At 61.5% G+C, this 56,430-nt stretch carries 51 protein-coding genes (1 of these 51 cut by a window edge); 31 read left to right on the top strand and 20 right to left on the bottom strand.

Features of this window, described 5'->3' with window-relative positions; genetic code table 11:
* Window positions 1–170 precede the first annotated feature (170 nt).
* Window positions 171–650 (bottom strand): Lrp/AsnC family transcriptional regulator, encoded by a 480-nt coding sequence (locus AC193Q_RS16470; protein ID WP_007909658.1) that lies wholly within the window; start codon window positions 648–650, stop codon window positions 171–173.
* A gap of 454 nt (window positions 651–1,104) precedes the next feature.
* On the opposite strand from AC193Q_RS16470, the gene AC193Q_RS16465 reads away from it, so the two are divergent.
* Window positions 1,105–2,145 carry a DUF6515 family protein gene (locus AC193Q_RS16465; protein WP_121187367.1) on the top strand — a complete coding sequence of 347 codons (1,041 nt, stop codon included), beginning with the start codon at window positions 1,105–1,107 and terminating at the stop codon, window positions 2,143–2,145.
* On the opposite strand, the gene AC193Q_RS16460 is transcribed toward AC193Q_RS16465, so the two are convergent.
* Both AC193Q_RS16460 and AC193Q_RS16455 read right to left on the bottom strand, forming a co-directional pair.
* A complete protein-coding gene (locus tag AC193Q_RS16460) occupies window positions 2,139–3,047 on the bottom strand; it encodes a cation diffusion facilitator family transporter (RefSeq protein ID WP_047296776.1) in 909 nt (302 codons plus the stop codon). The genes AC193Q_RS16465 and AC193Q_RS16460 overlap by 7 nt on opposite strands.
* Window positions 3,048–3,069: 22 nt before the next feature.
* Window positions 3,070–3,489 carry a hypothetical protein gene (locus AC193Q_RS16455; RefSeq protein ID WP_025108718.1) on the bottom strand — a complete coding sequence of 140 codons (420 nt, stop codon included), beginning with the start codon at window positions 3,487–3,489 and terminating at the stop codon, window positions 3,070–3,072.
* 109 nt (window positions 3,490–3,598) lie between these two features.
* On the opposite strand from AC193Q_RS16455, the gene hrpB reads away from it, so the two are divergent.
* Entirely contained in the window at window positions 3,599–6,115 is a 2,517-nt protein-coding gene (gene hrpB / locus AC193Q_RS16450; RefSeq protein ID WP_483878622.1) for an ATP-dependent helicase HrpB, read from the top strand.
* An 18-nt stretch (window positions 6,116–6,133) separates the two neighbouring features.
* Here hrpB and AC193Q_RS16445 read toward each other — a convergent pair whose 3' ends face one another.
* Window positions 6,134–7,543 (bottom strand): amino acid permease, encoded by a 1,410-nt coding sequence (locus AC193Q_RS16445; protein ID WP_131671557.1) that lies wholly within the window; start codon window positions 7,541–7,543, stop codon window positions 6,134–6,136.
* A 327-nt stretch (window positions 7,544–7,870) separates the two neighbouring features.
* On the opposite strand from AC193Q_RS16445, the gene AC193Q_RS16440 reads away from it, so the two are divergent.
* The 8 genes from AC193Q_RS16440 to AC193Q_RS16405 all read left to right on the top strand — a co-directional run bounded on the left by AC193Q_RS16440 (window position 7,871) and on the right by AC193Q_RS16405 (window position 17,251).
* Window positions 7,871–8,884 (top strand): TauD/TfdA family dioxygenase, encoded by a 1,014-nt coding sequence (locus AC193Q_RS16440; RefSeq protein ID WP_483878621.1) that lies wholly within the window; start codon window positions 7,871–7,873, stop codon window positions 8,882–8,884.
* Window positions 8,885–8,888: 4 nt separating this feature from the next.
* Entirely contained in the window at window positions 8,889–10,472 is a 1,584-nt protein-coding gene (locus tag AC193Q_RS16435; RefSeq protein WP_483878620.1) for a phenylalanine aminomutase (D-beta-phenylalanine forming), read from the top strand.
* On the top strand, window positions 10,469–11,530 hold the full coding sequence (locus tag AC193Q_RS16430) for an aminotransferase class I/II-fold pyridoxal phosphate-dependent enzyme (RefSeq protein WP_121187355.1): 1,062 nt from the start codon (window positions 10,469–10,471) through the stop codon (window positions 11,528–11,530). Before AC193Q_RS16435 ends, AC193Q_RS16430 begins: the two co-directional genes overlap by 4 nt.
* 78 nt (window positions 11,531–11,608) lie before the next feature.
* Window positions 11,609–12,349 carry an alanyl-tRNA editing protein gene (locus AC193Q_RS16425; RefSeq protein ID WP_483878619.1) on the top strand — a complete coding sequence of 247 codons (741 nt, stop codon included), beginning with the start codon at window positions 11,609–11,611 and terminating at the stop codon, window positions 12,347–12,349.
* Between the two features lie 25 nt (window positions 12,350–12,374).
* Window positions 12,375–13,274, top strand: a complete 900-nt coding sequence (locus AC193Q_RS16420) for a hypothetical protein (RefSeq protein ID WP_483878618.1) — start codon at window positions 12,375–12,377, stop codon at window positions 13,272–13,274.
* 139 nt (window positions 13,275–13,413) lie between these two features.
* Window positions 13,414–14,796: an FAD-binding oxidoreductase gene (locus tag AC193Q_RS16415; protein ID WP_047296761.1), complete on the top strand. Its 1,383-nt coding sequence runs from the start codon at window positions 13,414–13,416 to the stop codon at window positions 14,794–14,796.
* 38 nt (window positions 14,797–14,834) lie between these two features.
* Window positions 14,835–16,070: an ATP-grasp domain-containing protein gene (locus AC193Q_RS16410; protein ID WP_483878617.1), complete on the top strand. Its 1,236-nt coding sequence runs from the start codon at window positions 14,835–14,837 to the stop codon at window positions 16,068–16,070.
* On the top strand, window positions 16,067–17,251 hold the full coding sequence (locus AC193Q_RS16405) for an MFS transporter (RefSeq protein ID WP_047296756.1): 1,185 nt from the start codon (window positions 16,067–16,069) through the stop codon (window positions 17,249–17,251). The genes AC193Q_RS16410 and AC193Q_RS16405 overlap by 4 nt, the downstream gene beginning before the upstream one ends.
* Here the strand turns inward: AC193Q_RS16405 and AC193Q_RS16400 are convergent.
* On the bottom strand, window positions 17,234–18,178 hold the full coding sequence (locus AC193Q_RS16400; RefSeq protein ID WP_041065104.1) for a LysR family transcriptional regulator: 945 nt from the start codon (window positions 18,176–18,178) through the stop codon (window positions 17,234–17,236). The genes AC193Q_RS16405 and AC193Q_RS16400 overlap by 18 nt on opposite strands.
* Window positions 18,179–18,400: 222 nt before the next feature.
* Between AC193Q_RS16400 and AC193Q_RS16395 the strand changes: the two genes are divergently transcribed.
* The 4 genes from AC193Q_RS16395 to AC193Q_RS16380 all read left to right on the top strand — a co-directional run bounded on the left by AC193Q_RS16395 (window position 18,401) and on the right by AC193Q_RS16380 (window position 22,893).
* A complete protein-coding gene (locus AC193Q_RS16395; RefSeq protein WP_131671562.1) occupies window positions 18,401–19,891 on the top strand; it encodes an aldehyde dehydrogenase in 1,491 nt (496 codons plus the stop codon).
* A gap of 377 nt (window positions 19,892–20,268) precedes the next feature.
* A complete protein-coding gene (locus AC193Q_RS16390) occupies window positions 20,269–21,255 on the top strand; it encodes an ABC transporter substrate-binding protein (RefSeq protein ID WP_483878616.1) in 987 nt (328 codons plus the stop codon).
* A 10-nt stretch (window positions 21,256–21,265) separates the two neighbouring features.
* Window positions 21,266–22,069, top strand: a complete 804-nt coding sequence (locus AC193Q_RS16385; protein ID WP_041065113.1) for an ABC transporter permease — start codon at window positions 21,266–21,268, stop codon at window positions 22,067–22,069.
* Window positions 22,057–22,893 carry an ABC transporter ATP-binding protein gene (locus AC193Q_RS16380; protein ID WP_041065116.1) on the top strand — a complete coding sequence of 279 codons (837 nt, stop codon included), beginning with the start codon at window positions 22,057–22,059 and terminating at the stop codon, window positions 22,891–22,893. The genes AC193Q_RS16385 and AC193Q_RS16380 overlap by 13 nt, the downstream gene beginning before the upstream one ends.
* Window positions 22,894–23,002: 109 nt before the next feature.
* Here AC193Q_RS16380 and AC193Q_RS16375 read toward each other — a convergent pair whose 3' ends face one another.
* Both AC193Q_RS16375 and AC193Q_RS16370 read right to left on the bottom strand, forming a co-directional pair.
* On the bottom strand, window positions 23,003–24,082 hold the full coding sequence (locus AC193Q_RS16375) for an endonuclease/exonuclease/phosphatase family protein (RefSeq protein ID WP_483878615.1): 1,080 nt from the start codon (window positions 24,080–24,082) through the stop codon (window positions 23,003–23,005).
* Window positions 24,083–24,156: 74 nt separating this feature from the next.
* Window positions 24,157–24,831 (bottom strand): YciC family protein, encoded by a 675-nt coding sequence (locus AC193Q_RS16370; RefSeq protein WP_047296744.1) that lies wholly within the window; start codon window positions 24,829–24,831, stop codon window positions 24,157–24,159.
* A gap of 178 nt (window positions 24,832–25,009) precedes the next feature.
* Here AC193Q_RS16370 and AC193Q_RS16365 point away from each other — a divergent pair, with 178 nt between their 5' ends.
* The 3 genes from AC193Q_RS16365 (at window position 25,010) to AC193Q_RS16355 (ending at window position 27,133) form a co-directional block, all read left to right on the top strand.
* On the top strand, window positions 25,010–25,768 hold the full coding sequence (locus AC193Q_RS16365; protein ID WP_483878614.1) for a DUF2076 domain-containing protein: 759 nt from the start codon (window positions 25,010–25,012) through the stop codon (window positions 25,766–25,768).
* Window positions 25,769–26,012: 244 nt separating this feature from the next.
* On the top strand, window positions 26,013–26,492 hold the full coding sequence (locus AC193Q_RS16360; RefSeq protein ID WP_041065128.1) for an NYN domain-containing protein: 480 nt from the start codon (window positions 26,013–26,015) through the stop codon (window positions 26,490–26,492).
* Window positions 26,493–26,527: 35 nt separating this feature from the next.
* Entirely contained in the window at window positions 26,528–27,133 is a 606-nt protein-coding gene (locus tag AC193Q_RS16355) for a 3'-5' exonuclease (RefSeq protein ID WP_047296741.1), read from the top strand.
* A 144-nt stretch (window positions 27,134–27,277) separates the two neighbouring features.
* On the opposite strand, the gene AC193Q_RS16350 is transcribed toward AC193Q_RS16355, so the two are convergent.
* Window positions 27,278–27,730 carry an Lrp/AsnC family transcriptional regulator gene (locus AC193Q_RS16350; RefSeq protein WP_041065134.1) on the bottom strand — a complete coding sequence of 151 codons (453 nt, stop codon included), beginning with the start codon at window positions 27,728–27,730 and terminating at the stop codon, window positions 27,278–27,280.
* Between the two features lie 163 nt (window positions 27,731–27,893).
* Here AC193Q_RS16350 and yedA point away from each other — a divergent pair, with 163 nt between their 5' ends.
* Both yedA and rhlE1 read left to right on the top strand, forming a co-directional pair.
* Window positions 27,894–28,835, top strand: coding sequence for a drug/metabolite exporter YedA (yedA, locus tag AC193Q_RS16345; RefSeq protein WP_047296738.1), 942 nt, complete (start codon window positions 27,894–27,896; stop codon window positions 28,833–28,835).
* A 65-nt stretch (window positions 28,836–28,900) separates the two neighbouring features.
* Window positions 28,901–30,241 carry an RNA helicase RhlE1 gene (gene rhlE1, locus AC193Q_RS16340; protein ID WP_047296736.1) on the top strand — a complete coding sequence of 447 codons (1,341 nt, stop codon included), beginning with the start codon at window positions 28,901–28,903 and terminating at the stop codon, window positions 30,239–30,241.
* 135 nt (window positions 30,242–30,376) lie between these two features.
* On the opposite strand, the gene AC193Q_RS16335 is transcribed toward rhlE1, so the two are convergent.
* Window positions 30,377–31,621 carry a TIGR03862 family flavoprotein gene (locus AC193Q_RS16335; protein ID WP_483878613.1) on the bottom strand — a complete coding sequence of 415 codons (1,245 nt, stop codon included), beginning with the start codon at window positions 31,619–31,621 and terminating at the stop codon, window positions 30,377–30,379.
* 278 nt (window positions 31,622–31,899) lie between these two features.
* On the bottom strand, window positions 31,900–32,820 hold the full coding sequence (locus AC193Q_RS16330) for a histone deacetylase family protein (protein ID WP_047296732.1): 921 nt from the start codon (window positions 32,818–32,820) through the stop codon (window positions 31,900–31,902).
* Window positions 32,821–32,902: 82 nt separating this feature from the next.
* Between AC193Q_RS16330 and AC193Q_RS16325 the strand changes: the two genes are divergently transcribed.
* From AC193Q_RS16325 to AC193Q_RS16315, 3 genes are all read left to right on the top strand, one after another.
* The gene (locus AC193Q_RS16325; protein WP_121187328.1) at window positions 32,903–33,472 is read left to right on the top strand and encodes a GNAT family N-acetyltransferase; all 570 of its coding nucleotides are present in this window, start codon (window positions 32,903–32,905) and stop codon (window positions 33,470–33,472) included.
* A 105-nt stretch (window positions 33,473–33,577) separates the two neighbouring features.
* The gene (tesB, locus tag AC193Q_RS16320; RefSeq protein ID WP_003228466.1) at window positions 33,578–34,447 is read left to right on the top strand and encodes an acyl-CoA thioesterase II; all 870 of its coding nucleotides are present in this window, start codon (window positions 33,578–33,580) and stop codon (window positions 34,445–34,447) included.
* The gene (locus tag AC193Q_RS16315; protein ID WP_095668253.1) at window positions 34,444–35,037 is read left to right on the top strand and encodes an HAD family hydrolase; all 594 of its coding nucleotides are present in this window, start codon (window positions 34,444–34,446) and stop codon (window positions 35,035–35,037) included. Before tesB ends, AC193Q_RS16315 begins: the two co-directional genes overlap by 4 nt.
* A gap of 114 nt (window positions 35,038–35,151) precedes the next feature.
* Here the strand turns inward: AC193Q_RS16315 and AC193Q_RS16310 are convergent, their stop codons facing one another.
* From AC193Q_RS16310 to AC193Q_RS16295, 4 genes are all read right to left on the bottom strand, one after another.
* Complete coding sequence (locus tag AC193Q_RS16310) at window positions 35,152–36,105, bottom strand: alpha/beta fold hydrolase (protein ID WP_047296726.1); 954 nt, start codon at window positions 36,103–36,105, stop codon at window positions 35,152–35,154.
* Complete coding sequence (gene ypfJ / locus AC193Q_RS16305) at window positions 36,106–36,996, bottom strand: KPN_02809 family neutral zinc metallopeptidase (protein WP_047296725.1); 891 nt, start codon at window positions 36,994–36,996, stop codon at window positions 36,106–36,108. It lies immediately after the preceding gene.
* A 189-nt stretch (window positions 36,997–37,185) separates the two neighbouring features.
* Window positions 37,186–38,019, bottom strand: a complete 834-nt coding sequence (locus AC193Q_RS16300; protein WP_047296724.1) for an aldo/keto reductase — start codon at window positions 38,017–38,019, stop codon at window positions 37,186–37,188.
* Complete coding sequence (locus AC193Q_RS16295; protein WP_483878612.1) at window positions 38,003–39,742, bottom strand: FAD-dependent oxidoreductase; 1,740 nt, start codon at window positions 39,740–39,742, stop codon at window positions 38,003–38,005. The genes AC193Q_RS16300 and AC193Q_RS16295 overlap by 17 nt, the downstream gene beginning before the upstream one ends.
* A 176-nt stretch (window positions 39,743–39,918) precedes the next feature.
* Between AC193Q_RS16295 and AC193Q_RS16290 the strand changes: the two genes are divergently transcribed.
* From AC193Q_RS16290 to AC193Q_RS16275, 4 genes are all read left to right on the top strand, one after another.
* Window positions 39,919–40,695, top strand: coding sequence for an IclR family transcriptional regulator (locus AC193Q_RS16290; RefSeq protein ID WP_483878611.1), 777 nt, complete (start codon window positions 39,919–39,921; stop codon window positions 40,693–40,695).
* Window positions 40,696–40,924: 229 nt separating this feature from the next.
* Complete coding sequence (locus AC193Q_RS16285; RefSeq protein WP_483878610.1) at window positions 40,925–41,986, top strand: Gfo/Idh/MocA family protein; 1,062 nt, start codon at window positions 40,925–40,927, stop codon at window positions 41,984–41,986.
* Between the two features lie 2 nt (window positions 41,987–41,988).
* Entirely contained in the window at window positions 41,989–42,804 is an 816-nt protein-coding gene (locus AC193Q_RS16280) for a sugar phosphate isomerase/epimerase family protein (RefSeq protein WP_483878609.1), read from the top strand.
* 64 nt (window positions 42,805–42,868) lie between these two features.
* Window positions 42,869–43,747, top strand: coding sequence for a DMT family transporter (locus tag AC193Q_RS16275; RefSeq protein WP_047296716.1), 879 nt, complete (start codon window positions 42,869–42,871; stop codon window positions 43,745–43,747).
* Between the two features lie 123 nt (window positions 43,748–43,870).
* On the opposite strand, the gene AC193Q_RS16270 is transcribed toward AC193Q_RS16275, so the two are convergent.
* Entirely contained in the window at window positions 43,871–45,208 is a 1,338-nt protein-coding gene (locus AC193Q_RS16270) for an MFS transporter (RefSeq protein ID WP_483878608.1), read from the bottom strand.
* A gap of 352 nt (window positions 45,209–45,560) precedes the next feature.
* On the opposite strand from AC193Q_RS16270, the gene quiC reads away from it, so the two are divergent.
* Window positions 45,561–47,462, top strand: a complete 1,902-nt coding sequence (gene quiC, locus AC193Q_RS16265) for a 3-dehydroshikimate dehydratase QuiC (protein ID WP_476286231.1) — start codon at window positions 45,561–45,563, stop codon at window positions 47,460–47,462.
* Between the two features lie 102 nt (window positions 47,463–47,564).
* The gene (locus AC193Q_RS16260; protein ID WP_007963740.1) at window positions 47,565–48,242 is read left to right on the top strand and encodes a TetR/AcrR family transcriptional regulator; all 678 of its coding nucleotides are present in this window, start codon (window positions 47,565–47,567) and stop codon (window positions 48,240–48,242) included.
* A 79-nt stretch (window positions 48,243–48,321) separates the two neighbouring features.
* Here the strand turns inward: AC193Q_RS16260 and AC193Q_RS16255 are convergent, their stop codons facing one another.
* The 4 genes from AC193Q_RS16255 to AC193Q_RS16240 form a co-directional block, all read right to left on the bottom strand.
* Window positions 48,322–49,176, bottom strand: coding sequence for a shikimate dehydrogenase (locus tag AC193Q_RS16255; protein ID WP_483878607.1), 855 nt, complete (start codon window positions 49,174–49,176; stop codon window positions 48,322–48,324).
* Complete coding sequence (gene aroQ, locus AC193Q_RS16250) at window positions 49,173–49,622, bottom strand: type II 3-dehydroquinate dehydratase (RefSeq protein ID WP_047296711.1); 450 nt, start codon at window positions 49,620–49,622, stop codon at window positions 49,173–49,175. The genes AC193Q_RS16255 and aroQ overlap by 4 nt, the downstream gene beginning before the upstream one ends.
* A 271-nt stretch (window positions 49,623–49,893) precedes the next feature.
* Window positions 49,894–50,973: a tRNA (uridine(54)-C5)-methyltransferase TrmA gene (gene trmA, locus AC193Q_RS16245; protein WP_041065191.1), complete on the bottom strand. Its 1,080-nt coding sequence runs from the start codon at window positions 50,971–50,973 to the stop codon at window positions 49,894–49,896.
* On the bottom strand, window positions 50,970–52,265 hold the full coding sequence (locus AC193Q_RS16240) for an NCS2 family permease (RefSeq protein WP_047296708.1): 1,296 nt from the start codon (window positions 52,263–52,265) through the stop codon (window positions 50,970–50,972). Before AC193Q_RS16240 ends, trmA begins: the two co-directional genes overlap by 4 nt.
* Window positions 52,266–52,489: 224 nt before the next feature.
* Here AC193Q_RS16240 and AC193Q_RS16235 point away from each other — a divergent pair, with 224 nt between their 5' ends.
* A complete protein-coding gene (locus tag AC193Q_RS16235) occupies window positions 52,490–52,939 on the top strand; it encodes a DUF4879 domain-containing protein (protein ID WP_483878606.1) in 450 nt (149 codons plus the stop codon).
* 66 nt (window positions 52,940–53,005) lie between these two features.
* A complete protein-coding gene (locus tag AC193Q_RS16230) occupies window positions 53,006–53,557 on the top strand; it encodes a DJ-1 family glyoxalase III (protein ID WP_121187305.1) in 552 nt (183 codons plus the stop codon).
* Between the two features lie 6 nt (window positions 53,558–53,563).
* On the opposite strand, the gene AC193Q_RS16225 is transcribed toward AC193Q_RS16230, so the two are convergent.
* Entirely contained in the window at window positions 53,564–54,802 is a 1,239-nt protein-coding gene (locus tag AC193Q_RS16225) for an MFS transporter (protein ID WP_095668266.1), read from the bottom strand.
* A 545-nt stretch (window positions 54,803–55,347) separates the two neighbouring features.
* On the opposite strand from AC193Q_RS16225, the gene AC193Q_RS16220 reads away from it, so the two are divergent.
* Window positions 55,348–56,430, top strand: the 5' portion of a protein-coding gene (locus tag AC193Q_RS16220) for a cytochrome ubiquinol oxidase subunit I (protein ID WP_041065206.1). 360 nt of this gene lie beyond the right edge of the window; only the first 1,083 of its 1,443 coding nucleotides appear in the window; the start codon lies at window positions 55,348–55,350; its stop codon lies off the right edge, out of view.

The following is a 56,430-nucleotide window of genomic DNA, read 5'->3' as shown; positions in this document are numbered from 1 at the left end:
GGGTGGCTGGGGACGCATTGATCTGCGTCGGTGTGCCGCACCTCTACCACGCGGCCCCCCTGTAGGAGCTGCCGAAGGCTGCGATCTTTTGATTCTGCTTTTCAAATCAAGATCAAAAGATCGTCCGATCGCGGCCCGAGCCTTCGGCAGCTCCTACAGGGGAGTGCGGGTTAGCTGCGCAGATGAGTCAGCGGCAGTTCGGTGCTGTTGAGCACCTGATTCAGCACAAAGCTCGAACGCACGCTGGTCACCCCTTCAATCCGGGTCAGGTGTCCCAGCAGCAGCTTCTGATAGTGATCCATGTCCGGCACCACCACTTTCAACTGATAGTCGGCATCCACGCCCGTCACCAGGCTGCATTCCAGCACTTGCGGCAAGGTGCGGATCGCTGCTTCGAAGTTCTCGAAACGTTCCGGTGTGTGCCGGTCCATGCCGATCAGCACGTAGGCGGTCAGGCTCAGGCCGAGCATCTTGCGATCGAGCAGGGCGACCTGGCGCGAAATGTAGCCGTCATCCTCCAGTTGTTTGACCCGGCGCGAGCAGGGCGAGGGCGACAGACCGATGCGCTCGGCCAGTTCCTGGTTGGAGATGCGGGCGTCGCGCTGCAATTCCGCCAAAATACTCAGGTCGTAACGGTCGAGTTTGCTCATGAATCAGTCCTTGGTTGTAACTATTGCGGCGGATTATCTATCCAGGGTTAAAAATTGCGCAAGCGGTGTTTATTTGAGCAATCTTCGCAATCATCTGTCGCGCGTTGCGGCCTATTCTTATCACCAGAATCACTGCTCGGTAACACAGTCCACAGCGGCCCGCCCAATCAGGCCCGCCGCGGCCGCCACCCCCACCGGGGATGTGCCGGCCCCCGAGCTGCACACTGTCCAAAAGACGGCGTGAGGTGAGCCGACGTCAAAAGCGTCGAGCCAGGACGAAGTTCTCTAAAGGGAGGCCGACGGGTCTCCCTTTTTCTTGTCTGCGATTTTTGTGCCTCGATGCACAGCCTTCCTCAATAAATAAGTTTCGTGACTGATAACCTGTCGCAGAACCCGGTGTGCGTATTCCCGGTCTTAGCTACAAGCCCTCTTAATACCCGCAGTGAGGAAAAGCATGAAGTCGCGCATCTGGCGTCTGGCCGGTGTTGGTTTGCTGTGTGTGAGCGTCGGTGCCCAAGCACTGGCCGACGAGCCACAGAATCGTGGCCCCGAAAATAACGGGCACGGCGGTGAGCATCAGGGCAATCAGGGGCATGGCGGTGAGCGTCAGCCCCATGGGCAAAACAATCCGCCGCCGCAAAATCCGCCGCGGCCGCAGAACAGCGACATCATTCGCGGCGACAACAGCCGTCAATTCGAGCACAACGGCCAGCCGCACAATAACGGCCAATGGCAGAACCAGAACCGCGCACCCAATCAGCCTGCACCGGTTCATCAGGCGCCACCGGCGAACAACCTGCCGATCCAGCCACGTCCCGACACCGTGCGCCAGACTCAGGAGCCGCGTCAGGGCTACTACCGCGACGAGCGTCCGCAGAATGGCTACCACAACCAGCAATGGCAAACCGGCAACCGGCCCAATGACAATCGCTGGCCGGGTCGCCCGGACGGGCATGGCAACGGTTGGGGCCCTGGCCCGCAATACCGCCCGGGGCATGTGATCGACCGCTTTCCGGATCGTGAATATCGCGTGCCGTATCGCGGTCAGGATTACTTCTATTCCGGCGGCTACTGGTATCGCCCGCAAGGCCCGCGCTACATCGTCGTGCAGCCGCCACGCGGGATTCGTATTCAGTACCTACCGGACTACGCCCGCGAAGTATGGATCGGCGGTGCGCTGCTGTTCCTCGCTGCCGGTTCCTACTATGCGTATCAGGAAGCCACCCAGGATTACGTCGTGGTCGAGCCACCGGTGCAGCAACCGCCGCAGCCGCAGCCGCAATCGCAGGGTTATGACGTCGAAGCGTATCCGGCCAACGGTCAGTCGCCGGAACAGGTGCAGCAGGACGGTTACCAGTGCTACCAGTACGCGGTGCAGCAAAGCGGTTTCGATCCACGTACCGCGACGTACCAACCGGCGCCCGAAGTGGTGCAGGCCTACCGCCAGGCTCAGGGCAATTGCCTGAGCAGTCGCGGTTATCAGGTGTCTTACTGAAGCCGGGTTTGCGCCCGCTCGGTCTTGACCACTTCCTGCGGGTCGGCGTGCACCAGCACCTCGGCTCGCGGGTAGGCGGCGTGAATTGCATCCGCCGCCTGATCGCTGATGCCGTGGGCGACTGACAACGTCAGCTCTCCCGGCAACTCCAGATGCAACTGCACGAACCAGTGGTTACCCGAAATCCGCGTGCGCAAATCATGTGCGCCCAACACGCCGGGTACGCCGCAGGCCAGTTCGAGCATGTGCTGACTGACATCGGTCGGCAGCTCTTCATCCATCAGCACCGAAAAACTTTCCCGGGCGATCTGGATCGCACTCCACAAAATGTAACCGGCAATCCCCAGACCGAACCATGCATCGAGCTGATGAAAGCCCATGCCGGCGAGGACCAGTGCGATCAGAATGCTGCCGTTGAGCAGCATGTCCGAGCGGTAGTGCAGCGAGTCGGCGCGCACGGCGTTGGAGCCGGTCTGCTTGATCACCCGGTGTTGCAGCGTCAGCAACGCCGCGGTCAGCAACAGCGAGAAAACGATCACACCGATGCTCAGCCACGGAGCGCCCAGCGGCTCCGGTTGCTTGATGCGCTCATACGCCTGAAACGCAATCAGCACCGCACTGCCACCGATGAACAGCGCCTGCGCCATGCCCGCCAGCGATTCAGCCTTGCCGTGGCCGTAACGGTGATCGTCATCCGCCGGGCGCAGTGCGTAATGCACCGCCAGCAGATTGAGCAGCGAAGTGACGCCATCCAGCGCCGAGTCGGTGAGGCCGGCGAGCATGCTCACCGAACCGCTCAGCCACCAGGCGATGGCTTTGGCGATGATCAGCGTGCAGGCCACCGCCACCGAGGCGCGGGTTGCCAGCCGCAGCAGGCGGGCGTGTTCGGGGCTGGTGGTCATGAGTGCGGAAATTCCTTATGGATCAGGCGGCGGGTTGCAGGCCGAACATGGCCAGTTGCTGGGTGCTGCCCTTGTGCTGGATCAGGCGTGGATCGTCCAGCGGCAGATTGCGGCCCAGTTCAGTTTCGAGAATAGCCTGCAACTTGAGGTTATCGACCTGGCCGTCCGGGCCGATCGCTTGTTTGAGTTTCGCCGGATCGACCTGCGCCGTGTGGCCCGGTTCGAAATAGATCGCGCCCGTGGTGAAGTCGACCGCAAAAGCGATCAGCCCGGGAATGACGTAGAACAGCAGGCCGACGGCGTCGAGTACGGCAATCGCCGGGTCGATCTTGCCGTCGATCTGACCGCGACGATCCGGATAGAAAATCGAACCGCAGGCCGTGAGTTGAGTGAGCAGGGTGGCGACCAGTACACCGCCGATCAGGCGAGAAGGTAAGCGCATGGAAAATCTCCTGAGTCATCTGTTAACGAAGCTTCGTCTTGTGAAGTTAAGACCCTGACGAACGCCAAGCAGTTCGCCGTTATACTCGCGGCTCTGTTTGGGAGCCAGCATGATTTCTTTGCCGATCGATGAAGTTTTACCCGCCCTGCGTGACGCGTTGGCGACACGCCACGAAGCCGTGCTCGAAGCACCGCCCGGCGCCGGTAAAACCACCCGCGTGCCTTTGGCCTTGCTCAATGAGGTCTGGCTGGCCGGGCAGACCATTCTGATGCTCGAACCACGCCGTCTCGCCGCGCGTGCAGCCGCAGAACGTCTGGCCAGCGAACTGGGTGAGGAGGTGGGCGAAACCGTCGGCTATCGCATCCGTCTCGACAGCAAGGTCGGCCCCGACACCCGCATCGAAGTGGTCACCGAAGGCATTCTCACCCGGCGTCTGCAGGATGATCCGGCGCTGGAAGGCGTCGGTCTGCTGATCTTCGACGAATTTCACGAACGCAGCCTTGATGCCGATCTGGCTTTGGCTCTGAGTTTGAACGGTCGTGAACTGTTCCGCGCTGAACAGCCGCTGAAGATTCTGCTGATGTCCGCCACGCTGGAAGGCGAGCGCCTGGCCGGGTTGCTGGATGACGCGCCGATCCTGCGCAGCGAAGGGCGCATGTACCCGGTGACGATGCGCTGGGGGCGGCCGTTCCAGCCTGGCGAATACATCGACCAACGCGTGACCCGGACCGTCCTCGATGCCCTGCACGATGAAACCGGCAGCCTGCTGGTGTTCCTTCCGGGGCAGGCGGAAATCCGTCGTGTGCATCAGCAACTGAGCGATGCCATCGGTGAGCGTAAAGATGTCTTGCTCTGCCCGTTGCACGGTGAACTGGACCTGAATGCCCAGCGCGCCGCCATCGACCCGGCGCCGGCGGGTCAGCGCAAAGTGGTGCTGGCGACCAACATTGCCGAAACCAGTCTGACCATCAACGGCGTGCGCGTGGTGATCGATGCCGGGCTGGCGCGGGTGCCGCGTTTCGACCCCGGCAGCGGCATGACCCGTCTCGATACGCAGCGTATTTCCAGGGCCAGCGCCACCCAGCGTGCGGGCCGGGCCGGACGTCTGGAACCGGGCGTGTGTTATCGCCTGTGGTCGCAGGATCAGCACGAGCAACTCGCCGCTTACGGCAGTGCGGAAATTCTGTCGGCGGATCTGGCGGGTCTGGCGCTGCAACTCGGACGCTGGGGCGTCACGCCGGGCGAACTGGTCTGGCTCGATGTGCCGCCGGCAGCGGCTTATGCCCAGGCACAGGATCTGTTGCAGCGCCTGGGCGCACTCGAAGGCGAGGCGCTGACCGCCCACGGTCAGGCCATGGCCGAATTACCGGCACATCCGCGCATCGCCCATCTGTTGCTGCGCGGCCAGGCACTGGGGCTGGCGCAGATGGCGTGCGATGTCGCGGCACTGCTCGGCGAACGCGATATTTTGCGCGGCGCCGGGGCGGATCTGCACAGCCGCCTGGTGCTGCTCTCTGGCGAGGAGCGCGCATCGCGTGGTGCTCAGGGCGGCGTGCAACGTGCGCGGCAACTGGCGCGGCAGTATCGCGGTTACCTGCGTGGCAAGGCCAGCGATCCCGTCAGCGATCCCGATCATCCGCGCTGGCTCGGCGCATTGCTGGCGCTGGCCTATCCGGATCGCGTCGCCCAACAGCGGCGCGCCGGTGGCGCCGAATATCGGCTGGCCAATGGTCGCGCTGCGCTGTTCGCCGAAGCCGACAGCCTGATGAAGGAGGCGTGGATTGTGATCGCCGACCTCGGCAGTCGTCAGGGGCAGCGCGAGGAACGGATTTACCTGGCGGCGGATTTCGATCCGACGCTGTTCGACTCGGTGCTCGCCGAGCAAGTGCGTGCCGTCGATCAACTGGACTGGGACGAGCGCGAAGGTGTGCTGCGCGCCGAGCGTCAGCGCAAGGTTGGCGAACTGATCCTCAGCCGCGAACCGTTGACCGGGCTCGACGAAGCGGCGCGCAGTCAGGCGCTGGTCAATCTGGTCCGGCGCAAAGGTCTGGAGTTGCTGCCGTGGACGCCGGAACTGCGTCAGTGGCAGGCGCGGGTCGCGTTGTTGCGGCAATTGGATCTGGCGACACAGGCCGACAGCCAATGGCCGGATGTCAGCGACGCGACGTTGCTCAAAACCCTGGAAGCATGGCTGATGCCCTATCTGGGCAAAGTCTCGCGACTGAGTCATTTCGCCAATCTGGACCTGTCGAGCATCGTGCGCAATCTGTTGCCGTGGCCGTTGCCGCAGAAGCTTGATGAGCTGGCCCCACATCACATCAGTGTGCCGTCGGGGTCATCGATTCGTCTGGATTACAGCGAGTCGCCGCCGATTCTCGCGGTGCGTTTGCAAGAGCTGTTCGGCCTCGCCGAGACGCCGCGAATCGCCGGCGGGCGGCAAGTGGTCAAGTTGCACCTATTGTCCCCGGCGCGGCGGCCGGTGCAGGTGACACAGGATCTGGCCAACTTCTGGCGCAGCACCTATGCCGAGGTGAAAAAGGATCTGAAGGGGCGGTATCCGAAGCATTATTGGCCGGATGATCCGCTGGTGGCCGAGGCCACGGCGCGGATCAAGCCGCGCAAGTGAGCCTTTGTCCGGGTTTGATCAGGCCTCGCCGTAGAGGCTTTGCGCAGCACGGCGGCGGTGCTTGATGCTGTGGCAGACCCACACCAGCGTGATCCACAGCGGAATCGCGTAGACCGCCATCCGGTTGACGGGGTCCATCAGCATGACCGCCATGATGAACACCATGAAGGCCAGACAGACATAGTTACCGTAGGGGTACCACAGCGCCTTGAACTGTGGTGTCTGCCGGGTCTCGTTCAGGTGCCGGCGAAATTTGCCGTGGGCCAGGCTGATCATCGCCCAGTTGATCAGCAGCGTCGCCACCACCAGCGAAAGCAGTATTTCGAGGGCCTGCTGCGGAATCACGTAGTTCAGCACCACCGCGACCAAGGTCACCGCAGCCGTTGCAAGGATCGAGCGCACAGGAACCCCGCGCGAGTCGATCTTGACCAGGCTTTGTGGCGCGTCACCCTGCCGGGCCAGACCGAGCAGGATCCGGCTGTTGCAGTAGGTGCCGCTGTTATAGACCGACAACGCCGCGGTAAGGACCACGAAGTTGAGAATGTGCGCGGCGGTATTGCTGTCGAGCATTGACCACACGCGTACGAACGGGCTGCCGCTGTAGGTATCGCCGGAGGCATTGAGTGACGTCAGCAGGCTGTCCCACGGCATCAATGACAACAGCACGACGAGTACGCCGATGTAGAAAATCAGGATGCGGTAGATCACCTGATTGATTGCCTTGGGGATCACGCGACGAGGGTTTTGCGCTTCGGCGGCGGTAAAACCGAGCATTTCCAGCCCGCCAAAGGACAGCATGATAACCGCCATGGACATGGCCAGGCCGGCCATCCCGTGGGGGAAAAAACCGCCGTGCTGCCACAGGTTCCTCAACGATGCCTGCGGCCCTCCGTTACCGCTGACCAGCAGGTAGCTGCCCATGACGATCATCCCGATCACCGCCAACACCTTGATGATGGCGAACCAGAATTCCGCCTCGCCGAACACTTTGACGTTGATCAGGTTGAGTGCATTGATCAGCACAAAAAACACCGCAGCCGATACCCAGATCGGTATCTCGGGCCACCAGTAATGCACGTATTTGCCGACGGCTGTCAGCTCGGACATGCCGACCAGGGTGTACAGCATCCAGCAGTTCCATCCCGACAGGAAGCCGGCGAATGCGCCCCAATACTTGTGGGCGAAATGGCTGAAAGAGCCGGCAACCGGCTCTTCAACGATCATCTCGCCCAGTTGTCGCATGATCATGAAGGCGATGAAGCCGCAAATGGCGTAGCCGAGGATCATCGAGGGCCCGGCAGACTTGAGTGCGCCCGCCGAGCCCAGAAACAACCCCGTGCCGACGGCGCCTCCCAGTGCGATCAATTGGATGTGTCGATTTTTCAGGCTGCGTTGCAGTTGACCTGAGTGCGCATGGAGTCCGCTCATGAGAAAGGGTACTCGCAAGGTTGCTTGAGTGTTTGCAAGACACTTGCGCGGGGCGAGGCGGGCCGATGCAGTGACGCGACGGTGCCAACAGTGGGGGACGGGTAATTCTCCACAGTCATACGGATTCTGTTCCTTCAGATTATTTCTATTTTTATCAATCAGTTAGATCGAGTTTTCAGCTTGGTTGCGCGCGATTTCGTGCGCGTCGCACATAAAAATCTATTGGAAGAAACATATTTCTATCTGTTGAATTTGTAAATGGGGGATGGTATCTAATGCATCGCACAGGGACATGCCAACGATTCCAGGGACTGAGGAGTGATGACGGTGACGGGCTGCAATGCACTAGGGACATTCGATTTTGTGGTCGGCGCCGAGGCCGATTCGGCGGGCTATTTTTCAGCGGCGGCGCAGGACATTCGGGCACAACTGCTGAGTGAAGGCGCGGTGCTCATTCGCGGTGCCACGCCGTGCAGGGATCCCGAGGTGTTTGAACGGGCCATCGGTGCGCTGGGTTTTCACACGCGCGATTACGTCGGCGGCAGCTCTCCACGCTCGACGATCCAGGGCAAGGTCATGGAAGCGACGCGCACCCCGCCCGACTGGTCGGTGATCCTTCATCAGGAAATGGCCTATGTACAACATCCGCCCGAAATCATCGCTTTCGTGTGTGTCGAGCCTGCGGAGCGTGGCGGTGAATCCGTGGTCGGGGACATGCGCAAACTGGAGCAGTTGATTGATCGCGCCACCCTGCAGCAACTGACCGATCGCGGGCTCAAGTTGCGCCGCACGCTGCCCGGCGAGGCGCGGGTGAATCTCAAGCCCGGGGTGAAAAAAAGCTGGCAGGAGACGTTCTCCACTTCCAGCACCGCCGAGGCAGAAGTGCTGTGCCGGGCGCGCGGTTGGGACTTCGAGTGGAGTGGCGGCGACCTGATCCTCTGGCAGGACTGTATCGCCCCGATGCGCCGACACCCGCGCAAAGCGGCGGACATCTGGTGCAATCAGGCGCACTTCTGGGGCGCGGCCGCGATGATCGAATGGGCGCGTATCGACGGTCGTGAACAGGACGCCAGTGATTTGGCCGAGGCGCAGCGCAACACGCCGCAACTGTTGGAGGCCATGTGTTTCGGTGACGGCGAACCACTGCCGCAGGACCTGACTCTGGAGTTGTTCCACACCGTCAGACGTCTGGAACAGGATGTCGATCTGCGGGCGGGCGATATTTTGCTGCTCGACAATTTCCAGTATGCCCACGGCCGGCGCGCCTTTTCCGGCAACAGGACCATCAACGTGATCATCGCCAATTGGGCGAATGATCAGCCACACGCAGCTCAGGGATGAAAAGATGACGATTCAGGAAAGAAACTTCACGTCGGATAGCACGTTTGTACTGACCCCCGGCGTCGATGTCAGTCTCAAGGACTTGATCAGGTATTCCCGGCCCGGGGCAAAGGTGGTCGCTTCGCAAGCCACCCGGCAACGGGTTCAGGCATCGCGAGACGCCCTGGAAAATCTGGTTGCACAAGGCGCGGTGATTTATGGGGTGAACACCGGGATGGGTGGTTTCGTTGACCATCTGGTGCCCATCGACAAAGCCCACGAGCTTCAATCGAACCTGATTCAGGGCGTCTCGACCAACGTTGCCGAGCGGTTCCCGGACAGTGTGGCGCGAGCCACCATGTTTGCGCGGATCGTATCGCTGTCCCGTGGCAACTCGGCACTTTCGCTGGAAAATTTCGACCGCTACATCGCCATTTACAACGCCGGCCTGATCCCGGAAATCCCGAGCAAGGGCTCGTTGGGGACCAGTGGCGACCTGGGGCCGCTGGCGGCGGTTGCGCGGATGCTGACCGGGGACGGTCATGCCTACCTCAACGGTGTCCGGATTCCGGCGGCGCAAGCGCTCGAGCAATTGGGCCTGGCGCCGCTGCACCTGAGTTACAAGGAAGGGCTGGCGCTGATCAATGGCACCTCCTGCATGGTCGCGGTGGCGGCGATGAATGTGGTTGAAGCCCGGGAACTGCTCGAACAATACACGTCGATCTCGGCCTTCTCGTTTGAAGCGCTGCAGGCTCGGGTACGTCCTTTCCATCCGGATGTTCACCAGTTGAAACCGCACCTGGGCCAGCAAAAAATTGCCGAGGCCATCTGGGCCGATCTGCAAGGCTCGGAACTGGCGATTGACGATCTTGAACTCTCTTCGCAATTGAGCGCCCTGCGCACCGACCAGGTACGCCAGGAAGACATGCCCATCGAAGATGCCTATTCCATTCGCTGCACGCCGCAAATCCTCGGGCCGGTGCTGGAGACCATCGAATTTGTCGAGCGCGTGGTCGGCAACGAACTGAACTCGTCCAACGACAACCCGTTGATCACCCCTGAAAACGGCGAGGTTTTTCACAATGGCCATTTTCATGGGCAATACATCGCTTCGGCCATGGACTACCTGACGATATCCATCATCACCCTGTGCAATCTTTCGGATCGGCGGATTGATCGCTTCCTGACCAAAGCCAACAGCAATGGCCTGCCGTCATTCCTGTGCGCGGAAAACGGTGGCCTGCGTTTCGGCCTCATGGGCGGGCAATTCATGTCGGCGTCGCTGACGGCAGAAAACCGTTCGCTGGCCACCCCCGTCTCGATCCAGACCCTGACCACCACCGGCGATTTCCAGGACGTGGTTTCCTTCGGCCTAGTCGCCGCGCGCCGGGTGACCGAAGTGCTGCAGAACACGCGTTACGTTCTCGCGTTTGAACTGATCTGTGCAGCCCAGGCCGCCGATATTCGAGGCAACGCCAGACTCGGGCCGAAGGGCCGCGCCTGGCATGCGCGGGTGCGTGAACACATTCCGTATCTGGATCGGGATGTGGCGTTGACCGCTTACCTGGAAGCGCTCGTTACCCAGGTACTGGGAGGGCACGGCCGATGAGTTCGTCGGGAAAGGGTGACCTGTTGGCAACGGCGATCACTGAGCCGGTGCGGCTGCATGCCAACGAAAATCCGCTGGGTGCATCAGGCCTGGCCCTGCAGCTGTGCGCCTCGATGCCGACGCTGCTCAGCGAATACCCCGAAGTCACTTACAAGTCTCTGCGCCTGGCAATCGGCGAGCGCTGGCGCGTTGATCCCGAGCGCGTCGTGGTGGGCGCCGGTTCGGACGAACTGATCGACATTGCGTTGCGTAGCCTGTTGAAGCCCGGCAGTCGCATCGTGACGCAGCAGCACTGCTTCAAGATGTACAAAATCCGGGCCGCGTTGCTGGGGGCCGACTACAGCGAGATGACCCCGGATGCCAGCGGCGACTATGAGGCGGCATTGCAACTTGCTCTTGAGCAAAAGCCCGACGTCGTGGTGCTGGTCAATCCGTCCAATCCATTGGGCGACTATCTGTTGCCCTCGCAGCTGTTATCGCTGGTGGCGCTGATTCCACCCGGCACGACCGTCATCATCGACGAAGCGTACGCAGAGTTTGCGCCGGATCGGGAAAACACGGCTGGCATTCAGATCGTCAACAGCCGGGAAAACGCGATATGCCTGCGCACGTTTTCCAAGGCCTACGGTATTGCCGGCCTACGCCTTGGCTGGGCTTATGCGAGCGGCGATCAGGTGCCGGCGCTGCAAGCGCGGCGTGCGCCGTACAACGTCAGTTCGTTTTCCGCCCTGGCAGGCGAATACGTCCTGCAGGACGGCGATCATCTGGACAACACGGCGGCGTATTGTCAGGCGTGGGGGCAGGAGCTCGTGAGCCTGTTCAAGTCCTGCGGCATTGAAGCCAGAAGCCGCTACGTCAACTTTGTTTTCGTCGAATGCGTCACCGCGCCACGCTGCCAGGATTTGCATCAGCATCTGGAGAGGGAAGGTTTCCTGACGTCCCGGTTGACCGACTATGGTCTTGAGACGTGTCTGCGAATCTCCTTCGGCAACCAGGCGCAGATGACCCGGTTGCGCGCTGTACTGAAGCAAAAACTGCAAACCCTGGAACTTGCCTGAGGCCGGCAGGGCAGGGAGCCTTCGGCGATTGCCCAGGGCTTCCAGGGCAAGATCAGTGAAACCTTGACTGAGGTAAAAATGAGCCAGACGCTGACGTTGTTTCACGCTGAACCCTACTTGAAGCAACTGGACTGCCGAGTTGATCGACTGGAGCGCGACGACGCCGGTCTGCCTTTCGCACTCCTCGGCGAAACCGTGTTCTACCCCCAGGGAGGCGGGCAACTGGGCGATCGGGGGGTATTGAACATTCTGCTCGCGGGGGAGGGTGAGGCACGGCGCACGCTGGAGATCGTCGCGACGAAAAAACGGGACGATCAGATCAGGCATTACCTGAGCATTGACGACGAAACGTTCGCTGACCTGCAGACGCGGGTGAGCGACCGGCAGGCGACCGCCACGCTGGATTGGTCATTGCGATATCATCAGATGCGCGTTCATTCGGCGATGCATTTGATTCATTGCATGCTCGAGCGGACGCTCGGGCGAGCGATTGCGCATCCGGTTCGTTCGCCGTTGAGCGACGAGGGTGGTGAGAACCAATACGAGTTTGTCGGTGAGTTCGACGAAGACAGTCTGAGGCGCGCAACAGATGCCTTGAACGAGTTTTGCTCTGCAAGTCATGAGATTCGTACGGAAGCGGATACCCGCCAGGGACAGGGATTTCGTTGGTGGCAATGCGAAGACTGGTCAATCCCCTGTGGGGGCGTTCATGTGCGTAATACGCAAGAAATAGGCGTGGTGACTTCCAGTATGAAGATCAAGAAAAACACGACCAGAGTGATTGTCACTCTGTCGGCAGAGGCGGAAGAGCTTGGATAGCAAACGTGCGTTTGGCGCATTTCTCATGCAGTTTCGAATCGACGCGGGGCATCTGAAGATCTCCACGTTTCTCGACGAGGTCAATATTCCGTTCTCGGCCAATTACTACCGCGACGTCGAGGCCGGAAGGAAATACCTGAGTATCGATGCTGCCGTCGAACTGCATGATCACCTTGGCATCGACGCGGCCAGCAAAGCCAGTTTTGATTATTTCTGGCACTACTTCAGGGATTTGTTGCCGGCGGACGTCCACGAAATGTTGTTCGGCAAAGGCGTCGAGGTGACCGATCTCTCTTCGCGCCTGGAACTGCGCGAACACGACTCCAGAATCTTGCGCCGGGCCCTGAGCCTGAGTCGCTACGAGCGTGAGTTCATTGTCACCGAAGAGGTGATCGCTGCGTTCGAGGCGCAGTTCGAACTGCTGCCATTGATGACGTATCTGTACATGGTCGACAGTGCCTCAGTGGCGGAGATTCAGCTGGTGTGCCAGCAGATCGGTCTGGCTTATGACCAGGGCACTGAAGCGTTCCTGAACCTGGTGTCCAAGCCGCGCGCAACGCCGGATGACCCGTTTGTCCGGCATGCACCCACGTTGAGGATGCCCAGGACGGTGGATGCGTTGAAGTTGAAGGATCAGTTCCTGCGCCATGAAGTGGACCGGTCGCTGCTCAAACCGGAGAAGAGCGAATACTTCGATGTTTCAGGCTCTTTCAAATACAGCTCGATGGTGACACTCAAGGACGCCGAAATAGAACAGATTCAGGACCGTCTGGTGGACCTGTTCTCGGTTATCGAAGTGCATAACAAGTCTGGCCGTCAGCTGGAGGATTCAGGCGCACAGCCTTATTTCTTCGGGCTGGTGGTTTCCGGGCGTCCGGAGTACGACGGGCGCGCGGCCCGCGTCGGTGAAAAAGACGAGGAGTGAACAACTGCCGGGCGCTTCGCCGTTTCTGTGTGGCATGGCCCGGCAAGAACCAACCGTTCACAGGAGTGCGCGGACAGTACAGAAAACGGGGGGCAGAACCGCAACCCGGCCGTCATCAGTCAGAACAGGGATGAGATGAATGAATGCTCCAGTCGTAGAAAAACTCCGTCAGTTGTTCGGCGAACGCTTGAGGCTCGAACAGGGAATCCGGCAACAGTTCTGCCAGGCGCCTCCCGGCATCGAGCTGAGTCCCCCCGATGCGGTAGTGACCGTTCGCAGCGAAGACGAAATCATTCAGGTCGTGAAGCTTTGCCGTGAGTACGGTGTGGCGCTGATCCCGTCGGGTGCGCGTTCGTCCCTCGAAGGGCAGATCAATGCGCCACAGGGTGGCGTCTGCGTCGACTGCTCGGAAATGAACGCGATTGTCGATGTGAACGTCACCGACATGACCGCCACGGTTCAGCCGGGCGTTACCCGCGAGCAACTCAACAGCCACTTGCGTGAGACCGGACTGTTCTTTTCCGTCGATCCTGGCGCCAACGCTTCCATGGGCGGAATGGCGGCGACCCGTGCATCGGGGACCAACTCGGTGCGCTACGGGACCATGGCCGGGAATGTCAAAGCCGCACGCTGGATCATGGCGGACGGCTCGGTCGCCGCCATTGGTTCCCGCGCGCCCAAATCGGCCATGGGTCTGGATCTGCTGGCGATTGCCATCGGTTCAGAGGGCACTCTGGGCATCTTCAGCGAACTGCAAGTGCGCCTGCATCCGGTGCCCGAGGCCATTGTTGCCGGTGTCTGTTCGTTCGATTCGGTGGATAACGCGGTACAGACGGTGGCCAGTGCCCTGGGCCAAGGACTCTCGATCGCCCGGATCGAGCTGCTGGATGCCACGGCGGTGCGTGCGTGCAATGCCTATTCTGCGGCACTGGGGCTGGTGGAAACGCCGCATCTGTTTCTGGAGTTTCACGGCGACCGGTCGACGGTCGCCAGCAGTGTCGAGCTGTTCAAGGATTGCGCCGGCGAGTACGGCGGGCAGGTCAGGATCTCCGAGCGCCTTGAAGAACGCACGGCCCTGTGGAAAGCCCGACATGACGCCTGGTGGGCCTTTCACGCTTTTTACAAAGGCCGCAAGGGGCTGGCCACCGATGTCTGCGTCCCGCTGTCCTGTCTGAGTGCCTGCATCAGCGCCACGGCCGCCGACATTGCGGCCTCCGGTCTTGATGCGCCGCTTATCGGCCATGTCGGTGACGGTAATTTTCACCTGCTGATCATGCTCGATGAAGGTGAAGACGAAAGTGCGGACATTCAGGCGTTCCTCAGCCGGCTGTCGAGTCGCGCGTTGTCGTTCGGCGGCACCGTCAGCGGCGAGCACGGGGTAGGGCAGGGAAAACTGAAGTGGATGTCGGCGCAACACGGCGCAGCGCTGCAATTCATGAGAGCCATCAAATCGGCCCTGGATCCGGACAACTTGTTCAACCCCGGCAAGATGTATCAATCGTTACGGGTTGACGCTCGATAACGGTCGATTTTTTGTTTTTAAGGATGGATGTGAAAGATATGGATCATATTTTGATAGTGGGCATCAACAAGGTCTCCATCAAGTACGTGTGCGAGGCGATCCGCGGTGCGGGCTTCGAACCGATACTGTCCGTTGATCCCTCGGGTTTTCATGGCGCGGCGAAAAACGTGTTCGAAGGGGTCACCTGCATTCCTGCCTTTACCGACAGGGTCGCGCTGTCCGCTTACCTGAACGCCCATCCCGCACTGGTTGGCGTGATTCGCAGCATCACGACATTCTTTGACGAGTTGTTCCCGATCGTATCCGCGATTGCCGAAGAATTCGGCTTCAAGGCGCCGCCTGAGGTGTTTGCCCGGCTGTCCTCCAAGGGCTTCGTCGGCCGCTTGATCCCGGAACATGTGCCCGCCGAGACCTGTGTGTCGCTGAGCGATGGCGACGTGGTCATTCCCTGGCTGACACCCGGGCAACAAAACGATGTGGTGCTCAAACCCTCGGTCGGCTCTGGCGCGGTGGCCACCACCCTGCTCTCGATTGCACCGGACGCTGACCCTGGCGCAGTAATCCGCGCCGCCATACTGAACAGCGGAATCGACGACCCGCAAGACACTGCCTGGATTGTCCAGGCGCATTGCGCGGGTGATCTCGTCAGCCTGGAAGGCTTTGCCCAGGAGGGGCGGGTGGTCTTCCTCGGACTGTCGAGGCGCGACCGAGTGGGATTCACGGAGGTTGCCAACCAGTTCCCGGCCGACGCCCGCATGGCCTTGCCCGTGCGTGCGAAAATCGAGAAGGCGGTCCGCGATCTGATTGCCCGTTCAGGGTTCGACAATGGCTTCTTCCATTGCGAGTTCATTGCGAACGACGCCACGGCTTATCTGATCGATGCCAACATGGGGCGCCTGGGCGGCGCGAGCATCGTTGAACAGATTGCGCTGGCCTACGATCTGGCGCCAGCGACCGTCCTGCAGCACGTGGCGCTGCTGCCACTGGGCTTGCTGGAGGCTGCGCTTGAATACCAGCCGGTCGAATCTTGCCGCCAGACCCTGAGCTACTGGTACTGCCTGGATCACGAAGCCGTCGTGCATGACTGGGAGATTCCGCCGATGGCTTCCATTCACACGCCCATTGCCAACGTCGGCAGCGTGATCCAGCCCATCGGCACGTCCGACTACGCCTGGGTCGGCATGCTCACCGGCTATGCCGATGTCGTCGCGCGCGAGATTGGCCAGGTACGTGTCCTGACCGATCGCGGCCCTAGAAGCCCGGTATTCAAATGATTTACTTCGTCCGGTTTCTTTCGTCCGCGGCCTGGAGCTGTTTCTATCCGTTCATGGCCATTTGGCTCAATGCCTCCGTGGGCCTCAGTACCAGTGCGGCGGGGGTCGTTGTCGGGTTCGCGATTGTCTCCAACCGCATCGGCGCATTGGCTTTTCAGGGCATGCTGGACAAGGTCGAGCGACGCCGGGAAATAGCCCTGGCCTTGTTCTGTGTGGCGGTGGCGGCGCTATTGATGCTGGTCACCGCCGCGATGGGCATTACCAACGTGTTGATCTGGGTCGTACTGGTTGTGGTGTTCGGTGTCTCCAATTCGATCGCCACGATCTCGCAGATTTCCTACATCGTGCAGTACTTTCGCGAGGGCGAGCACGAACGCGTGCTCTCTTACGAGAATGTTGCGGCGAACGCAGGGGCCGGGGTCGCGCCGTTCGTGGCGTCGTTGATTCTTGCCGGCACCGGTTACTGGTTTGTCGCCCTGCCGCTGTTGTTGGGCGTGCTGGCCACGGCTTCCACGCGGCTGATTCCGCAGGTCGCGCGTAGTGCAGGCGTGGCGTTTGCCGCGCGTGCTTCCACGCCGGGCGAAACCGAGGCATCGCCCAAGGTGGTGGCGTTCATGGCGATCAACTTTCTGACCATGATCGGCTATGCGCAGTTTTATTACGTGTTCCCTACCTATGCCACCGAGCGCTTTTCCAGTGAACTGGTCGGCGTGCTGTTTCTGGTGGCCAGCGGGATCATCATCTTCAGCCAGGTTTACGTGACCTCATTCGCGCAGCGTGTCTCGCGGTTGTGGCGGGTCATCGTTTCCAACCTGTTGATCGGCGCGGGCTGCCTGCTGTTGATCATTTCGTCACAGGCGCAGGCGATCCTGTTTGTCGTGGTGGTGTTTATCGTGATCGGCGAGATGATCTGCGGCCCGCTGTACCAGGCTCAGGCCGTGAAGATCTGGCGCGGGCGCAGTTCCGTGGCGATGGCCGTGCAGACCTGTGTCTGGGGCGCTGCCGAAGCTACCGCCGCCGTGCTCGGCCTGCTGGCAGTGGCCAACGAGCTGAGCTTCATGTCGTTTCTGTTGGGGTTTGCCGCCTGCGTCATCGCCGCCGTGGGCGCCTGGGTATCGATTGCGCTCAAACGCCCGTTGATCGGCATCGATGTGGAACAGCGCTCAGTCCCGGTTGCCTGATGGCTCGGTGCGGCAGGCAGCGGTCTTGGCGGTCAACTGTTCGCGACAATAGTCGGCGAACAGCTGTGCCGGTTTGGTCAGTTGCCCGCGCTTGAGCCACGCGGCGACCAGACCTGAGCCGGTGACGTCTTCGACGATGTCCACGCACACCACTTTCTTGCCGTCATAGGTGCATTCCGAGTGGGGCCGGGTCACCAGGATCGAGAAACCGAAACCCTGACCGACCATGCCCCTGACCATCTCGATCGACGGCGAGCTGAACTCGATGCGCGGGGTCAGGCCCAGTTCCTCGAACAGGCTGACGAAGTAGGTTCGGCTTGGCTGCACGTCGAGCAGAATCATCGGCTCCAGACACAGATCGCGCAGCGACACTTGCTTGTACTGGGCGAAACGGTGGTCGGCCGGCAATAGCGCATACGGCCGTTGCGCCGGCATCAGCGGCTCGGTCTGGATGGTGGCATCGAGTTCGTGTTCATAGAGGATCACCAGGTCGAAACTGCCCGAGGTCAGGCCTTGCACCAGTTCCTGTTGCTCGCCGTCGCGGATGCGGATTTTCACGCCCGGATACAGCGCGGAAAACCCGGCGATCAATTGCGGCAGGTACAACGGCGCGACGGTTTCGAAGCAGCCGATGTCGATCTGTCCGGCGACGATGTCGTTATCGGCGAGGGCGTTCTGCTCGAACTCCCGAGCCATGCGCAACAGCTCCTGCGCCTTGCGAAAGAACCGTGCACCGCTCGGCGTCAGGGATACGCCCTGAGCGTGATGGCGAATCAGCAGCTGCACCGCGAAGCTGTCTTCCAGACCTTTGATCGCCGTAGAGATCGCCGGTTGTGCGATGTACAGCTTGCGCGAGGCTTCGGCAACGCTGCCGCATTCGACGGTGGTGATGAAGTATTTCAACTGACGCAAATTGTAGGCGGCCACGGCAAACCTCAGGACGAGCGGACTCGACTTCCAAGCAATTTGTGCGCCGCCGCGTCCGCTGCGCGACGTTGTTCTTATCCTTGAACCTTAGTCATCCACAGCGGTTTTGGGGAAACCGATTGAGCAGTTTTTTCATTGCCTGCGAAGACATTTTTACTAATTTTCGCCCGTCCGGGCCTGCGCCACCATCGACTGCACAATAACGTCCAAGGAGCATTCGACGTGTTCGAACTTGCAGAGTGGCAGCGCCAGGCCGGTGCCTTGAAGTTTCCCGATCGAGCCGTGATCAACGGCCAGCACTGCGCCGCGCAATCGGGGCAGACGTTCGCCGCGATCAACCCCGCCACCGGCCAGTTGCTGGCCAATGTCGCGGCCTGTGGCGGGGCGGATGTGGACGCGGCGGTACGTAACGCGCGACATGTGTTCGAGGCCGGCATCTGGGCGCAACGCCCGCCCGCCGAGCGCAAGCAAGTGCTGCTGCGCCTGGCCGAGCTGTTGATGGAGCATCGTCAGGAGCTGGCCCTGCTCGACTCGCTGAACATGGGCAAACCGGTGATGGACGCCTACAACATTGATGTGCCGGGCGCCGCCGGGGTGTTTCGCTGGTACGCCGAAAGCATCGACAAACTCTACGACCAGATCGCTCCCGGCGCCGTCAATGTGCTGGCGACCATTACCCGTGAAGCACTGGGTGTGGTGGCAGCGGTGGTGCCGTGGAATTTCCCGTTGGACATGGCCGCGTGGAAGCTTGCGCCAGCGCTGGCGGCGGGTAACTCAGTGATCCTCAAACCGGCCGAACAATCACCGTTTTCCGCGTTGCGTCTGGCCGAGCTGGCACTGGAAGCGGGCCTGCCACCGGGCGTGCTCAACGTGTTGCCGGGGCTTGGCGAGCAGACCGGCAAAGCCTTGGGCCTGCACGCGGATGTCGATTGTCTGGTGTTCACCGGCTCGACGCAGGTCGGCAAATATTTCATGCAGTACTCGGCGCAATCCAACCTCAAACAAGTGTGGCTGGAGTGCGGTGGCAAGAGTGCCAATCTGGTGTTCGCCGATTGCCGGGATCTGGACCTGGCGGCGGAAAAAGCCGCTTTCGGGATCTTCTTCAATCAGGGCGAAGTGTGTTCGGCCAACTCGCGACTGTTGGTCGAGCGTTCGATCCATGATGCGTTTGTCGAACGCCTCAAAGCCCAGGCCGAGCGCTGGTTGCCGGGTGACCCGCTCGACCCGCAAAGTCGTGCCGGAGCGATCGTCGATCACCGGCAGACGGCGAGCATCATGCGCGCCATCCGCGAGGCCGGGCAGGCGGGTGCGAGCCTGGTGTGTGGCGGTCAGCAACGGCGCTTCAACGGCTCGGACAACTTCATCGAGCCGACGATCTTCACCGGCGTGAGTGCCGACATGGCGTTGTTTCGCGAAGAGGTGTTCGGCCCTGTGCTGGCGGTGGTGCCGTTCGATGATGAAGACGCGGCGGTGCGCCTGGCCAACGACAGTGTGTACGGGCTGGCGGCGTCGCTGTGGACCGATGATCTGCATCGCGCACACCGCGTGGCGCGAAGGCTGCGGGCGGGCACGGTATCGGTCAATACCGTCGATGCGCTGGACGTGACCGTGCCGTTCGGCGGCGGCAGGCAATCGGGCTTCGGCCGCGACCTGTCGCTGCACTCGTTCGACAAATACACCCAGTTGAAAACCACCTGGTTTCAGTTGCGCTGAGACCGCGTAGACCCTATCGCTGGCAAGCCAGCTCCCACAGGTTTTGTGGTGTCCACCCATTCCGGGTACACCAACGATTACTGTGGGAGCTGGCTTGCCAGCGATGGCATTCTCCCAGGCAGTGAAAATTCCTGGCTTGCACCGACCGTGAGCATCCCTGCCAACCCCGCGCTTTTGCGGTGCACGCTAAGCAGTTTTTTCATCATTTGCTGCCAACAATTTCCTGATTTTCCTCAGCCCGCACATGGGCCACCATCGATCTTGCCAGCCCGGTGGTTCACGCCAGCGTCCAGCAGAGACCGCAGTGTGGATTCACATCATTGGTGCTGGCCGTACTGCCCATGACAAAACTAAATCAACAGCGTCGGGAGTGCTCCATGATCAAGTCCTTGTGTCTCCGTCTCACCCATCCACTGGCGATCACCGCCCTGGCGGCCACGGTCGCGACCGGCGCGCAGGCCGGCACCTTGTCCATCGGCCATACCACCTGGGTGGGTTATGGCACGCTGTATCTGGCTCAGGACCTGGGCTACTTCAAGGAAAACGACCTGACCGTCGAATTGCCGGTGGTCGAAGAAGCTTCGATGTACATGGCCGCACAGGCTTCCGGACAACTCTCCGGTTCGGCCTCGACCATCGACGAAGTGCTCAAGTACCGGCCGCAGTTCTGCTTCAAAGCCGTGGCGGCGCTGGATGACAGCCATGGTGGCGACGGCGTGCTGGTGGGCAAGGACGTGAAGTCGTTGCAGGAACTCAAGGGCCAGGCCGTGGCCGTCAACGAAGGTTCGACCTCGCAGTTCTGGCTCTCCTATCTGCTGAAAAAGAACGGCATGAAAATGAGCGACATCACCGTGCAGAACATGACTGCCGACGATGCTGCCACCGCGTTCATTGCCGGTCGCGTGCCGGCCGCCGTGACTTGGGAACCGCACCTGTCGATGGTGCGCGACAAGCAGCAGGGCAAAGTGCTGATCGACAGCAGCAGCACGCCCGGGGTGATTGTCGATGTCGTGGCGCTCAACTGCACGGTGATCGAGAAGCAGCCCGAAGACGTCAAGGCGCTGGTCGCCGGTCTCTACAAAGCGGTGCAATACACCAAGGACCATCCACAGCAAGCCTACGAAATCATGGCCAAGGGCGTCGGCGGTTATCTGTCCGATCCGAAGGAACTGGCTGCTGCAGCGCAAGGCGTGCGTTTCTACGATCAGGCCATGAGCGAGAAGCTGCTGGGCAAACCGGGCGCGCCGGGTGACAGCGCACCGCTGATTAAACTGGCCAACGAAACCGCCAGCGAATTGCAGGGCAAGCCCTATAACGTCAGTAACGACGATCTGGTGGATAACCGTTTCGTCAGCCCGCTCTAGGAGACTGGTCATGTTCAAGCGCAATTCATGGCTGAGTCGCTGCATCACACCGAAGACCGGCTTGCCGGTGCCGGTGGTATGGAGCGCCAGTGGTCTGGCCTGGGTGTTGCTGGTCGGGCTGTGGGCCGGGCTGTCCTACGGCGGCATCGTCCCGGGGATGTTTCTGCCGACGCCCGGCGCGGTGGTTGAAGCCGCCGTGCGCCTGAGCCGCGACGGCACCCTTGGCACCCATGTGTGGGCCAGTGTCGAAGTGGTGATGGTCGGGTTCATCGTCTCGTCGCTGGTGGCGGTGCCGCTGGGGTTGCTGATGGGCAGCTTTCGCATCGTCCAGGCGTTTCTCGAACCGCTGGTCAACTTCATCCGTTACCTGCCGGTGACCTCGTTCGTGCCACTGTTCATCCTGTGGATTGGCATCGGTCTGGAACAGCGGGTATCGGTGATCATCTTCGGCGTGTTCTTCCAGCAACTGGTGATGATCGCGGATGTGTCCAAGGGCATCTCCAAGGACCTGATCAACGCCTCTTACACGCTCGGTTCCAACCGCCGCGACGCGGTGCTGCATGTGATCGCCCCGGCCTCGGTGCCCGGCGTGCTCGACACCTTGCGCGTGACCATGGGCTGGGCCTGGACCTATCTGGTGGTGGCCGAACTGGTCGCTGCGTCGAGCGGCCTCGGTTACCTGAGCCTGAAAGCCATGCGCGGTTTTCAGGTCGACGTGATTTTCCTCGCCATCGCGATCATCGGCCTGCTGGGGCTGGTCACCGATCAACTGTTCCGCTTTCTCCGCCTGAGGGTTGCCGCATGGGCTCAGTAACTGCCGCCAATCATCGCTTTACCGAATCGCGCGCTGCGGCGCCGCAAGCCGCCCCGCGCCTGCAAGTGGACAAGGTCAGCCTGCGCTACAAAAAGCCTGATGGCGGTACGTTCACGGCGCTGGAACAGGTGTCGTTCGAGGTGCCGGATCAGCAGTTCGCGGTGCTGGTCGGGCCGTCAGGTTGCGGCAAATCGAGCCTGTTGTACCTGACCGCCGGCCTCGCCGAGCCAACCTCAGGCGAGATCTACGTCGGCGGCCAGCAAGTGCAGGGCCCCGGTGCCGATCGCGGCATGGTGTTCCAGAGCTACACACTGTTTCCGTGGCTGACGGTGCGGCAGAACGTCGAGTTCGGCCTCAAGCGGCGCGGCATGCCGGCGGCGCGGCGTAAGGAAATTGTCGATTACTACGTCAACGAAGTCGGGCTTGCCGGGTTTGCTGACAATTACGCCAAGCAACTCTCGGGCGGGATGATGCAGCGTGTGGCGATTGCCCGGGCGCTGGCCAACGACCCGCAGATTCTGCTGATGGACGAACCGTTCGGCGCCCTCGACAGCCAGACCCGTTTGCAGATGCAGCAGTTATTGTTGCGGGTCTGGGGCAACAGCAAGAAGACTGTGTTGTTCGTCACCCACGATATCGACGAGGCGATCCTGCTGGGCGACCGGGTCTATGTCATGGGCGCCAAACCGGGACGAATCAAGCAGATCCTCGACGTGCCGATCGAGCGTCCGCGCTCACTGGACATGGTAATGGAGCGCTCGTTTATCGACATGAAACGGGAGATTTTCGGGTTGTTGCATGACGACCTGGAAGAAGTTCATTGATCGCATGAGTCCCCTGTAGGAGCTGCCGCAGGCTGCGATCTTTTGATCTTATCCTTAAAAAAGTCAAAAGATCGCAGCCTTCGGCAGCTCCTACAGCGGTAATTGGTGATCAGGGAGCAGCGGGCAGCAGAAACCGCGCAATCACCGGCAGATGATCGGAAATGCGCAAGGTATCGTCCTGGCGCACGCTCGCTTCGACCCGTTTGATTTTCGGGCTGTAGAACAGGTAGTCGACGGTGCGATCCGGACCGTTGAGGCCGGGGTCGTTGGGGTAGTGGGTCAGCCAGTGGGCGCGGTCGACGCCGCTGGCCTCGTTGTTGGTCGGGATCATCGGGTACTTGTCCCATAACAGGTGCAGGGCGCTGTCGATGGAATAAGGCGTGCGCTGCTCGGCGGGCAGGCGTTGATACTGGCCCAGCGGCAACAGGTTGAAGTCACCGCCGATCAGCCACGCCAGGCCCTGGCTCTCATACTTGTCGAGCACCTTGGCCACCGCCGTCACTTGCGCCTGCAAGGTGTCGTCGGGTTGGCTGGCGCGATCCAGATGGGTGTTGAATACCGTCAGTTGCCCGCCGTCACTCAGCGGCAGCTTGGTGGCGAGCAACGCATCCTTGGGTGCGAACTGTCGAGCGATGATATTCGCCGGCGGCACCGGTAATTGCAGGCGTTCGGCGTGTTCGATGCGGTAGCGGCTGAGGGTCGCCAATTGCCGGCCAACGCTGCCGAAAATATGCGGGTCGGGAACGAAATCGGCCTTCCAGTCGAACGCGTGAGCGCTGCACGGGTAGAGGTCGGTGACCCGCTCCTGCAGCAACTTGAGCTGGTTCTGGTAATCACTGGCCTTGGCGCCGTCATCCAGTTCCTGCAGCAGCACCACGTCGGGCTGCTCGTCCCGGATCACCCGCGCCACCTCGTCGAGGCTGAAGGCCATGTCTTCCGGGGTTGGCGCTTCGTCGGAGCCTTGGGCGAGGTCGTTCCAGAACACGTAGCGCTTGCCCGCCAGGTACTGCACGTTCCAGGTCATGACTTTCAGTGCCTGCCCGGGCACCAGTGTCGGTGGGGTGCCTATGCAGGTGACCGGCAAGGTTTCGCGCGCGCCGGGGCGCCAGGTCAGGCTGTAGATCAGCCCGCCGATCAGGGCGATGGCGAGCACAATCAACAATAGGGTGTAGCGCAGCAGACGGGGCATGGCTCGGCTTATCGCGTTACAAAAGTGCTTGCGAGCATACCCGACCGCAGACGCTTGGCCCAAGTCTCCTGAAGTCAGACTGCTCCGCTACGTTTGTCAGGCAATTCGCTGATCAGCATGAACAGGCGGAACAGCACCACGCTGGTGAACAGCTGCAGGAAGCTGTGCGCACTGTCGATCAGTACCGCGATCAGCGGATTCTGCGGGTCGGGGTACGCCGCCAGGGTCGCGCCCTTGAGCAGCCACAACGGCCCCATCACACACAGAATGCACAGCAGGATCCGCCAGAAATGCCCACGGGTCAGGCGCAGGCTTTCCTTCATCGCCTGCAACGGCCCCATACCGCGCAACACCAGCAGGTACTCACCAAATGCGAGCATGACCATCAGCATCAAGCCTGGCAGGAAATACAACGACAGCCCCAGCAGAATCAGCAAGGTATTGAGCGCCGTGAGCAGAGCGAAACGCGGCCACAGGCGCGCGGACATCGCCAGCAGATCGAGATTGCGCGGAGCTTCGCCGCGGGTGCGGGCGTCGAGAAACAGGATCAGCGCGGCGGTGTACAGCGGATACACCAGCAGACCGACCACCACGCTGGCGGCGGAGAAACTGTCCGGGTCGGTGACGTGATCCACCACTTGCTGCAGCGCCGCCTCGAAGATCACCAGCGGCAGGCACAGCTGCACGATGCTGCCCAGGTGGCGTTTGAAAAAATACAGTGAGTCGCGCAGTACATCGAAGGCATTCATCAGTCGGTATCGCAGGTGGAAAACAGTGGCTCACTTTAACCGATGATGCGTGGGCCGACACAAACGTAAACATTCGGTAAAGGTCGTTGAAACATCCTGTCACTGCCTCCATTACAGAGGTGCGCCATGTCCGCAGTGGGCACGGGCAACGTTATCCCCGGCAATCTACGAGGTCGCCATGAACAGCGAAGAGCAAACCCTGATCGATGGACTGTTTTCCCGGCTGCAACAGGCCGAAACGGAGGCAGCCCCGCGTGACGCCCAGGCCGAGGCGCGGATCAAGGAACACCTGGCCCGCCAGCCAGCGGCAGGTTATTTCATGACCCAGGCGATTCTGGTGCAAGAGGCGGCCATCAAGCGCCTCGACGAACAGAACAAGCAACTGACCCAACAAGTCCAGCAGTTGCAGGCTGAACTGCAAGCGGCCAAGTCCCAGAGTGCGGCCCCGGCGCCAAGCGGCGGTGGCGGTTTCCTGTCGAGCATCTTCGGCGGCAGCAGCTCGCGTCCGGCGCCGACCCAGAGCGCTCCGGCCTCCACCGGCGGCTGGCGTGAACCGGCACCGCAACAGAACTATGCGGCGCCAGCGCCACAACAGAACTATGCCGCACCACCGCCCAATTACGCGCAGCAAGCCGCCCCGGCGGCGGGCAGCAGCTTCCTCGGCGGCGCCCTGAAAACCGCCGCTGGCGTGGCCGGTGGCGTGATGTTGGCGCAGGGCATCAGCAGCCTGTTCCATCACAACCAGCAGCCTGAAGAAATCGTTGAAGTGATCAAGGAAGAACCGGCGCAGGTGGCCGACCAGAGCGGCAACGACTGGGGCAATGACCAGCGTGTGGCCGATAACGGTTTCTCCGGCAATGACCAGGGCGGGTTTACCGACACGGACTACAGCGATGACAGCTCGTCGTTTTTCGATGACGACGATTCGTTCGTCTGAGTAATAAGCCGCCAGTATCAAACCTGTGGTGAGGGGATTTATCCCCGATGGAGTGCGCAGCAGTCCCATTTTCGGGGCCGCTGCGCTGCCCATCGGGGATAAATCCCCTCGCCACAGTCCACCATCCGTCTGGAGTGGTGGGTCGATTATTCGCGCCACCTTCCTGTGGGCTGGCATACTGAGCGCCTTTTTCGGGCCTGGCGCCTGATCCCGCTTCGTGCGCTATGCGCTCACAGGAATCCCGGTGAAAAAAATCGCAGTGTTCGCCGACGTGCAGAACCTCTACTACACCGTGCGTCAGGCCTATGGTTGCCATTTCAACTACGCCGCGCTGTGGGCGGATGTGAGCAAGCACGGGCAGATCGTCGAGGCCTATGCTTACGCCATCGATCGCGGCGACAGCAAGCAGCAGCAGTTCCAGCAGATCCTGCGCAACCTCGGCTTCACCGTGAAACTCAAACCCTACATCCAGCGCAGCGACGGCTCGGCCAAGGGCGACTGGGACGTGGGCATCACCCTCGACATCATGGACGCCGCCGACCACGTCGACGAAATCGTCCTGGCCTCCGGTGACGGTGACTTCGACATGCTGCTCGAACGCATCATCAGCAAGCACGGCGTACAGGCAGTCGCCTACGGCGTGCCCGGGTTGACCGCCAACTCGCTGATCCGCGCCGCCAGCCGTTACGTGCCGATCGAAGGCGCGTTGTTGCTGAAGAATTAAGCTGAAAAATTGATTTGAACGGAGTTGAACCCGGTTTGGAACGCATTGCAGTCATCGACTTTGAAACCACCGGCCTGTCGCCGAACAGCAGCTGCCGCGCCACGGAAATCGCCGTGGTCATGCTGGAAAACGGCCGTATCGTCGAGCGTTACCAGAGCCTGATGAATGCCGGTGTGCGCGTCCCTGCGTTCATCGAGCAACTGACCGGCATCAGCAACGCCATGCTGCGTAGCGCGCCTGCGGCGGAGCGGGTGATGGAAGAGGTCAACGAATTCGTCGGCTGCACGCCGCTGGTGGCGCACAACGCTTCGTTCGACCAGAAATTCTGGGACTTTGAACTGGGACGGATCAAACGCACCCGTCTGCAGAACTTCGCCTGTTCACTGCTGCTGGCCCGGCGCCTGATGCCCGCGGCACCCAATCACAAGCTCGGTACGCTCACCGCATTTGCGCGCCTGCCGCACACCGGCCAGGCGCACCGGGCCATGGCGGATGCGGAGATGGCGGCCAACCTGATGGCGCATCTGGCGGATGAACTGCGCAGCAAGCACGGCGTACGTGAGCTGAACCATGACTTGCTGTGCAAATTGCAGAAAGTCCCGGCGGCCAAAGTCAGCGAACACCTGCAGCGCTACCGCTGATCCCCAGCCCGACACAGAACCCCTGTAGGAGCTGCCGAAGGCTGCGATCTTTTGATCTTGCTTTTAAAAGTCAAAGTCAAAAGATCGTCCGAACGCGGCCCGAACCTTCGGCAGCTCCTACAGTGGATTTGTGGTTGGCCCGAACTATTTGCCGTTGGCTTCTATATGGCTCAGCGGCACGCGCTTCTCGATTGCGCTGGACAACACAATCGAGGTCTTGCTGAAGCCAAACTTCGCCACGTGATTGATCAGCTCCTCCAGTTCGGTCATCGAGCCCACCGCGCCCTTCATCATCACGCATGGATCGCCGGTCACACGGAAGCACTCGGTCAGTTGCGGGATTTTCACCAGTTCATCGTAGACCTTCTGGCTGCCGTTCTGGTGCAGGCGCAACTCGATCATGCACTGGATCGGCAAACCGATTTTCGACAGGTCGATGTTCGCCTGGTACCCGGTGATCACGCCGGACGCCTCAAGCTTGGCCACCCGTTCGGCCACTGCCGGGGCGGACAGGTTCACCTTGCGCGCCAGATCGGCGTAGGACGCGCGACCGTTTTCCAACAGGGCGCTGAGCAGCATGCGGTCGTATTTGTCCAAGGCCGGACTCCTGAAAATGCCAGACTTTCGAAATCACGGCTTATCCCGTCGATCTCCGTTGTTTCAAAAGTGTACCGGCGCGATAAACAGGTTTTGTAACTTATTTTTGCTCGCGGGCCTTTCTAGAATAATCCTCACCCTGCCTTTGACTGTCGAGCTGCCCATGCCTGCCTTGCGCCGTTTTTCCTTGCCGTTGATCGCCGCGTTTTTCGCGCTGTATGTGATTTGGGGATCGACCTATCTGGTGATCCGCCTCGGCGTCGAATACTGGCCGCCGCTGATGCTCGGCGGGGTGCGCTTCGTGATTGCCGGCAGCCTGATGTACGCCTTCCTGCGCTGGCGTGGCGCGCCGGCGCCGACCTGGGTGCAGTGGAAAGCGGCGGGGATCATCGGGATTCTGTTGCTCAGCTTCGGTAACGGCGCGGTCAGTGTCGCCGAGCACACGGGTGTGGCGTCCGGCGTGGCGGCACTGGCAGTGGCGACCGTGCCGTTGTTTACGTTGTTGTGCGGCTATTTCTGGGGCGCGCGCAATACGCGGCTGGAGTGGGCCGGGGTGGCGCTGGGAATTATCGGCATCGCCATGCTCAACATGGGCTCCAATCTGCAATCGAGCCCGCTGGGCGCGGCGTTGCTGATTTTCGCGGCGGCGACCTGGGCCTTCGGCTCGGTGTGGAGCAAACACCTGCCGCTGCCGCAAGGGGCGATGGCCAGTGCCGTGGAAATGCTGGTGGGCGGCGTGGTCCTGCTGATCGGCAGCGCGGTCAGCGGCGAACACCTGAAAGCCCTGCCACCGGTGGAAGGCTGGCTGGCCCTGGGGTATCTGATCTTCTTCGGCTCGATCATCGCCTTCAATTCCTACATGTACCTGCTCAAACACGTGCGTCCGGCGGCGGCCACCAGCTATGCCTACGTCAATCCGGCGGTGGCGGTGTTGCTGGGGATCGTGTTTGTCGGCGAGACCATCGGTATGGAAGAAGCGCTGGCGATGCTGGTGATCATCAGTGCCGTGGTGCTGATCGGTCTGCCGCAATGGCGGCGGCCGGCGCAGCCGCTGGTCGTGGAGCCGCCGAAGACCGCCGTTCCAGCAGAACCGCGTGTGAATTAGGGTAAACTGCGCGCCATTGCACCCTTGTTTTGCGCAACCGCGCTGATTTTTCCTACGGTACTCCCATGACTTTCGCCACCCTTGGCCTGATCGAACCCTTGCTGCGCTCCCTTGAGAAGCTCGGCTACCAGACCCCGACGCCAGTCCAGGCGCAAGCCATTCCGGCCGTGCTGGCCGGTCGCGACCTGATGGCTGCGGCCCAGACCGGTACCGGCAAGACCGCCGGTTTCGCCTTGCCGCTGCTGCAGTTGCTGGCCATGGAAGGGCCGAAAGTCACCGCCAACTCGGTGCGTGCGCTGATTCTGGTGCCGACCCGCGAACTGGCCGAGCAGGTGCACGAATCGGTGCGCCAGTACGCGGAAAACCTGCCGTTGCGCACCTACGCGGTGTATGGCGGTGTCAGCATCAACCCGCAGATGATGAAACTGCGCGGCGGCGTCGACCTGCTGGTGGCAACCCCGGGCCGTCTGCTCGACCTGTTCCGCCAGAACGCGTTGAAATTCAATCAGCTGCAAACCCTGGTACTCGACGAAGCCGATCGCATGCTCGACCTCGGCTTTTCCGAAGAGCTGGCGAACATCTATCGCGCGCTGCCGAAGAAGCGTCAGACGCTGCTGTTCTCCGCGACCTTCTCCGATGACATTCGCCTGCTGGCCGGGCAGATGCTCAACGATCCGCTGAGCATCGAAGTCAGCCCGCGCAACGTGGCGGCCAACACCGTCAAACAGTGGGTGGTGACGGTGGACAAGAAGCGCAAGCCGGAACTGTTCGTGCACCTGATGCGCAAGAACAAGTGGAAGCAGGTGCTGGTGTTTGCCAAGACCCGCAACGGCGTGGACGCGTTGGTGGAAAAACTCCAGGGCCTTGGTGTGAACGCCGACGGTATCCACGGCGACAAACCGCAGGCGACCCGTCAGCGTGCACTGGATCGTTTCAAACTCAGTGAAGTGCAGATTCTGGTGGCGACCGACGTCGCGGCTCGGGGTCTGGATATCGAAGATTTGCCGCTGGTGGTCAACTTCGACCTGCCGATCGTGGCCGAGGATTACATCCATCGCATCGGTCGTACCGGCCGTGCCGGTGCAACGGGCGAGGCGATCTCGCTGGTGTGTGCCGATGAAGTGAACATGCTCTCGGCCATTGAGATGCTCACCCGTCAGACCTTGAAGCGTCAGAACGAACCGGACTTCGAACCCGAGCACCGCGTGCCGGAGACCGATGCCAGCGGTCAGGTGATCAAGAAGCCGAAGAAACCGAAAAAACCGAAGACGTCCGGTGGCGGTGGCGGCAAGCGCAATCTCGGCAAGTGGGTCGACAGTGGCGAAACTCAGGCACCTGAGCCGTCGATCAAGCCTGTGCGTAAAGTGCCGGTGTTCAATACCGGGCCGCGCAAGCGCAAGCCTTGATGATGTGGCATCGCTAAGGACACCTTCGCTGGTACGTCGGGAATGCATTTCCCTGTAGGAGCTGCGGCACGCTGCGATCTTTTGATCTTGTTTTTAACGGTAAAAAGATCGCAGCCTCGTTTCACTCGGCAGCTCCTACAGGGTTTTGTGCTGAAGCCACTCGAGCAAGCCGAACCCCGCCGCCCGCCCACTGGCAAAACACCCGGTCAGCAGATAGCCGCCCGTCGGCGCTTCCCAATCCAGCATCTCCCCCGCGCAAAACACTCCCGGCAAGGTCTTGAGCATCAAGCGCTCATCCAGCGCCTCGAACGTCACGCCACCGGCACTGCTGATCGCTTCGTCCAGCGGACGGGGTTTCACCAGGGTCAACGGCAACGCCTTGATCGCCCGCGCCAGCAGCGCCGGATCGGCAAAGGTCGCCGCGTCACTCAGCTCGCGCAACAACGCCGCTTTCACCCCATCAATCCCGACCTGACTGTGCAGATGCTTGGCCATCGAGCGCGAGCCGCGCGGTTTGCCCAACGCTGCCTGTAATTTATCCACAGGCCTGCCGGGTAACAGATCGATGTGCACCGTGGCTGAACCCTGCGCGTTGATCGCCTCGCGAATCGGTGCCGACAGCGCATAGATCAGGCTGCCTTCAACCCCGGTCGCGGTGATCACGCATTCGCCCAAGCGTGGGATATCGTCGTTCAAACCGATGGCGACATTTTTCAGCGGTGCTCCGGCGAATTTGCTGACAAGCAATTCGCTCCAGCCCTGCACCTCGAAGCCGCAATTGCTCGGCTGCAACGGCGCCAGTCCTACACCTTTTTGCTCCAGGGGCAGCATCCACGCGCCATCCGAACCCAGCCGCGACCAACTGCCACCGCCGAGGGCGAGCAGGGTGGCGTCGGGTGTGACCGTGATTTCGCCGTCGGGGCTGGCAATGCGCAGAGCGCCGTGTGCATCCCAGCCGAGCCAGCGATGGCGGGTGTGGATAACCACGCCGCTGTCGCGCAGACGCTTGAGCCAGGCTCGCAGTAGCGGGGCGGCTTTCATGTCGGTAGGGAACACCCGGCCGGAGCTGCCGATGAAAGTCTCGATGCCCAGTTCATGAATCCAGCGGCACAACGCATCGGCATCGAAGCCTCGCAGCAAGGGCGCGATCTGCGGCGCGCGCTCGGCGTAGCGCGCGAGGAACGCCGGGTAAGGTTCGGAATGGGTGATGTTCATGCCGCCGACCCCGGCCAGCAGGAACTTGCGCCCCACCGAGGGCATGCCGTCGTACAGGTCGACACGCACACCGGCCTGGCTCAGCACTTCGGCGGCCATCAGGCCGGCGGGGCCACCGCCGATGATGGCGACGTGAGCGGGGAGGGGGGCGGAGGTCTGGGTCATGGCGTGCGCTGCGGTATGGCGGGATAAGGCGCGCATTCTAACAGCCGGGATCCGTGTAGGAGCTGCCGCAGGCTGCGATCTTTTGATCTTGGCCCTTAGAAAACAAGATCAAAAGATCGCAGCCTGCGGCAGCTCCTACAGGGGATCGACGGTAAATCTGGCGGACTGGTTGAAAAATGATCAGCGCGCTGTACGTCATGCTCGCTGTGGGCTGTAGTCCCTTTCGCTCAGGTTATCCACAGGCCGTTCCACAGCCATTGTGGGTAACGCAGCACAGCTCAGTGACAACCGTGTGACGTCCAGACCCGTTGCGCGCTGTGATGCAGGATGCCGTGGCGGCGGGCGAGGGCGTGGCGATCCTTGCTGTAGCCACCGCCGATCACGCCAACCACCGGGATGTCGCGGCCCAGGCAATGGCGCATCACGCTTTCATCGCGGGCGGCGACGCCTTCGTCTGTCAGTTGCAGATAACCGAGGGCGTCGTCCTTGTGCACATCGACCCCGGCGTCGTACAGCACCAGGTCCGGTTGATACAGCGGCAGCAGGTAGTTGAGCGTGTCATCCACCACCTTCAGGTAGTCGCCATCGCCCATGCCTTTGGGCAGCGGAATGTCCCAATCGCTTTCGGCCTTGCGGGCAGGAAAATTCTTTTCACAGTGCAGGGAAACGGTGATCGCCTCCGGCGTGTCGTGGAGGATGCGTGCGGTGCCATCACCCTGATGCACGTCGCAATCAAAGATCAGCACCCGGTTCACCCGGCCGCTTTGCAGCAGGTAATGGCTGATGATCGCCAGGTCATTGAAAATGCAGAAGCCGGCCGGGTAATCGTAGTGGGCGTGATGGGTGCCGCCGGCGAGGTGACAGGCCAGACCATGCTCCAGGGCTTTCTCTGCCGCCAGAATCGAACCGCCGACCGCCCGCACCGTACGCCGCGCCAGCGCTTCGTTCCAGGGCAAGCCAAGGCGCCGCTGGTCTTCGCGGGACAACTCGCCGCTCATGTAGCGTTCGATATAGCGACGGTCATGGGCCAGAGCGAGGATGTCGTTGGGGCAGATCTCCGGGCGCAGCAGGTCGGCGTCGCGGGTCAGGCCGCTGTCGACCAGGTGGTCGCGCAGCAAACGGAACTTGTCCATCGGAAAGCGGTGATCCGCCGGAAACTCGGGACTGTAGTCTTCGTGGTAGATCAACGGCAGTGGCATGGCGACTTCATGTAGGAACGATGGAAAGAGTGAACGATCCTACCAGCGATGTAGACTGGCGGCATGGAAACGGAGGGGCATGATGGAGCCGATACTGCAACTGGAAAGTGCGCGATTGCTGATGCGCCAATGGCAGGACGAGGATTTGCCGGCATTTGCGGCGATGTGTGCCGATCCGCAGGTCATGCGTTACTTTCCACAGCCCTTGAGCCGCCTGGAAAGTGCTTCGCTCATTGGTCGGGTGCGCGGCCATTTTGCCGAACACGGCTTCGGATTATGGGCGCTGGAGCGCAAGGACAGCGGCGAGTTCATCGGTTTCACCGGTCTGGGTGTGGTCGGTTTCGATGCCCCGTTCACGCCAGCGGTGGAAATCGGCTGGCGCCTGGCCCGCGAGCATTGGGGGCTGGGCTATGCCAGCGAAGCGGCATGGACCGCTCTGCGTTGCGGCTTTGACCGGTTGTCGCTGAAGGAAATCGTGTCCTTCACCGCCCAGAGCAATCTGCCCTCGGAGAAAGTCATGCAAGCGATTGGCATGCAGCACGATCCGGCCGATGATTTCGATCACCCCAAAATTGCCGTCGATCACCCGTTACGCCGGCATGTGTTGTACCGGATTACCAGGGAGCAATGGCTGCAAACCCTGCATGGCTAAGCCGACACGGACGTTTACAATGGCGCGACAATGGCTCGCGCCAGAACCTGAATGGGCCGCCGCAGCCAAGACTGCGCGGCATAGCGTTGTGTGAGGAGAGTCTGAATGAGCCAAGTGTTGGAAGATCTGGTCGACCTGCTGACCCTGGAGCCGATCGAGGAAAACCTGTTCCGTGGCCGTAGCCAGGACCTGGGTTTCCGTCAGTTGTTCGGTGGGCAGGTGCTCGGCCAGTCGCTGTCGGCGGCCAGTCAGACGGTTGAAGAGGCGCGCCATGTGCATTCGATGCACGGTTATTTCCTGCGCCCGGGCGACGCCAAATTGCCAGTCGTGTACTCGGTGGATCGCGTGCGTGATGGCGGCAGCTTCAGCACCCGGCGGGTCACCGCGATCCAGAAGGGCCACCCGATTTTTACCTGCAGCGCGTCGTTTCAGTACGACGAAGCAGGCTTCGAGCACCAGAGCCAGATGCCGGTGGTGGTCGGTCCGGAAAACCTGCCGTCGGAGCTGGAACTGACCCAGCAACGCGCGCACCTGATTCCCGAGCACATGCGCGAAAAATTGCTCTGCCCGAAACCGATCGAAGTGCGCCCGGTCACTGAAAAAGACCCGTACAACCCGCAGCCGGCCGATCCGGTGAAGTACGTGTGGTTCCGTGCTGATGGCGCGCTGGCGGATATTCCGGCGCTGCACAAATACCTGCTGGCCTACGCCTCGGACTTCGGTCTGCTGACCACTTCGATGTTGCCTCACGGCAAGTCGGTCTGGCAGAAAGACATGCAGGTCGCCAGCCTTGATCACGCGCTGTGGTTCCACAATGATCTGCGCGCCGATGACTGGTTGCTCTATGCGATGGACAGTCCGTGGGCCGGCAATTCCCGTGGGTTCTCCCGTGGCAGCGTGTACAACCGCGCCGGGCAACTGGTGGCGTCGGTGACTCAGGAAGGCCTGATTCGTCACCGCAAGGACTGGGCATGAGCCTGAGCGATGTGAAGCACTGGGTGTTCGACATGGACGGCACCCTGACGGTCGCCGTGCATGACTTTGCGGCGATCCGCGTGGCGCTGGCGATTCCGCCCGAGGATGACATTCTCACCCACCTCGCGGCGCTGCCGGCCGACGAAGCGGCGGCGAAACATGCCTGGCTGCTGGAGCATGAGCGCGATCTGGCGTTGGGTTCGAAACCGGCTGCCGGTGCGGTGGAGCTGGTGCGCGATCTGCACGGGCGTGGCTATCGCCTGGGCATCCTGACGCGCAACGCGCGGGAGCTGGCGCATGTGACGCTCGAAGCGATTGGCCTGGCCGACTGTTTCGCTGTGGAAGATGTGCTGGGCCGCGATGAAGCACCGCCGAAGCCGCATCCCGGCGGGTTGCTGAAACTGGCCGAGGCCTGGAAGGTGCCGGCGCGCGAGATGGTGATGGTCGGGGATTACCGCTTTGATCTGGATTGCGGGCGAGCGGCCGGGGCGCGGACGGTGCTGGTGAATCTGCCGGACAACCCGTGGCCGGAGCTGACGGACTGGCATGCGCAGGATTGTGTCGAGTTGCGGCGTATGCTTCTGGCCTGAGTTCTTTAGCGCCTGAAAGGGCCCCATCGCGGGCAAGCCCGCTCCCACATTTGAAATGCATTCCCCTGTGGGAGCGGGCTTGCCCGCGATGAGGCCTGAGCGGCCACTGCAAAATCATTGATCAAACAGCGCTTTCTGCCCCTCCGGCGACGTCAACATCCCATCGCCGTTATGCCCGACCCCGGGCACTTCAACCAGCCGCTGATTCACCCCTTCCGGATGCCGGCGCAGCAGGTAGCCGAAAAACAGTTTGCCGCGTTCCAGTCGATACGCACCCTGGGCTTCGGCGGCGCAGCTTTTGTCCAGCGCCGGATGCTGCGGGTCGGTGTCCTGCTGACCGAGCAGATAAATCACCTCGCGCTTGATGTAACTGCTTTCAAGCTGCAACGGCGTTTGCCCGCCGGCGTACACCGGCATGTCGCTCAGACCGTACTTCCAGCGATTAAACCCAAGGCACTGTGCGTGATCGAAGGCGACCGGCCGCTGTTCGTTGAAATACGCGTACGACGACGGATTGGCCACCACATAGCGCAGGCGAATGCCGTTGGCCTTCAGCGCCGGTTGGTCCTTGGCCAGCAGGGCATAACGCTGCACCACTTGGCCGCCACCGGAATGGCCGAAAATCACAATCTGTTTCACATCCGGAAACTGCTTGCGGTCGCTGACCCGGGCGACAATTTCATCCAGCGCGGCGTAGGAACTCAGCGGATTCGGCCCTGTGGATAACCCGCCGCCCATCCACTCGTTGCCTTTCCAGCGCAGCAACGTGTTGGGCAGCGAGTACAGGGCGACGTCGCTTTCATTGAGAAACTGCGGCGCGATCACCAGCGTGTGCGCAGTTTGTCCGGCCAATTCCGTGGTGTGCTCGGCACTCTTGCGGTAGGTTTCGGCGTTGCGCAGACGGCCGTGAATGACGATCAGCACCCGCTCGATTTTTTCCGGTGCGGGGCTGATGCCCACGGCCATTTCGCCGGCCTTGAGTTGCAGACGCCCGGAGCTGATGGCATCGACGCCCGCCGCGTGTGCGCTGCCGCCGATGATCAGTAACGCCAAAAGCCATTTGTGCATTTACAGGTTTTTCGCCGCGAAGGTATCGCACTGGCCGACCTGGCCCTGGGCGAATCCGGTTTTGAACCAGCGCACCCTTTGCGCCGACGTACCATGGGTAAACGAGTCCGGCACCACTCGGCCCTGACCCTGTTGTTGCAGGCGATCATCACCGATGGCGTTGGCCGCGTTCAAGGCCTCTTCGACGTCACCCGGTTCCAGCCAGTTCAGGCGCTGCTGCGCATGGTAGGCCCAGACGCCGGCCAGGCAGTCAGCCTGCAATTCCTGACGCACCAGCAAACCGCCGTCGCCCTGCATCTGCCGCCCCTGCTGACGGGCCGCCTGAATTTTCGCCGAGACGCCGAGCAGCGTCTGCACATGGTGGCCGACTTCGTGCGCGATCACGTAGGCCTGGGCGAAGTCGCCGGCAGCCTTGAAGCGCTGGGCCATTTCCTGGAAGAAGGCCATGTCCAGATAGACTTTCTGATCCGCCGGGCAATAGAACGGGCCGGTCGCCGAAGTCGCCAGACCGCAGGCGGAATTCACCCGGTTGCTGAACAGCACTAGGGTCGGATCCTTATATTGGCGGCCGGCCTGCTGGAAAATCGCGCCCCAGGTGTCTTCGGTATCGCCGAGGATCGAACGCACGAATTCGGCCTGCTGGTCGTTGGCCGGTGGCGCCTGACGGGTTTGCGTCGAGGCCGGTGCCGATTGTTCGGTCATTTGCCCGGTGAGCTGACCGAGGATCTGCAGCGGGTCCTGGCCGGTGATCCAGCCGATGCCGACGATCAGCAGGATCGCCCCGAGGCTCAGCCCCTTGCCGCCACCGAAACGCATTCCACCACCGCCGCCGCTATCATCGCCACGGGCATCGACGACGTTGTCACTGCGTCGGCCTTTTTTCCATAGCATGTGGGAATCCTCTATCTGTACGTGGTGATGAGTGTTGCTGGTGTGTGAGTGTGGCGCCAGTCCGGTCGTCCGTCCATTGGCGCACACGCGAGCAGGCCCGGCCTCGGGTGACGAGGACGGGCCTGTTATTGACGAGCGTGTGCGCGACTAATTCAATCCGTTGGCGGATTTCTCCTTTCGCACTGTGCGTCAGCGATCGAAGGCGTCCCACACCGGGGCGAAGTCCGGGCTGACCTGACGCTGATTTTTCGGCAGTGCGGCGATCAGTGCGCGGTCTTCAGCGTCCAGTTCAACCTGCAGCGAAGCCAGGTTCGCCAGTTGATTGGCCCGGCTGCTGGCCTTGGGAATCGCCGCGACGTTGGGCTGATCGAGCAGCCATTTCAATGCGATCTGAGTCGGCAGCACACGGTGTTTTTTCGCGATCTGCTGAATCTGCGCGATGTCCGAGACCTTGTTGCGCGCCAATGGCGTGTAGGCCGTCAGTGCCAGATCGTGTTGGCGGGCATAGTCGAGCAAGGCGTTTTGTCCGAGGAGGACGTGGTACTCGACCTGGATCGCTGACAGAGGGATGGCGTATTCCTCAACGACTTTGCGCAGCAGCGGCAGCGGAAAATTCGCCACGCCGATGTGGCGAGCCAGACCTTGCTCCTTGAAGGATGCGAGGGTTTCAAGCGTGCGCGGCAAGTCCCAGGCAGTGCTCGGCCAATGGATCATGAACAGGTCGACGTACTCGCTGCGCAAAGCCTTGAGGCTTCGTTCCATCGAGTGGCGCATGGCGTCGGGTTGCAACTGGTCCCACCAGACCTTGGTGGTGACATGAATCTGCTCGCGGGGTGTCGATGTGTTCGCCAACGCTTGTCCGACCGCGTCTTCGTTGTTGTAGGCCGCTGCCGTGTCGATGTGCCGGTAGCCGAGTTCCAGTGCTTGCTCGACGGCACGAGTGCATTCGTCGCCGAGCATCGGCCAGGTGCCGAGGCCGAGTTTCGGCATGTTCAAACCCTGGGCGTTAACGATGTGCTGCATGGTCGATCTCCTGTTCGAAAGCAGTGATACCGGCGATATGGCGGGCGGCGATGTAGCCGAACGTCAGCGCCGGGCCGAGGTTGATCCCGCCCGCCGGATAGTGCCCGCCCATGATGCTGGCCATGTCGCCACCGGCGGCGTAGAGCCCGGCGATGGGCTGGGCATGGGCGTCGAGCACTTGTGCCTGCGGGTTGACCTTGAGCCCGGCAAAGGTGCCGAAGCAGCCCGGTTGCACTTTCACGGCATAAAAAGGGCCGGCCACTATTGGGGCAACGCAGGGGTTGGGAAGGTTCGCCGGATCGCCCTGTTTGCGGTTGTAGGGCGTTGCGCCGCGACCGAACAGAGGGTCTTCGCCAAGGCGCGCATGCGAGTTGTAGTGATCAACAGTACGGCGCAACCCGCCGGGATCGATACCGCAGGCGCTGGCCAATTCTTCAAGGGTGTTGCCGGTTTTCAGATAGCCGCTGCGGATAAATCCTGACAGCGGAACGGGAAATGGCCGCGACATGCCCAGGCCATAACGCCGTTGAAAGGCGCGGCTGCAGATCAGCCACGAGGCGACTTCCTCGCCTTCCGGGGTGGCGGCAACCATGGCGCTGACGTAGTCGAAGTAACCATTGGCTTCATTGACGAAACGCTGGCCGTTGCGCAGTACACCGATGATTCCCGGTTTGCCGCGCTCGATGATGTGCGGGAAATGGCCGATGCTGCCGTCGGCTTGGGGTACTTGCGAGACCGGCGCCCAGGCCACGGGCGACGCCAGGTCGGTGTTGACCGAGGCACCGACGCTTTCGCCCAGACGCAGGCCATCGCCGTTGACCGCCAGCGGTGGCAGTGCCCAGTGTTCATGACCTGTGGGCGTGCGCGGAAACAAGGCCTTGCGCCGCTCGATGTCATTGGCGAAACCGCCGGCGGCCAGCACCACGGCTTTGCGTGCATGGACGCGGATCGGGCCTTTTGCGCTGTTGACCACGGCGCCGCAAACCCTTGTTTCATCGCGCAGCAGTTCGCTCACCGGCGCCGACTCCCATAACAGGACACCAAGGTCCTCGGCGGATTTCGCCAGCCTTGCGACCAGCGCCACCCCGTTGACCAGTTGCATGGCTCGGCCGTGCACCGCCAGATCCCGCAAGTGTCGGGTAAAACGTCGGGTTACATGCCAAGCCGCTTTCAGCGAACGGGTCAGATTGAGGAACGCCGAAAGGTCGGCGCCGGCCATGATCGGCATGCCCATGAAGGACGTTTCGCGCATCGTTGTACGCAGGCGCTTGAGCAGGCGTCCGACTTGGCGTCCGTCGTAAGGCGCCGCGATGACCGAGCGCCCGCCCGTGCCAGCGCCCGGCGTATCGCCATGGATGTCGGCGATGGCGTTGCCGTCGGCAAATTGCAAAGCGCTGTGCTGTTCGAAAAATGCGACCATCTGTGGTCCGGCAGTGAGGAAGGCGTCGACCATGGACGGGTCGTAATGCTCGCCGAGTTCGTGGCGCAGGTACGTGCGCGGTTGCTCGATGTCTTCGACGATGCCGGCGCGTCGCGCCAATGGATTGCACGGTACCCACGCCCAGCCGCCGGACCACGCCGTGGCACCACCGAACAGCGGATCCTTTTCAACCACGATGACTTTCAGACCGTGCCAGGCGGCAGTGACCGCTGTGGATAAACCGGCAGCGCCGGAGCCGACGACCAGCACGTCGCAGTCGATTTCGGGAAGTTCGGCAGGCATCAAACAAAACTCCGCAACTGGATTTTATTGGAATTGGATTCCAGAAATTAGCGAATGAAGCGCATCTGCTACAAGACCTGTTTCCGTAAAGTGGGCGGTTATCGCACTGCCGGTTCCGGATTTCGCTTTGTCTCGGATGTCTTTTAGAATCGGCGAAATTTCATTTGGATCTTCCCATGGCCGGCAGTCAGATCGAACGGGTTTTCAGTGTGCTGGAAAGCCTCACCAGTGAGCCGCACGGGCTGCCGATGCAGACCCTGGCCGAGCAGCTCGACATCCCGAAAAGTGCCACTCACCGTATGCTCGCCGAGCTGATTCGGCTGGGTTACGTACGGCAGAATGCAGACACTCTGCGCTATCACTTGTCGACCAAACTGGTGGCGATGGGGTTTCAGTATCTGGCGAGCAGCGGTGCCGACATCGTGCAACCGGTGCTGGATCGACTGGCGCAGGAAACCGGTGAGTTGGTGCGTCTGGGAGTGATCGATGGCGAGCGCCAGACCTGGATCGCCAAGGCGCAGGGCGCCCGGACGGGCCTGCGTTATGACCCGGACATGGGCCGCGACGCGCCGTTGTTCTACACCGCCTCCGGGCACGCGTGGCTGGCCTGCATGAGCGACGCCGAAGCCTTGTCGCTGGTCGAGCGCCAGGGCGCGGAAGTGCCAGTGGGCATTGGGCCGAATGCGCCGCGCTCCAATATCGAATTGCTGGAGCGCCTGCGGCTGGCGCGGGAGCAGGGTTATGCCTGCGTCGAGGAAAGTTCGGCGGTGGGCACTTCGGCGATTGCCGCGGTGGTCAAGCACCCCGTTGACGGCCGGGTGATCGGCGTACTGAGCATTGCCGGGCCAAGCGCGCGGATGCCTGGCGCGCGGCTGCATGAACTGGCGCCGTTGCTGATGAAGTTCACCGAGGAGTTGTCGGCGGCGAGCCTGGCGTCCGAATTGTTTGTCTGACCCGCGCCGATCTTTGTAGGAGCTGCCGAAGGCTGCGATCTTTTGACTTTGTTTTTCAGATCAAGAGCAAAAGATCGCAGCCGGCGGCAGCTCCTACAGGTTGAGCGTCGTGTACGAAGTTGTGCGGTGTTCGCACGGATTTTCCATTAGTGGGTGTTTGATTCTGGAACGCGGTTCTAGATTGTTGCTGAAGAGACATTTCCAACAACAATCACAAGAGGATCGCGCCTTGACTCCGCCCCTTCGTATCGCCCTGATCGGCGCCGGCAACATGGGCCAACAGCATTACCAGCACTTGCAAACCCTCGATGAAGCCCGGTTATGCGCAGTGGCCGATCCCGGCCCGCAGGCTCCCGCGCTGGCGGCGCAGTGGGGCGTGGCGTATTTCGCCGATCATCGGCAGATGCTGGAGCAGGTGCGGCCCGATGCGGTGATCGTGGCTAACCCGAATAATCAGCACGTCAGCACGGCGCTGGATTGCCTCGCCGCCGGCGTGCCGGTGCTGTTGGAGAAACCGGTGGGCGTGAACAGGGATGAGGTGCGCAAACTGGTGGCGGCGGTCAAACGCAGCGGCGTGCCGGTGCTGGTCGGCCATCATCGGCGGCACAATCCGTTGATCGTGCGTGCCCACCAATTGCTGCGCAGCGGCGCGCTCGGGCGGCTGACCATGGTTACTGCGCTGTTTCAGTTACGCAAACCCGACCGTTATTTCGAGGTCCCGTGGCGCCGTGAGCCGGGCGCGGGCCTGTTGCTGACCAACCTGATTCACGACCTCGATCTGCTGCGTCACCTGTGCGGAGAGGTGCAGTCGGTGCAGGCCGTCACCGACAACGCGGTGCGGGGTTTTGCCAACGAAGACAGCGTCGCGGTGTTACTGCAATTTGCCGGCGGTGCACTGGGGACGCTGAGCGGTTCCGATGCGGTTGCCGCGCCGTGGAGCTGGGAGCTGAATTCCGCAGAGAACCCGGTTTACCCGCGTCAGGCCGATCAGCCGTGTTATTTGCTGGCGGGCACTGCCGGAGCGTTAAGCATTCCGCAACTCAAGCGTTGGCATTACCCTGCCGATCAGGTCGATGCCGGCTGGCACGAACCGTTGATTGCGCAGCAAGAGCCGTGTGAGGGCGGGGACGCGTTGCGTTTGCAGCTGCAACATTTTGTGCAGGTCGCGCGGCGTGAAGTCGAACCCTTGGTCAGTGCCGCCGATGCCGCGCGAACCCTGGCGCTGGTCGAGGCGATTCGTGAAGCAGCGGCCAGCGGCCGTGCCTGTTCTCCGGCAGCGGTCGAGGCTTGAGCATGAACGAACGAATCCTGTCCCTGGCCAGTCTCACCGTACTCGAATTGTCGCCACCGCAAATGGTCGAGGTCGCGGCGCGTGCAGGTTACAGCCATGTCGGCCTGCGCCTGGAACCGGCAACGCCGGAGGAACATCATTTTCCGCTGGTGGCCGATGCTGATCTGCGGCGTCAGACGTTGAGGCGTTTGCGCGACACTGGCATCGCGGTGCTCGACGTGGAAATCCTGCGCCTGAAACCGCACACCGTGGTCGCTGATTTCGAGAAGCTGCTGGCCGTCGGCGCGGAGTTTGGCGCCAGTGAATTACTCGTCGCCGGCAATGATCCTGACGAGCAACGGCTCACCGACAACTTTGCCGCGCTGTGTGATCTGGCGGCGCCTTACGGTTTGCATCCGCATCTGGAGTTCATGCCCTGGACCGATGCGTGCAACCTCGAACAGGCGTTGCGCATCGTGGCCAATGCCGACCGGGAAAATGCCGCGGTGCTGGTCGATGCCTTTCATTTCGATCGCTCCGGCTCACGGCTGGAGGATCTGGCCAGCGTCGCACCGGCGCGCCTGCGTTATGCGCAATTGTGCGATGTGGCGGGGCCGAGACCGGCGGACATGGCCGAGATCTTGCGTCAGGCGCGCAACGAGCGGCGGTTTCCCGGCGAGGGCGATTGCGACCTGCACGGTTTGTTGCGCAGTCTGCCAGCTAATATTCCACTGAGCCTGGAGATCCCCACGGTAAAACTGCTGGAGCAGGGCGTCAGCGGATTGCAACGAGCGCAGAGGGCGCTCGACAGGACGCGGGAATTGTTGGCGCAGTTGTAAGTCAGTGTGGGTGGCGGGGCGCCAGCGTCCTCGCCACTGTTTATTTTTCCTTAAGAGATATCCAATGACCGTCAGCACCCCGCTCTCCGGTGTCAACCAACCCTTCAAGGGGATCTTGCTGATTGTCGTGGCGACCTTCCTGTTCTCCAGCCACGACGCGCTGTCGAAATACCTTTCAGGTTTCTATCCGATCGTCATGGTGGTATGGGCGCGTTATCTGGTGCACACCTTGCTGATGGCGGGGATCTTCCTGCCGCAATCGGGGCTTCGAGTGTTGCGTACCAAACGGCCGTTGTGGCAGTTGGCGCGGGCGCTGTGCCTGCTCGGCACCAGTCTGTTTTTCACCACGGCGCTGTTGTACATCCCGCTGGCCGAGGCCACGGCGGTCAACTTTCTTGCGCCAGTGCTGGTGACGGCACTGTCGGTGCCGTTGCTCAAGGAACGGGTAACGCGCGGGCAATGGATTGCGGTGATCTGCGGATTCATCGGCGTGCTGATCATCGTTCACCCGGGCGGTGAACTGTTCACTCCGGCGGTGCTGCTGCCGTTCTGCTCGGCGTTGTTTTTCTGCTTCTATCAACTGCTGACACGCAAGCTCAGTGAGGTCGATAGCCCGACCACCAGCAACTTCTTTGCCGGTCTGTGCAACACGCTGGTGATGAGTGCGCTGGTGCCGTTCTTCTGGCAGGTGCCGACGTTGACGCACGCCGCACTGATGCTGGCGCTGGGCAGTTGCGGGATGACCGCGCACCTGTTTCTGACCCAGGCTTTTCGGCATGCCGCGCCGGCATTGCTGGCGCCGTTCGGTTACTGTCAGATCGTGTTTGCCGGGCTGTTGGGCTGGGTGGTGTTCAATCACACGCCGAGCCTGTTGACGGTGATCGGCATTGTGGTGATCTGTTGCAGCGGGCTGGCGGCGGCGTGGCAGCAGAGCCGTCGATGAAAAGAACTCAGCTTTTTGCCGAACACAAAACCCTGTAGGAGCTGCGGCACGCTGCGATCTTTTGATCTTTAAAAACAGGATCAAAAGATCGCAGCGTGCCGCAGCTCCTACAGGGTAGGCCGGTTACTCGCTGACGTCAGGAATCTTGCGCGGTGCCATGAAGTACATCCAGGTCAGCGCAATGAAGTACATCGCCGGGATCAGCGTGAACAGCACCGTGTAGTTGTTGTTGGTGACGGTCAGGATGTGGCCGACGATCTGGGTCATGAACATCCCGCCAATCGCTGCGCACATGCCGCCGAAACCGAACACTGTGCTCATCATGTGCTTGGGCGTGTAGTCCATCACCAGGCTCCAGATGTTCGCGGTCCAGGCCTGATGCGCGCCGATCGCCAGGGAGATTGCCGCGACGGCGACCCACAGGTTGCTCGAGCCGGCCGCCATGATCACACCGATGATGCAGCAGGCGAACAGGAACATCGACAGCAGTCGCGCCTTGATCGAGTTCATGCCGCGACCGATCAGGAACGAAGACAGAATGCCGCCACCGACGCTGCCGAAGTCCGCCGTCACGTAGATGATGATCAGCGGAATACCCATCTGGGTGACGTTGATGCCCAGGTTGTATTGCTGATTGAGAAACGGCGGCAACCAATACAGGTAGAACCAGAACACCGGCGCCGTCAGCGAATAGGCGAGGGCGAACGCCCAGGTGCCGCGCATGCGCAGGATGCGTGAGAACGGGACGCGGGCCTGTTCCGGTTCGACTTCTTTCTGGATGTATTCCAGCTCCGACTGTTTGACGCTCGGATGGTCTTCCGGGTTGAAGTATTTCAAGCCCCAGAACAGCAGCCAGATCCCGCCCAGTGCCGACATGCACAGGAACGCCGCCTGCCAGCCCCAGACGTGGAGAATCAGTGGCAGCAGCATCGGCGTGAACATCGCGCCGACGTTGGTCCCGGCGTTGAAGATGCCGGTGGCCACTGCGCGTTCACCGGCGGGGAACCACAGGCGCGTGGTTTTCACGCAGGCCGGGTAGTTGGCTGCTTCGGTCAGGCCGAGGATGAATCGGCAGACCATGAAGCCGACGGCCGACGTCGCCAGACCGTGGGCGCCGGTAGCCAGGCTCCAGAGCAGCACCGCGCAGAAGAACACGCGCTTCACGCCGACCCGGTCGATCAGGCGTCCCTGCAGGACGAAGCCGATCGCGTAGCCGACCTGAAACCAGAAGTTGATGTTGGCGTAATCCATCGCCGTCCAGCTCATTTCCTTGGCAAGAATGGGCTGCATGACGCCGAGGGCGGCGCGGTCGATGTAGTTCAGGGTCGTGGCGAAAAACACCAGCGCCAGCATGCCCCAACGGGTCTTGCCGACGGCCATGGCGCCGCGGATCTTGTCGCCGATGCCACCCGTGGCAGTGCTCATGGCCGGAGCCATGCGGGAAGTCTGTGAAGGAATCATTGTTCCACCCGTTTTTGAATTTGTTATGTGGTGTTGTTTGCACGCACTGCGACCGAAGGTTCATATCCGGACTCAATGTGGAGTCGATGGTGGGCAGTGGACGAAAAATCGTCAATTCGTCGAAACGCCATAGTGTTCGATAATCGCACGCAAAACTAACCGGCTGGTACACTTTAAATTGCTGTGCGCAGTCATGCAGCCAATAATTTCCCCACGATAAAAAACATCCTGTGTAGGAGCTGCCGAAGGCTGCGATCTTTTGAATTTGCTTTTCAGGACCAGGATCAAAAGATCGCAGCCTTCGGCAGCTCCTACCTTAAAGATAAGCGCGGCGAAGTCCGGGAGTAGAAACATGCAGCGTTCCATTGCCACCGTTTCCCTGAGCGGCACCCTGCCGGAAAAGCTCGAAGCCATTGCCGCCGCCGGGTTCGACGGGGTCGAGATTTTCGAGAACGATCTTCTGTATTACGACGGCAGCCCGCGGGAAATCAGGCAGATGTGCGCTGACCTGGGGATTGCTATCACGCTGTTCCAGCCGTTTCGCGACTTCGAGGGCTGCCGGCGTGATCGGCTGGCGCGCAATCTGGAGCGGGCCGAGCGCAAGTTCGATTTGATGCAGGAACTGGGCACCGACCTGGTGCTGGTCTGCAGCAATGCCTCGGCAGACAGCGTCGGCGACCGGCAGATTCTGGTCGATGACCTGCGCCTGCTGGCCGAGCATGCTGGCGCGCGCGGGTTGCGCATCGGTTATGAAGCGCTGGCCTGGGGCCGGCACGTCAATACGTATCAACAGGTCTGGGACATCGTCCGTCAGGCCGATCATCCGGCGCTTGGCGTGCTGCTCGACAGCTTTCACACCTTGTCGTTGAAAGGCGATCCAAGCGCGATCGCCGACATTCCCGGCGACAAGATCTTCTTCGTACAAATGGCCGACGCGCCGATCCTCGCCATGGATGTGCTGGAGTGGAGCCGGCATTTCCGCTGCTTCCCGGGGCAGGGTGAGTTCGATCTGCCCGGCTTCCTCGCACCGATCATCCAGAGCGGTTACACCGGCCCGTTGTCGCTGGAAATTTTCAACGACGGCTTCCGTGCCGCGCCACCACGAGCGAATGCCGCCGATGGTCTGCGTTCGCTGCTGTACCTGGAAGAGAAGACCCGTCAGCGGCTGGAGCAGCAACCGACGCCGGTGGCCAACCGCGAAATCCTCTTCGAAACGCCGCGGGCCAGCGAGTACAACGGCATTGAGTTTCTTGAATTCGCTGTCGACGAAAGCCTCGGCGCCAAACTGAGCAACTGGCTAGAGCGCCTGGGCTTCGTCAAGGCCGGGCAGCATCGGTCCAAGAGCGTGAGCCTGCTGCGTCAGGGCGATATCAACCTGATCCTCAACGCCGAACCGTATTCGTTCGGCCACAGTTTCTTTGAGGCGCACGGCCCGTCGCTGTGCGCCACCGCCGTGCGGGTCAAGGACAGCGCCAGCGCCCTGGCCCGCGCCGTCGCCTACAAGGGCCAGCCCTATCGCGGCCTGGTCGGCCCCAACGAACTGGAACTGGCCGCGGTGCGCGCGCCGGACGGCAGCCTGATTTATCTGGTGGATGAAGCGGCGGATGTCTATGGCACCGACTTCAATCTGCTGCCGAACGCTCAGGCCCGTGGCGGCCTCAAGCGCATCGATCACATGGCGATGGCACTGCCGGCCGACAGCCTCGACAGTTGGGTGCTGTTCTACAAGAGCCTGTTGGATTTCGAGGCCGACGATGAAGTGGTGCTGCCTGATCCGTACGGGCTGGTGAAGAGCCGCGCGTTGCGCAGCCGCGACAGTTCGATCCGCTTGCCGCTGAACATCTCGGAGAACCGCAATACCGCGATCTCCCATGCGCTGTCGAGTTATCGCGGCTCGGGTGTGCATCACATCGCCTTCGATTGTGACGACATCTTCGCTGAAGTCAGCCGCGCCAAAGAGGCTGGCGTGCCGTTGCTGGATATTCCGCTCAACTATTACGACGACCTCGCTGCGCGCTTCGATTTCGACGATGAATTCCTCAGCGAACTGGCATACTACAACGTGCTCTACGACCGCGATGCCCAGGGCGGTGAGCTGTTCCACGTTTATACCGAGCCGTTCGAGGGACGCTTCTTCTTCGAGATCATCCAGCGTAAAAACGGCTATGCCGGTTATGGTGCGGCGAACGTCGCGGTACGTCTGGCGGCGATGGCCAAATCACGCAGCGGCGCGGTGCGCCAGGCGAAGTTGTAGGAATTTCGTAAACGCGGGATTAAACACGGGCCGCGTGGCTTCCTTCACTGTGCAGCGCGGCCCATAATCGCCCACCTGTGCAGTGATGGCCGTGAGCCCGCAATGACAATGACTTCAGAACTCCCCGCCGCTCCCGTCGAATCCGGCATCGAGCCGCGCAAGAGTCGCAAGAACAACCCGGAAAAGACCCGCGAGAACATCCTGCAGGAGGCGATCGTCGAGTTCGTCCAGCAAGGGTTGTCCGGCGCCCGCGTCGACGCGATCGCCGAGCGTATCCATACCTCCAAACGCATGATCTATTACTACTTCGGCAGTAAGGAGCAGTTGTACGTCGAGGTGTTGGAGAAGCTTTACGGCGACATCCGCAGCACCGAAAACCGCCTGCACCTGGCTGAGTTGCCGCCGGTGGTGGCGATCCGCCGACTGGTGGAGTTCACCTTCGACCACCATGACCGCAACGTCGATTTCGTGCGCATCGTCTGTATCGAAAACATCCACAATGCCGAATTCGTGAAGCGTTCGGACGCGATCAAGGCGATGAACAATACGATCCTCGATTCGCTGGGCGAGATTTTGCGCCGCGGTGCTGAAGAAGGGGTGTTCCGCGCCGGGCTCGACGCGCTGGATGTGCACTTGCTGATCAGCTCGTTCTGCTTCTACCGCGTCTCGAACCGCCACACGTTCGGTGAGATCTTTCAGATCGACCTGCCGGACGAAAGCATCAAGCAGCGCCATCGCGAGATGATCTGCGAGTCGGTGTTGCGCTACTTGCAGCCCTGACAAGCAAAAGATCGCAGCCTTCGGCAGCTCCTACACAAGGCCCTGTAGGAGCTGCCGAAGGCTGCGATCTTTTGATCTTTTAAACGTTCATGCCTTGAAAATGCGCCAGCATGCGCTGCGCATCCGGCACCACGCCGCTGAACAGCTCAAACGCCTTCACCGCTTGAAACACCGCCATGTTGCCGCCGTCCAGCGTGCGGCAGCCCAAGGCGCGGGCGTTGCGCAGCAGTTCGGTTTCCAGCGGGAAGTACACGATCTCCGCGACCCACAATTGCTTGCGCAGCAACTCCACCGGCACGGGCATGCCCGGCAGTTTGGCCATGCCCATCGGCGTGGTGTTCACCAGACCAGCGGCCTGATTCAGCGTACTCGGCAGATCGCGCCCGGCCACCGCGCGACCTGAGCCGAAATGCTGGTTGAGGTTGTTCGCCAGACTCTCGGCGCGCTCGCGGTCGACGTCGAAAATACTCAGTTGCTGCACGCCTTCGCTCAACAGTGCATGGGCCACCGCCGCGCCTGCGCCACCGGCACCCATCTGCACGACACGCTCACGGGCGACATCTTGCAAGCCGCGATGAAAACCTTCGGCAAAACCCAGGCAGTCGGTGTTGTGGCCGATGCGTTTGCCATCCTTGAGCACCACGGTGTTGACCGCGCCGATGCCGCGGGCTTCCGGCGACAGTTCGTCGAGCAGCGGGATGATCGCCTGCTTGCACGGGAAGGTGATGTTCAGGCCGGTGTAGTTCATTCGTTCGGCGGCTTGCAGCAAGTCGGGCAGGGCATTGCTGTCGAGTTGCAACTGATCGAGGTCGATCAGCCGATAGAGATAGCGCAAGCCTTGGGCATCGCCTTCGTGTTCATGCAGGGCTGGCGTGCGCGAGGCTTGAATGCCCGCACCGATCAGGCCAGCCAGTATTACCGGTTTACGGGTCATGCTGCGCGCCCCTTCAGTCGCTGACTGAAATGCTCCAGAGCCAGGCGATAGCCATGGCTGCCGAAGCCGCACATCACCGCCGTGGCGATGGCCGAGACGAACGAGTGATGGCGGAACGGCTCGCGGGCATGCACGTTGGACAGGTGCACTTCGATCACTGGCAACTCACTGGCGACCAAGGCGTCGCGGATCGCCACCGAGGTGTGCGTCCAGGCTGCCGGGTTGATCACGATCCCGGCGCAACGGCCGCGTGCCGCGTGAATCCAGTCGAGCAATTCGCCTTCGTGATTGGTCTGGCGAAACTCCACGGCCAGGCCGAATTCTTCGGCGGCGCGCCCGCACAGGGCAGAGATATCGGCCAGGGTTTCGTGACCGTAGGTTGCCGGTTCACGGGTGCCGAGCAGGTTCAGGTTCGGGCCGTTGAGCACCAGAACGATAGGGGACATGGGGGCAAACTCCACTTATTGTTTTTGGCTTGGGCTGAGGGTTTCAGCCTGTGGAGGTAAAATGTACCAGATGGTTACCTTGGTCAATTGAACGGCGTTGCCCTTGGCGCTTAGTGTTCGTTAATCGCACAAAACAAAAGATCGCAGCCTGCGGCAGCTCCTACAGGAGGATCGCATTCCAGAGGTAGGAGCTGCCACAGGCTGCGATCTTTTGTGGCGTGCACAAAAAAGCCGTCAATCACGACGGCTTTCTCGCATCTGGCATTGGCCATCAACGCCGGGTCAGCAACACTCCGGACTCCATGTGATGCGTCCACGGGAACTGATCGAACATCGCGCAGCGGCTGATGCGGTGCGTGTCGTGCAGTTGGGCGATGTTGGCCGCCAGGGTTTCCGGGTTGCAGGAGATGTACAGGATGTTGTCAAAGCGCCGGGTCAGCTCGCAGGTGTCCGGGTCCATGCCGGCGCGCGGCGGGTCGACGAATACGCTGCCGAACTCGTAGCTCTTCAGGTCGATGCCCTGCAGGCGACGGAACGGGCGCACTTCGTTGAGTGCTTCGGTCAGCTCTTCGGCGGACAGCCGCACCAGCGTGACGTTATCCACAGCGTTTTCGCTGAGGTTGCTCAGTGCGGCGTTGACCGAGGTCTTGCTGATCTCGGTGGCCAGCACGTTGCGCACGCGGGTGGCGAGCGGCAGGGTGAAGTTGCCGTTGCCGCAATACAGCTCCAGCAGATCGTCAGGACGATCGCCCAGTGCTTCGTAGGCCCAGTTGAGCATCTTCTGGTTCACCGTGCCGTTGGGCTGGGTGAACGCGCCTTCCGGCTGACGGTAGCTGAAGGTGCGACCGCCGACGTCGAGTTTCTCCACCACGTAATCGTGGCCGATCACTTCGCGCTTGCCCTTGGAGCGCCCGATGACGCTGACGTTGAGATCAGCCGCCAACTTCGACGCGGCCGCATGCCAGTGCTCGTCCAGCGGACGGTGATAGCACAGGGTAATCATCGCGTCGCCGGCCAGAGTGGTCAGGAATTCCACCTGGAACAGCTTGTGGCTCAGCGCCGCGCTGGCCTGCCACGCGGCCTTGAGCTGCGGCATCAACTGGTTGATGCGCAGGCTGGCAATCGGGAACTCTTCGATCAGGATCGGCGTGCGTTTGTCGTCCTGGGAGAACATCGCGTAGTGCCGTTCGCCGGCCTCGCGCCACAGGCGAAATTCTGCGCGCAGGCGGAAGTTCTGCAGCGGCGAGTCGAACACGGTTGGCTCTGGCGCATCGAACGGGGCCAGCAGGTCACGCAAACGCGTGACCTTGTCTTCGAGCTGAGTGGCGTAGGCCTGGGAATCGAATGTCATGCGTTGAACCAACCCAACTTGATCACGAACAGAATCGACAGAATCACCAGCGCCGGGTTCAGCTCACGGGCGCGACCCGACAGCAGTTTGATCACGGTCCAGGCGATGAAACCGAAGGCGATGCCGTTGGCGATCGAGTAAGTGAACGGCATCGCCAGCGCGGTGACCACGACCGGTGCGGCAACGGTGATGTCTTCCCAGTCTATTTCCGCCAGGCCCGAGGTCATCAGCACGGCGACGAACAGCAGCGCCGGTGCGGTGGCGAACGCCGGAACGCTGGCCGCCAGTGGCGAGAAGAACAGCGCCAACAGGAACAGGATCGCCACAACGATCGCTGTCAGACCGGTACGGCCGCCGGCACTCACGCCCGCAGCGGATTCGATGTAGCTGGTGGTGGTCGAAGTACCCAGCAGCGAACCGGCCATCGCCGCGGTGCTGTCGGCGATCAGTGCACGACCCATTTTCGGCATGTGGCCGTCCTTGCCCATCAGGCCGGCGCGCTTGGCGACGCCGATCAGGGTGCCGGAGTTGTCGAACAGGTCGACGAACAGGAAGGCGAAGATCACGCTGACCAGACCGATGTCCAGAGCGCCCTTGATGTCCAGTTGCATGAAGGTCGGGGCCAGCGAAGGTGGCATCGAGGTCACGCCGCCGAACGGGGTGAAGCCCATGGCGATGGAAATGATGGTCACCGCCAGAATGCCGATCAGCACCGCGCCGCGCACTTTCAGTGCTTCGAGAGCGACGATCAGGGCGAAGCCGAGGGTGGCGAGGATCGGCGCCGGGGCTTTCAGGTCACCGAGGCCGACCATGGTCGCCGGGTTGCTGACCACGATTCCGGCGTTGTGCAGGGCGATCAGCGCCAGGAACAGGCCAATACCGGCGGCAATGGCCGAGCGCAGCGGTAGCGGGATGCTGTTGATGATCCATTCGCGGATGCGGAAGATCGACAGCAGGAAGAAGCACACCGCCGAGATGAACACCGCGCCCAGCGCCACTTGCCAGGTGTGGCCCATGTGCAGGACCACGGTGTAAGTGAAGAAGGCGTTCAGGCCCATGCCCGGGGCGAGGGCGATCGGGTAGTTGGCGATCAGGCCCATGATCGTCGAGCCGATGGCGGCTGCCAGACAGGTGGCGACGAACACCGCGCCCTTGTCCATGCCGGTCTCGCCGAGGATGCTCGGGTTGACGAACAGAATGTAGGCCATGGCCAGGAAAGTCGTGACGCCCGCCAGAATCTCGGTCCGCACGTTGGTGTTGTGTGCCTTGAGTTGAAACAGCCTTTCCAGCATGTCTGCTCCCCGTGGCGCGCGTGGCGCCGTGAATGTATCGACCTCAACAGCAAAGCACAGACCGTCGCAAGCGCCTGGGAATTTGTGGTGGGCCGGAAAAAGCCGCGCATCATACCAGCAGCGTGAGGAATATGGCGGTTGTTGGTGCCGAACGTCGTCGAAGTTTTGTAGCAGGGTTATCTGCGCCATACTGCGCGCTGAATTTTTCGGGGAAACGCGATCACATGGGCAAGCGCTGGATGCAGGCTTTCGGGTTAATGGCAGGGCTGATGACCGGGTCGACGGCGGTGCTGGCAGCCTCGGCGCCACCGTTGACTGAAGTGAAGGTGATCAAGGTCCAGTCGCCGGCCTGTGGCCTGGAAGACATTGGCGATAACCAGCCGCAAACCCAATGTAATCACAGCGGGCCGAGTATCAAGGTGTATGTCCTGGAAATCGGCTATGGCCAGAACCAGCCGCGCGCCACGCTGGACGGTTTTGAAGTGAATGGCACCCGCGCCCCGGTGTGCGCTTTCGATACCGGCAATCTGACCGAATGCACCCCCGGCAGCAAAACGGTCGGCTCGCTGTATACCTTCGATCTGGCGGGCAAGCAGGAAGGCACGTTCAGCTTCAGCAACACCTCGATCAACGCGCCACGCAACACGATGTCGACCCAGCTTTACATCAAGTAACGGCTGTCAGCAAACAGGCAGGGCAAAGCTGACTACGCTTTAAAGATCACTCAGCGGATAGCGCCCATGACCTTTAGAGCCCTGATTACCCTCGCCGAGGGCATCGATGATCTGCACAGCGTGACCCTGATCGACGTGCTGCGCCGCGCCGGCATTGAAGTGGTGGCGGCCAGCATCGAAGGCCGGCGCATGCTGACCTGCGCACGCGGTACGCGCCTGACGGCGGACGGCATGCTGGTCGATGTACTGGCGCAGACGTTTGAGCTGATCGTCCTGCCCGGCGGGGTTGTCGGTTCTCAACATTTGGCGGCGCATCAGCCGCTGCAACAATTGCTCAAGGACCAGGCCAGCGCCGGACGCCTGTTCGCCGCCATCGCCGAAGCCCCGGCCATCGCCCTGCAAGCCGCTGGCGTATTACGCCAGCGACGCATGACTTGCCTGCCAAGTGTCAGTCACCAGTTGTCGGGCTGTACGTTTGTTGATCAACCGGTGGTGGTCGACGGCAATTGCATCACCGCCCAGGGCTCCGGCGCCGCACTGGCGTTTGCCCTGACGCTGGTCGAGCAACTTGGTGGCAAGGCGTTGCGGGCGAAAGTGGCGGGGGAGATGTTGGTGTGACGATCCTCAGACCTTCACCTCTTCCACCGGCACATGCATCCGGTCGCGTTTGGCCAGGGTCGGGAACAGTTTGATCCACGTCCCGGTGACCACCAGCGTGCCGATCCCGCCCATCACTACAGCCGGGACGGTGCCGAACCAGTGCGCGGTGAGGCCGGATTCGAATTCGCCGAGCTGATTCGAGGCGCCGATGAACAGGCCGTTCACCGCACTGACCCGGCCGCGCATTTCGTCCGGGGTTTCCAGTTGCACGAAGGAGGCGCGGATCACCATGCTGATCATGTCCGCCGCGCCGAGCACCACCAGCACCGCCAGTGAGAACCAGAACGAGGTCGACAGGCCGAAGGCGATGGTCGCCACGCCGAAGACGCCGACGGCGGTGAACATCACGCGACCGACATTGCGCTCGACGGCGAATCGCGCCAGAAACAGCGACATCCCCAGCGCGCCGACCGCCGGCGCCGAACGCAGCAGGCCCAGGCCCCACGGCCCGGTGAGCAGAATGTCCTTGGCGAACACCGGCAGCAACGCGGTGGCGCCGCCGAGCAGCACGGCGAACAAGTCCAGCGAGATCGCTCCGAGAATGTCCGGGCGGCTGCGAATGAAACGGATGCCCGCCAGCAACGAGTCGAGCGTGGCTTTGCCTTTGTTCAGTGGCGTCTGTCGCGCGGGCAGGTTGAGCATCAAGGTGCAGGCGATGACGTAAAGCAACACCGTCGGGCCGTAGACCCAGACACTGCCAAACGCGTAAAGCAAGCCACCGAGGGCGGGGGCGACGATGGTGGCTGACTGTTGAGCCGATTGCGCTGCGGCGACCGCGCGTGGAAACAGGGCGCTGGGCACGATGCTTGGCAGGAGCGCCTGGGTGGTCGGCAGCTCGAAGGAGCGCGCGCCGCCGAGCAGGAAGGCGAGGACGAAGATCATTTCCCGGGTCACGTGATCGGTCGCACTGCCGATGGCCAGCGCCAGGGCAATCAACGCCTGCAACGACTGACAGATCGCCGCGACCCGGCGCCGGTCATAGCGGTCGGCGACGTGACCGGTGTGCAGCATGAACAGCACCCGTGGCGCGAATTCCACCAGGCCGACCAGACCCAGGTCGAGCACGTTGCCGGTCAACTGATACAGATTCCAGCCGATCGCCACCGTGAGCATCTGAAAGCCACTGGCGGTGAAGATCCGGGCGAACCAGAACGCGAGAAACGGACGATGGTGACGTAACAGCAGGGGCTCTTGGCTGGGCATCTGAAGGCAGGTCTGGCACGGGGCGGAACGGTGAGGTTATCACCAGTCTGTAACAGGAAGTTGCCATGACGAAAAATTTAGTTAGCCAGACATCTATCTCCGGACTGGATGCCGATCCCCCTGTGGCGAGGGGATTCATCCCCGATCGACTGCGTAGCAGTCGTAAAAACTGCCGACACGACCAAAAGGCAGTGTGTATTGGAGGGGGGGCTGCTTCGCCGCCCATCGGGGATGAATCCCCTCCCTACAGGTCGTGCCGCTCTGGGGGATGTATTTCAGAGCGTTGCCCAGGCGCTGAGGCAACTTGTCACGCGGCAAACGACCACGCCGTTCTTCGTCGGAAATGGGACTACTCTTTTAACGTTGCTTGATCCAGATCAAGACCCTCTCGGGCCATGGTCTGGTGGCCCGACGGCCAGACTCCCTGCGTTGCGATGGTTATTAAAAAAGAACGAATCAGAATTCGCCGCACTCGATATCCGTGGGGGCAGTAGGTGCAGGGGCCACAAGCCCCATCGCCGGTATTACCTGACAGAGGAAGACTTATGTTCGGTTTAGAGGCGCTCGATCTCGCCCGAATTCAGTTCGCATTCACCATCTCGTTCCACATCCTGTTCCCGGCCATCACCATTGGTCTGGCGAGCTACCTGGCGGTGCTCGAAGGGCTGTGGTTGAAAACCCATAATGACACTTACCGAGACCTGTACCACTTCTGGTCGAAGATCTTTGCCGTCAACTTCGGCATGGGTGTGGTCTCTGGTCTGGTCATGGCCTACCAGTTTGGTACCAACTGGAGCCGTTTCTCGGACTTCGCCGGTTCCGTCACCGGACCGTTGCTGACCTATGAGGTGCTCACGGCGTTCTTCCTTGAGGCCGGTTTCCTCGGGGTGATGCTGTTCGGCTGGAACAAGGTCGGACGAAAACTGCACTTTTTCTCCACGGTGATGGTGGCGATCGGCACGCTGATTTCGACGTTCTGGATTCTCGCGTCCAACAGCTGGATGCAGACGCCGCAAGGCTTCGAGATTGTCAACGGTCAAGTGATCCCGACCGACTGGCTGGCCATCGTGTTCAACCCGTCGTTCCCGTATCGCCTGATGCACATGGCGACGGCAGCGTTCGTCGCCACGGCGTTCTTCGTCGGCTCGTCGGCGGCCTGGCACTTGCTGCGCGGCAGGGACAACCCGGCGATCCGCACCATGCTGTCGATGGCGATGTGGATGGCACTGATCGTCGCGCCGATCCAGGCGGTGATCGGCGACTTCCACGGCCTCAACACCCTTGAGCACCAGCCGGCGAAAATCGCCGCGATCGAAGGCCATTGGGAAAACAAAGGCAACGAAGCGACGCCGTTGATCCTGTTCGGCTGGCCGGACATGAAAGAAGAGAAAACCAAATTCGCCGTGGAGATCCCGTACCTCGGCAGCCTGATCCTGACTCACTCGCTGGACAAGCAGGTGCCGGCGCTCAAGGAGTTCCCGCCTGAAGACCGGCCGAACTCGACCATCGTGTTCTGGTCGTTCCGGGTCATGGTCGGCCTCGGTTTCCTGATGATCTTTACCGGTCTGTGGAGCCTGTGGCTGCGCAAGCGCGACACGCTCTACACCTCGCGCCCGTTCCTGTATCTG

The organism is Pseudomonas sp. F2, from assembly GCF_057174385.1.
The sequence above is the reverse complement of the archived record's forward strand: the minus strand, read 5'-3'. Positions and strand labels throughout refer to the sequence as shown.

What these genes read in the sequence shown, in the direction of transcription:
- AC193Q_RS16410 (WP_483878617.1), top strand. Translation starts at nt 14,835, where the DNA reads ATGGATCATATTTTGATAGTGGGCATCAACAAGGTCTCCATCAAGTAC.
- AC193Q_RS16315 (WP_095668253.1), top strand. Translation starts at nt 34,444, where the DNA reads ATGAGCCTGAGCGATGTGAAGCACTGGGTGTTCGACATGGACGGCACC.
- AC193Q_RS16280 (WP_483878609.1), top strand. Translation starts at nt 41,989, where the DNA reads ATGAACGAACGAATCCTGTCCCTGGCCAGTCTCACCGTACTCGAATTG.
- quiC (WP_476286231.1), top strand. Translation starts at nt 45,561, where the DNA reads ATGCAGCGTTCCATTGCCACCGTTTCCCTGAGCGGCACCCTGCCGGAA.
- AC193Q_RS16430 (WP_121187355.1), top strand. Translation starts at nt 10,469, where the DNA reads ATGAGTTCGTCGGGAAAGGGTGACCTGTTGGCAACGGCGATCACTGAG.
- AC193Q_RS16290 (WP_483878611.1), top strand. Translation starts at nt 39,919, where the DNA reads ATGGCCGGCAGTCAGATCGAACGGGTTTTCAGTGTGCTGGAAAGCCTC.
- AC193Q_RS16230 (WP_121187305.1), top strand. Translation starts at nt 53,006, where the DNA reads ATGACCTTTAGAGCCCTGATTACCCTCGCCGAGGGCATCGATGATCTG.
- AC193Q_RS16415 (WP_047296761.1), top strand. Translation starts at nt 13,414, where the DNA reads ATGAATGCTCCAGTCGTAGAAAAACTCCGTCAGTTGTTCGGCGAACGC.
- AC193Q_RS16365 (WP_483878614.1), top strand. Translation starts at nt 25,010, where the DNA reads ATGAACAGCGAAGAGCAAACCCTGATCGATGGACTGTTTTCCCGGCTG.
- AC193Q_RS16445 (WP_131671557.1), bottom strand. Translation starts at nt 7,543, where the DNA reads ATGAGCGGACTCCATGCGCACTCAGGTCAACTGCAACGCAGCCTGAAA.
- AC193Q_RS16455 (WP_025108718.1), bottom strand. Translation starts at nt 3,489, where the DNA reads ATGCGCTTACCTTCTCGCCTGATCGGCGGTGTACTGGTCGCCACCCTG.
- AC193Q_RS16295 (WP_483878612.1), bottom strand. Translation starts at nt 39,742, where the DNA reads ATGCCTGCCGAACTTCCCGAAATCGACTGCGACGTGCTGGTCGTCGGC.
- AC193Q_RS16405 (WP_047296756.1), top strand. Translation starts at nt 16,067, where the DNA reads ATGATTTACTTCGTCCGGTTTCTTTCGTCCGCGGCCTGGAGCTGTTTC.
- AC193Q_RS16235 (WP_483878606.1), top strand. Translation starts at nt 52,490, where the DNA reads ATGGGCAAGCGCTGGATGCAGGCTTTCGGGTTAATGGCAGGGCTGATG.
- aroQ (WP_047296711.1), bottom strand. Translation starts at nt 49,622, where the DNA reads ATGTCCCCTATCGTTCTGGTGCTCAACGGCCCGAACCTGAACCTGCTC.
- AC193Q_RS16300 (WP_047296724.1), bottom strand. Translation starts at nt 38,019, where the DNA reads ATGCAGCACATCGTTAACGCCCAGGGTTTGAACATGCCGAAACTCGGC.
- AC193Q_RS16255 (WP_483878607.1), bottom strand. Translation starts at nt 49,176, where the DNA reads ATGACCCGTAAACCGGTAATACTGGCTGGCCTGATCGGTGCGGGCATT.
- yedA (WP_047296738.1), top strand. Translation starts at nt 27,894, where the DNA reads ATGCCTGCCTTGCGCCGTTTTTCCTTGCCGTTGATCGCCGCGTTTTTC.
- AC193Q_RS16465 (WP_121187367.1), top strand. Translation starts at nt 1,105, where the DNA reads ATGAAGTCGCGCATCTGGCGTCTGGCCGGTGTTGGTTTGCTGTGTGTG.
- ypfJ (WP_047296725.1), bottom strand. Translation starts at nt 36,996, where the DNA reads ATGCTATGGAAAAAAGGCCGACGCAGTGACAACGTCGTCGATGCCCGT.
- tesB (WP_003228466.1), top strand. Translation starts at nt 33,578, where the DNA reads ATGAGCCAAGTGTTGGAAGATCTGGTCGACCTGCTGACCCTGGAGCCG.
- AC193Q_RS16225 (WP_095668266.1), bottom strand. Translation starts at nt 54,802, where the DNA reads ATGCCCAGCCAAGAGCCCCTGCTGTTACGTCACCATCGTCCGTTTCTC.
- AC193Q_RS16470 (WP_007909658.1), bottom strand. Translation starts at nt 650, where the DNA reads ATGAGCAAACTCGACCGTTACGACCTGAGTATTTTGGCGGAATTGCAG.
- AC193Q_RS16385 (WP_041065113.1), top strand. Translation starts at nt 21,266, where the DNA reads ATGTTCAAGCGCAATTCATGGCTGAGTCGCTGCATCACACCGAAGACC.
- AC193Q_RS16390 (WP_483878616.1), top strand. Translation starts at nt 20,269, where the DNA reads ATGATCAAGTCCTTGTGTCTCCGTCTCACCCATCCACTGGCGATCACC.
- AC193Q_RS16310 (WP_047296726.1), bottom strand. Translation starts at nt 36,105, where the DNA reads ATGCACAAATGGCTTTTGGCGTTACTGATCATCGGCGGCAGCGCACAC.
- hrpB (WP_483878622.1), top strand. Translation starts at nt 3,599, where the DNA reads ATGATTTCTTTGCCGATCGATGAAGTTTTACCCGCCCTGCGTGACGCG.
- AC193Q_RS16370 (WP_047296744.1), bottom strand. Translation starts at nt 24,831, where the DNA reads ATGAATGCCTTCGATGTACTGCGCGACTCACTGTATTTTTTCAAACGC.
- AC193Q_RS16260 (WP_007963740.1), top strand. Translation starts at nt 47,565, where the DNA reads ATGACAATGACTTCAGAACTCCCCGCCGCTCCCGTCGAATCCGGCATC.
- AC193Q_RS16325 (WP_121187328.1), top strand. Translation starts at nt 32,903, where the DNA reads ATGGAGCCGATACTGCAACTGGAAAGTGCGCGATTGCTGATGCGCCAA.
- AC193Q_RS16335 (WP_483878613.1), bottom strand. Translation starts at nt 31,621, where the DNA reads ATGACCCAGACCTCCGCCCCCCTCCCCGCTCACGTCGCCATCATCGGC.
- trmA (WP_041065191.1), bottom strand. Translation starts at nt 50,973, where the DNA reads ATGACATTCGATTCCCAGGCCTACGCCACTCAGCTCGAAGACAAGGTC.
- AC193Q_RS16275 (WP_047296716.1), top strand. Translation starts at nt 42,869, where the DNA reads ATGACCGTCAGCACCCCGCTCTCCGGTGTCAACCAACCCTTCAAGGGG.
- AC193Q_RS16420 (WP_483878618.1), top strand. Translation starts at nt 12,375, where the DNA reads ATGCAGTTTCGAATCGACGCGGGGCATCTGAAGATCTCCACGTTTCTC.
- AC193Q_RS16460 (WP_047296776.1), bottom strand. Translation starts at nt 3,047, where the DNA reads ATGACCACCAGCCCCGAACACGCCCGCCTGCTGCGGCTGGCAACCCGC.
- AC193Q_RS16425 (WP_483878619.1), top strand. Translation starts at nt 11,609, where the DNA reads ATGAGCCAGACGCTGACGTTGTTTCACGCTGAACCCTACTTGAAGCAA.
- rhlE1 (WP_047296736.1), top strand. Translation starts at nt 28,901, where the DNA reads ATGACTTTCGCCACCCTTGGCCTGATCGAACCCTTGCTGCGCTCCCTT.
- AC193Q_RS16380 (WP_041065116.1), top strand. Translation starts at nt 22,057, where the DNA reads ATGGGCTCAGTAACTGCCGCCAATCATCGCTTTACCGAATCGCGCGCT.
- AC193Q_RS16375 (WP_483878615.1), bottom strand. Translation starts at nt 24,082, where the DNA reads ATGCCCCGTCTGCTGCGCTACACCCTATTGTTGATTGTGCTCGCCATC.
- AC193Q_RS16240 (WP_047296708.1), bottom strand. Translation starts at nt 52,265, where the DNA reads ATGCTGGAAAGGCTGTTTCAACTCAAGGCACACAACACCAACGTGCGG.
- AC193Q_RS16270 (WP_483878608.1), bottom strand. Translation starts at nt 45,208, where the DNA reads ATGATTCCTTCACAGACTTCCCGCATGGCTCCGGCCATGAGCACTGCC.
- AC193Q_RS16330 (WP_047296732.1), bottom strand. Translation starts at nt 32,820, where the DNA reads ATGCCACTGCCGTTGATCTACCACGAAGACTACAGTCCCGAGTTTCCG.
- AC193Q_RS16435 (WP_483878620.1), top strand. Translation starts at nt 8,889, where the DNA reads ATGACGATTCAGGAAAGAAACTTCACGTCGGATAGCACGTTTGTACTG.